The organism is Streptomyces sp. SolWspMP-5a-2, from assembly GCF_900091845.1.
Taxonomy (GTDB): domain Bacteria; phylum Actinomycetota; class Actinomycetes; order Streptomycetales; family Streptomycetaceae; genus Streptomyces; species Streptomyces doudnae.
Map to the genome: position 1 here is coordinate 1 of NZ_FMCI01000083.1, position 56,497 is coordinate 56,497.

Below are 56,497 nucleotides of genomic sequence, written 5' to 3' on the forward strand. Positions count from 1 at the left end.
GGCCGTCCGGCTCCGCCGGGCCGCGGCCACGGCTGTGCCTGCCGGTCGTGCGGATCTGCGTGGGCCTGGGCGGCTGAGGACGGGCGGCGGCGGGTCAGCCGTTCTGGTGGGTGGTGTCCCTGCGGGAGAGCAGCCACGGCTCGATCACGCCGAGCCCGCGCACCGGCCGCTGCCACATCGGCTGGAGCGCGAAACGGTGCGTCGGCGCGGCCTCGCCCGCCTTCTCCGCGGCCGCGGCGGCCTCCGCGGCCTCCGCCTCCGACCTCGGCGCCTCGGCCGTGCGGATCAGCTCCTCGGCGAAGGCGCTGTCGACGAGGACCGCGTCACGCGGCGCTATCGACGTCAACCGGGAGGCCAGGTTCACCGTCGTCCCGAAGACATCGCCCATCCGGGTGGTGACCGTGCCGAAGGCGATGCCGACGCGCAGCTCGGGCATCGTCTCGTCGTTCGCCATGGTCTCGATCAGCCGCAGCGCGATCTCCGCCGCGACGCCCGCGTCGTCGGCCGCGTAGAGGACCTCGTCGCCGAGGGTCTTGATGAGCCGTCCGCCGTTCGCGGCGACCAGGTCGGCGGCGGTGGTCTCGAAGGCCTCGACGAGTTCGCCCAGCTCCTCCTCCTCCATCCGCCGGGTCAGCCGGGTGAAGCCGACCAGGTCGGCGAAGCCGACGGCGAGGCGCCGGTCGACCATCTCCTCGTCGTCCGCGGCCTGGACGACGCGGCCCGTCGCGGCGGCGAGCTGGCGCCGCCAGACGTAGACGATGAACTCCTCCAGCTCCGGCAGCAGCAGCTCGACCAGCGGGTACGTGACCTCGGTGCGGGTCATCCCGGGCTCGGGCGGCTCCGTCAGGCCCTCCAGGAAGGAGTCGATCTGCCATTCGGCGAGCCGGGCCGTGGTCTGGCCGGTCGAGCGGGCCACCTGCACGGCCATCGCCTCGCTGAGCAGCCCCGCCTCCACCAGGCCCGCGAGGCGCCGCAGCGCCAGCACGTCCGCCTCGGTGAGCGCCTTGGCCTGCCCGATGTCCGCGAAGCCCATCGCCCGCCAGAAGCGCGACGCCAGCTCCATGGAGACACCGGCGCTGCGGGCGGCCTGGAAGGGGGTGTAGCGGCGCTCGGCACCGAGGATGAGCTGTTCGAGGCGCAGGGCGAGCGGGTCCTCGCCGGTATCGGCGTCCTGGGGGTCCACCCGGCCGTGCGCGCCCGTGCCGGAGCCCGTGTCGTCGACGGTCACGCCTGCTGCCCTTCCGATCTGCCACGGTCAGGTATCGACCGGCCACAACTCTACGGCAGGTGTGCGGTAGCTCACTCCCGTGGCGCCGACGGTGGCCCTGCCCTCCATAACGCCTTCCGGGCCCGTTCTGCTCAGACGGGCCGCAGGTGGACGATGTCCCCGGCGCCCACCGGCTCCTGCACACCGGCCTCGGTGGCCAGCACCAGCCGCCCGTCCCCGTCGACGGCGACGGCCTCGCCGATCAGGTCCCGCCCGCCGGGCAGCTCGGCGCGAACGGTGCGGCCCAGCGTCGAGCAGCCGGCCGCGTAGGTCTCCTGGAGGCCGCTGGCCGCCGGGTCGCCGTCCGCCTCGCGCCAGCGTTCGTACCACTGTTCGAGCAACCGGAGCACGGCCCGCAGCAGCGGGTCCCGGTCGGTGCCCGCGGCGCCCGCCAGGGCGAGCGATCCGGCGTTCGGCACCGGCAGCTCGCTCTCCTTCAGGGTGACGTTGATGCCGACGCCGACGACCACCCCGCGCTCCCCGGCCCGCTCGGCGAGGATGCCGCCGGCCTTGCGCTCGGCACCGCCGACGGTCACCAGCAGGTCGTTGGGCCACTTGAGTGAGGTGTCCACGCCCGCGGCCCGGGAGAGCCCGGTGGCGACGGCGACGCCGGTCAGCAGCGGCAGCCAGCCCCAGCGGGCGACCGGCACGTCCGGTTCGAGCAGGACGGAGAAGAAGAGTCCGGAGCGGGCGGGTGCGCTCCAGCGCCGGTCGAGACGGCCGCGCGCGGCGGACTGCTCCTCGGCGACCAGGACGGCGCCCTCGGCGGCCTCGCCCGCGACCGCGCGGGCGGCCAGGTCGGTGTTGGTGGAGCCGGTGCTCGGCACGACCCGCACGTCCGTCCAGAGCCCGCCCTCCCGCACCAGCGCCCGGCGCAGCGCGGCGGCGTTGAGCGGCGGCCGGTCCAGGTCGGACCAGCGGCTGTCGTCTGAGGCGTCTCGCGGCGTCATACGTCCACCCTAGGTGTGGTGAAGACCGCACTGCCGATCGGTAGGCGCAGCACTACTCTACGGATGAGTAACCGTCCCCCCTTTTGAGCAGGCAGGGAGCCGCATCCCGATGTCCGAGCCGGAAATGCCTGAAGCGCACGAAGAGATCGACATCCACACGACGGCGGGGAAGCTCGCGGATCTGCGACGGCGTGTCCACGAGGCGACGCACGCCGGGTCGGCGCGCGCGGTCGAGAAGCAGCACGCCAAGGGCAAGTTGACGGCCCGTGAGCGGATCGCGCTGCTGCTCGACGAGGAGTCCTTCGTCGAACTGGACGAGTTCGCCCGCCACCGCTCCACCCACTTCGGCCTGGACGCCAACCGTCCGTACGGGGACGGGGTCGTCACCGGGTACGGCACGGTCGACGGCCGCCCGGTCGCCGTCTTCTCGCAGGACTTCACGGTGTTCGGCGGCGCGCTCGGCGAGGTCTACGGGCAGAAGATCGCCAAGGTGATGGACTTCGCGCTGAAGGCGGGCTGCCCGGTCATCGGCATCAACGACTCCGGCGGCGCCCGCATCCAGGAGGGGGTGGCCTCGCTGGGCGCGTACGGCGAGATCTTCCGCCGCAACACCCACGCCTCCGGGGTGATCCCGCAGATCAGCCTGGTGGTCGGGCCGTGCGCGGGCGGCGCGGTGTACTCGCCCGCGATCACCGACTTCACCGTGATGGTCGACCAGACCTCGCACATGTTCATCACCGGCCCCGACGTCATCAAGACGGTGACCGGTGAGGACGTCGGCTTCGAGGAGCTGGGCGGGGCCCGCACCCACAACGCGGCGTCGGGCGTGGCGCACCACATGGCGGGGGACGAGAAGGACGCCATCGAGTACGTCAAGCAGTTGCTGTCGTACCTGCCGTCGAACAACCTCTCGGAGCCGCCGGCGTTCCCGGAGGAGGCGGACCTGTCCGTCACCGACGAGGACCGCGAGCTGGACACCCTGGTGCCGGACAGCGCCAACCAGCCGTACGACATGCACACCGTGATCGAACACGTGCTGGACGACGCGGAGTTCTTCGAGACGCAGCCGCTCTACGCACCCAACATCCTCACCGGTTTCGGCCGGGTGGAGGGCCGTCCGGTGGGCATCGTCGCCAACCAGCCGATGCAGTACGCGGGTTGCCTGGACATCAAGGCGTCCGAGAAGGCGGCGCGCTTCGTGCGGACCTGCGACGCGTTCAACGTCCCGGTCGTCACCTTCGTGGACGTGCCCGGCTTCCTGCCGGGTGTGGACCAGGAGCACGACGGGATCATCCGGCGCGGCGCCAAGCTGATCTTCGCGTACGCGGAGGCGACGGTCCCGCTGATCACCGTCATCACCCGCAAGGCGTTCGGCGGGGCGTACGACGTGATGGGCTCCAAGCACCTGGGCGCCGACCTCAACCTGGCCTGGCCGACCGCGCAGATCGCGGTGATGGGCGCGCAGGGCGCGGTGAACATCCTGCACCGGCGCACGATCGCGGACGCGGACGACGCGGAGGCGACCAGGGCCGAGCTGATCCAGGCGTACGAGGACACCCTGCTGAACCCGTACGTGGCGGCCGAACGCGGGTACGTGGACGCCGTGGTGATGCCGTCGGACACCCGGGCGCACATCGTCAGGGGGCTGCGGCAGCTGCGCACCAAGCGGGAGGCGCTGCCGCCCAAGAAGCACGGCAACATCCCGCTCTAGACCGATTCCCCCCAGGCAGGGAGCCGTCATGAACATCAAGGTGGTCCGGGGCAATCCGACCCCGGAGGAGCTGGCGGCCGCGGTGGCGGTGGTCCGGGCGCGGGCGGCGGCGAGTCTGCCGGCGGCGCCCGCGGCACCGCGGGACTCCTGGTCGGACCCGGCCAGGATCGCCTCCCGCGGGCTCCCGCGGCCGGGTCCGACGTCCTGGGCCCGCACCTACTGGCCCGGCTGAGCCTCCCGGGCCCGGGGGCGCGGCCGGGGCGCGGGAAACCTGAGTACGGGTACTCAGGCGGCGCGACGCGGCCCGGCGCACCCTGGGGAGCATGCTGTGGTCCGATCCCGAGAACGAGCCGCCGAAGGAACTCCGCGACATGCAGGAGACCCTGCGGCGGCTCGGCCTCTTCCTCGCGCTGGCCATGCTGGTCGCGATGGTCGTGCTGGGAGTGCGGTGACCGTCCGCGGCTACCCTGGCGGCATGCGCCGACTCGTCCTCGCCTCCCAGTCCCCCGCCCGGCTGAACCTGCTGCGTCAGGCGGGCCTCGCCCCCGAGGTGATCGTCAGCGGTTTCGACGAGGACACCGTCACCGCGCCGACCCCGGCGGAGCTGACCCTCGCGCTGGCGCGGGCGAAGGCGTCCGTCGTGGCCGCCCGCCCGGAGGCCGCGGGCGCCCTGGTGATCGGCTGCGACTCGGTGCTCGACCTGGACGGGCAGGCGCTCGGCAAGCCCGCCGACGCCGAGGAGGCCACCGCCCGCTGGAAGGCGATGCGCGGCCGGGCCGGGACCCTCCAGACCGGGCACTGCGTGTGGGACACGGCGAGCGGGCGGCACGTGGCGGCGACGGCGTCCACGGTCGTGCACTTCGGTGAGCCCTCGGACGCGGAGATCGCCGCGTACGTCGCCTCGGGCGAACCCCTCTACGTCGCCGGGGCGTTCACGCTGGACGGGCGGTCGGCGCCGTTCGTCGAGGGCATCGAGGGCGACCACGGCAACGTGATCGGCATCAGCCTGCCGCTCGTTCGCCGGCTGCTGGCCGAACTGGGCGTCGGGATCACGGAGTTGTGGGCGCGGGACCAGGACTGACGGGCGCGTCGCCGCCGCCGTCGGATCCGGTCCGTCCGGGGGTGCGCGGCGGCCGGTCGTAGCTGACCAGGAGCAGCACGATCAGGGCGAGCACCACGAGCAGGCCGAAGAAGGCGGCCGGGCCGATCGGCCCCCACGCGAACGCGGCGAGCAGCCCGTGCACCACGGCGACGCTGATCAGCAGGACCCGGCCGAGCCCGGCGGGCTGCCGGTCGCGGACCGCGACCAGCAGGGCGACCAGCGCGCAGAACGCGAAGTAGAGGCCGAAGACGACTCCGCCGATCTTCGAGGACCGGGCCATCACCTCGGGGTCGAGACCGGCGAGGGACATCTTCTGGCGGCCGACGACGACGCCGAGGAACCAGTTGAAGGCGGCGAAGAAGAGCGCCTCGCCGAACAGCACGACCGCCACGATCCACGCCACCGGCCTGCGTATCACCGGCCCCCACCCACTTCCGACCGACGCCCGGGGAAGCCTGACAAGGCTTCGGTCCTGGCGAGCATGTTCGAGACATCGCGAACGTTACTAACGAGTAAACCTCGGGACAAGGGTTCGGCCGGGGGCAAAGATTCATTGGGCCATTAGTAGGGACTCCACAAAGAAACCCGGTGGCCCGCAGCACGGCCTCACAGAGACCTCCACCACATCGGAGGACTAGGGTTTTCGGGAGGAGTCCTTCGTACCTTGGTGCGACAAGGGATTTCACGGGTCGAGCGCGCCGGGTATCACACTCCGTGTGGGCAAGCTCACCTCTGTGGACGGGTCGATGCGCCGTGTCGGCAGTCCCTAAAATCGGCTTGTTTCAAGGAGGGAGCCTCAATCGTGCGCAAGGTGCTCATCGCCAACCGTGGCGAAATCGCTGTCCGCGTGGCCCGAGCCTGCCAGGACGCGGGGATCGCCAGCGTGGCCGTCTACGCGGAGCCCGACCGGGACGCTCTGCACGTCCGCGCCGCGGATGAGGCGTTCGCCCTGGGCGGTGACACCCCGGCGACCAGCTACCTGGACATCCAGAAGGTCCTGAACGCGGCCCGCGAGTCGGGGGCCGACGCCGTCCACCCCGGGTACGGATTCCTCTCCGAGAACGCGGAGTTCGCGCAGGCGGTCCTGGACGCCGGTCTGATCTGGATCGGCCCGCCCCCGCACGCCATCCGCGACCTCGGTGACAAGGTCGCCGCCCGGCACATCGCGCAGCGCGCGGGCGCCCCGCTGGTGGCCGGTACGCCGGACCCGGTCTCGGGCGCGGACGAGGTCGTCGCGTTCGCCGAGCAGAACGGCCTGCCCATCGCGATCAAGGCCGCCTTCGGCGGTGGCGGTCGCGGTCTGAAGGTGGCCCGCACCCTCGAAGAGGTGCCGGAGCTGTACGAGTCCGCGGTGCGCGAGGCGGTCGCCGCCTTCGGGCGCGGCGAGTGCTTCGTCGAGCGGTACCTGGACCAGCCGCGGCACGTGGAGACCCAGTGCCTCGCGGACTCGCACGGCAACGTGGTCGTCGTCTCCACCCGTGACTGCTCGCTCCAGCGCCGCCACCAGAAGCTGGTGGAGGAGGCGCCCGCGCCGTTCCTGTCGCAGGAGCAGCTCGACGAGCTGTACGCGTCGTCGAAGGCCATCCTGAAGGAGGCCGGTTACGTCGGCGCGGGGACGGTCGAGTTCCTCGTCGGCATGGACGGCACGATCTCCTTCCTGGAGGTCAACACCCGTCTCCAGGTGGAGCACCCGGTCACCGAGGAGGTCGCCGGGATCGACCTGGTCCGTGAGATGTTCCGGATCGCCGACGGCGAGGAGCTGGGCTACGGCGACCCCGAACTGCGCGGCCATTCCTTCGAGTTCCGCATCAACGGCGAGGACCCGGGCCGCAACTTCCTGCCCGCGCCCGGCACCGTCACCCTCTTCGACCCGCCGTCGGGTCCCGGCGTGCGCCTGGACGCGGGCGTCGAGTCCGGCTCGGTCATCGGCCCGGCCTGGGACTCGCTGCTGGCGAAGCTGATCGTCACCGGCCGCACCCGCAAGGAAGCCCTCGAACGCGCCTCCCGCGCGCTGGAGGCGTTCCGGGTCGAGGGCATGGCGACGGCGATCCCGTTCCACCGCACGGTGGTCAAGGACCCGGCGTTCGCTCCCGAACTGACCGGCTCCGACGCCCCGTTCACGGTCCACACCCGCTGGATCGAGACGGAGTTCGTCAACGAGATCAAGCCGTTCGCCGCTCCGGCCGACGGTGAGACGGACGAGGAGCCGGGCCGCGAGACGGTGGTCGTCGAGGTCGGCGGCAAGCGTCTGGAGGTCTCGCTGCCGACGTCGCTCGGCATGTCGCTGGCCCGCACCGGCCTCGCGGCCGGGGCCCGCCCCAAGCGCCGGGCGGCGAAGAAGTCGGGCCCGATGGCCTCCGGCGACACCCTCGCCTCCCCGATGCAGGGCACGATCGTCAAGGTCGCGGTCGAGGAGGGCCAGCAGGTCCAGGAGGGCGACCTGATCGTCGTCCTCGAAGCGATGAAGATGGAGCAGCCGCTGAACGCGCACCGGGCCGGGACCGTGAAGGGCCTGGCCGCGGAGATCGGCGCGTCGGTCACGTCCGGCGCGGCGATCTGCGAGATCAAGGACTGACCCCCGCACCTTCCGGCGGACGCCCGGTACCCGGCCGCACGGCCGGTGTGCCGGGCGTCCCTCGTACGGCGGCACGGATGGCATCCTGGGGGGACGTCGGCCGAGAGAGGGGCGGGTGGAGGACATGCCGGACACGGCCTTCCCCGGCGCACCGGGAAGGGGCGCGCGCGCCATGCGCGCCGACGCCAGACGCAACTACGCGCGGCTGGTCACCGAGGCCCGCACGGTCTTCGCGGCGCACGGCGCGGACGCCTCGCTGGAGGACATCGCACGGCGGGCGGGGGTCGGCATCGGCACCCTGTACCGGCACTTCCCGAACCGGCAGACACTGCTGAGCGCGGTCTTCGAGGACGCGGTGGGCGACCTGCTGGCCCGCTCCCGCGAACTGCTGGACGCCCCCGAGCCGTGCACGGCCCTGGTGACGTGGCTGCGCGAGATGGTCCGGCACGCGGGCGAGTACCGGGGTCTGTCACGGGCGCTGATGACGATGTCGACGGACACGACGTCCACGCTGGCGTCCCGCTGCGGCGACCCGATCCGCGAGGCGGGCGGCGCCCTCCTGACCCGGGCTCAGCAGTCGACGGCGGTACGGCAGGACATCACCATCACCGACCTCCTCCAACTGACCCACGCGATCGCCCTGGCGGCGGAGGAATCCCCCACGGACCCCACCCTGGCCGACCGCCTCCTCACCCTGACCCTGAAGGGCCTGAAACCCACATAACCCAGGGCCCGCCCCCGGGGCACACGAGAAGCCCCGCCCCCAGCCCCAACGGCGCTCTCTCGGGCGCGCGGGCATCTGCCCGACCAGCCCCAACGGCGCCCTCTTGGGGGCGCGAGGAACTGCGCGACCAGCCCCAACGGCGCCGCACACACCCCACCACATCACCCCAACGGCGCTCCCCCGACCGCCGCAAGAACCGACCTATCGCCGCCGCATGTCCGCGACGCGCCCCCGCTCTCCCCCCGCCTCACCCAACACCGCCGCGGACCGAAGCCCACCCCCAGCCGGTCCCGCCGCGCCCGCCGCGCCCGCCGCCCCCGGCACCCCGCGCCGCGGCCCGGGTACGGGCACGTCCCGCCGCCCCTGCGCCTGCCGGGGCGCCGCCCCGGGATGCTCCCCGGCCCCGCCCGCGACAGCGATCTGCACCCCTTGATCCGCAAGGGCCTGCAGCTCCGTCCCGGCACGGTCGTCGTGGGCCGGTGGCTCGTCGGTCACGAGCCGGGTGATCAGATCCGTCGGCACGGTCTGGAACATGGTGTCGGCGCCGAGCTTGGTGTGGTCGGCGAGCACCACGACCTCCGCGGCGGCCTGCACGAGGGCCCGGTCCACGGACGCGGAGAGCATGTTGGAGGTGGACAGTCCACGCTCCGCGGTGAGCCCGCTCCCGGACAGGAACGCCCGCGAGACCCGCAGCCCCTGGAGGGACTGCTCGGCCCCGCTGCCCACGAGGGCGTAGTTGGAGCCGCGCAGGGTCCCGCCGGTCATCACGACCTCCACGCGGTTGGCGTGGGCCAGCGCCTGGGCGACGAGCAGGGAGTTGGTGACGACGGTCAGCCCCGGCACCCGGGCGAGCCGTCGGGCCAGCTCCTGGGTGGTGGTACCCGCCCCCACCACGATGGCCTCGCCCTCTTCGACGAGGCCCGCGGCGAGATCGGCGATGGCCGTCTTCTCGGCGGTCGCGAGATGTGACTTCTGCGGAAAGCCGGACTCCCGCGTGAAACCGCCCGGCAGTACCGCACCGCCATGCCGGCGGTCGAGGAGTCCTTCTGCCTCCAGTGCGCGCACGTCCCGCCGTACGGTCACTTCTGAGGTCTGGACGACGCGGGCGAGCTCACGGAGCGACACGGCCCCGTTCGCTCGCACCATTTCGAGGATCAATTGGCGACGTTCTGCAGCGAACACGAAACTGACAGTAACCCCAACGACCGTCTGCTTTCAGCAGTTTGCGCCGGATAACCGAAGTTGTTCGCACCGTGGCACGTCGAGTGGTATAGGGCCTACCCGCCCCGACTATGCCGTACGCACGCGCGGCAACTCCCCGTGACCAGCGGGGAGTCGGCCGGGCCGGTCAGGCGTCGCCCGCCGCCTTGCGGGTGTGCAGCTGCCGCGCCACCTCCGCGATCGACCCCGAAAGAGACGGGTAGACGGTGAACGCGTTCGCGATCTGTTCGACCGTCAGATTGTTGTCGACGGCGATCGAGATCGGATGGATCAGTTCCGAGGCGCGCGGCGCGACGACCACACCGCCGACGACGATGCCGGTGCCGGGGCGGGCGAACAGCTTGACGAAGCCGTCCCGGATGCCCTGCATCTTGGCGCGCGGGTTGCGCAGCAGCGGCAGCTTGACGACCCGGGCGTCGATCCGGCCCGCGTCGACGTCCGCCTGGGTGAAGCCGACGGTGGCGATCTCCGGGTCGGTGAAGACGTTCGAGGAGACGGTCTTGAGGTTCAGCGGGGCCACCGCGTCGCCGAGGAAGTGGTACATGGCGATACGTCCCTGCATGGCGGCGACGGACGCCAGCGCGAAGACGCCGGTGACGTCGCCCGCCGCGTACACGCCGGGCGCGGTGGTGCGGGAGACCTTGTCGGTCCAGATGTGGCCCGAGTCGCGGACCTTGACCCCGGCCTTCTCCAGGCCGAGCCCCTCGCTGTTGGGGATGGCGCCGACCGCCATCAGGCAGTGCGAGCCGGTGATGACCCGGCCGTCGGCGAGGGTGACCTCGACCCGGTCGCCGACCCGCTTGGCGGCGGCGGCCCGGGAGCGGGCCATGACGTTCATGCCGCGGCGGCGGAAGACGTCCTCCAGGACGGCGGCGGCGTCCGGGTCCTCGCCGGGCAGCACCCGGTCGCGGGAGGAGACGAGGGTGACCTTGGAGCCCAGGGCCTGGTAGGCGCCCGCGAACTCGGCGCCGGTGACGCCGGAGCCGACCACGATCAGTTCCTCGGGCAGCTCGGTGAGGTCGTAGACCTGGGTCCAGTTGAGGATGCGCTCACCGTCCGGCTGGGCGTCGGGGACCTCGCGCGGGTGGGCCCCGGTGGCGATCAGGACGGCGTCCGCGACGAGGGTCTCCTCGCTGCCGTCGGCGGCGGTGACGACGACCTTGCGGGAGCCGTCGAGGGACTGCATGCCCTCCAGCCGCCCCCGGCCGCGCATGACGCGGGCGCCGGCGCGGGTGACGGACGCGGTGATGTCGTGGGACTGGGCGAGCGCGAGCCGCTTCACCCGTCGGTTGACCTTGCCCAGGTCGACACCGACCACCCGGGCCGCCTGCTCGGCGGGCGGGGTGTCGTCGGCGACGATGATGCCCAGCTCCTCGTAGGAGGAGTCGAAGGTCGTCATCACCTCCGCGGTGGCGATGAGGGTCTTCGACGGGACGCAGTCGGTCAGCACCGACGCCCCGCCGAGGCCGTCGCAGTCGACGACGGTCACCTCCGCGCCGAGCTGCGCGGCCACCAGCGCCGCTTCGTATCCGCCAGGTCCGCCGCCGATGATCACGATCCGAGTCACGTACCCCATTGTCCCGCACCCTTCAAGGTGGCACCGCACGGGGGCCGGGACAGGGGTCGCGCGGACCGGTCGCGGGCCCGCCGCCGGGGCGCTCCCGGCCGCCCCCTCGGGTCCCCCTGCGACGGGAGGGACGCGTGGGCCGGCTGACGTACCCTCGGAGCCATGTCGCTCTACGCCGCGTACGCCGGCAACCTCGACGCGCGGCTGATGACCCGCCGCGCACCGCACTCGCCGATGCGCGCCACCGGCTGGCTGAACGGGTGGCGGCTGACCTTCGGGGGCGAGCACATGGGCTGGGAGGGCGCGCTGGCGACGCTCGTCGAGGACCCGCTGTCGCAGGTCTTCGTCGCCCTGTACGACCTGGCGCCCGCCGACGAGGAGTCGCTCGACCGGTGGGAGGGCGTCGGCCTCGACATCTACCGCAGGGCGCGGGTGCGGGCGCACACCCTGGACGGCGAGGAACCGGCCTGGGCGTACGTCCTCAACGGCTACGAGGGCGGCCTGCCCTCGGCCCGCTACCTCGGGGAGATCGCCGACGCGGCGGAGTCCGCGGGCGCCCCGCACGACTACGTCATGGAGCTGCGCAAGCGCCCCTGCTGACCCGGTGCGCCACCGCCGTCACGGCGTTCGTCGGAAACGACAAGACAACGATCGCATTCCCGTGAGCTCTGTCATCTACGCGCGTAAACAAAAAGCCGCTACCCTCGACGCCGTGAACGCATCTCTTCTTCCGGACGACATCCAGGGCGACCCCTACGGCGCCGCCGACGCGGCCGCCGCCCGCCTGCGCGAACTGACCGGCGCCGAGACCCACGACGTCGCCCTCGTGATGGGCTCCGGCTGGGCTCCCGCCGTGGACGGGCTCGGTGTGCCCGAGGCCGACTTCGCGGTCACCGAGCTGCCCGGGTTCCCGCCTCCGGCGGTGGAGGGGCACGGCGGCCGGGTCCGCTCGTACCGCACCGGTGACAAGCGGGCGCTGGTCTTCCTCGGCCGCACGCACTACTACGAGGGCCGCGGGGTGGCCGCCGTCGCGCACGGGGTGCGCACCGCCGTCGCCGCGGGCTGCAAGACGGTCGTGCTGACCAACGGCTGCGGCGGGCTCCGCGAGGGCATGCGCCCCGGACAGCCGGTGCTGATCAGCGACCACATCAACCTGACGGCGGCCTCGCCGATCGTCGGCGCGAACTTCGTCGACCTGACCGACCTGTACTCGCCGCGGCTGCGGGCGCTGTGCAAGGAGGTCGACAGCAGCCTGGAGGAGGGCGTCTACGCGCAGTTCCCCGGGCCGCACTACGAGACGCCCGCCGAGATCCGGATGGCCCGGGTGATCGGTGCCGACCTGGTCGGCATGTCCACCGTCCTCGAGGCCATCGCGGCGCGCGAGGCGGGCGCCGAGGTGCTGGGGATCTCGCTGGTGACGAACCTGGCGGCCGGGATGACCGGGGAGCCGCTGAACCACGAGGAGGTGCTCCAGGCCGGGCGGGACTCCGCCACCCGGATGGGGACCCTGCTGGCGCGGGTGCTCGAACGCATCTGACGGGACGGGCGGCGCGCCCTCTCCCCTCCCCCCACCCGACGTTCTCCACCGGAGGTTGAACCCACGTGCACGACGAACTCATCGCGCGGGCGCAGTCCTGGCACGACGAGGATCCCGACCCGGACACCCGGGGGGAGCTGGCCGCGCTGATCAAGGCCGGGGACACGGCCGAGCTGGCCGAGCGGTTCGCCGGGACCCTGCAGTTCGGCACCGCGGGGCTGCGCGGGGAGCTGGGCGCGGGCCCGATGCGGATGAACCGGTCCGTCGTCATCCGCGCCGCCGCCGGGCTCGCCGCGTATCTGCGGGACAAGGGCCGGGGCGACGGGCTCGTCGTGATCGGGTACGACGCCCGGCACAAGTCCGCCGACTTCGCCCGGGACACGGCCGCCGTGATGATCGGCGCGGGGCTGCGTGCCGCCGTCCTGCCCCGGCCGCTGCCCACCCCGGTGCTGGCGTTCGCGATACGCCACCTCGGCGCGGTCGCCGGGGTGGAGGTCACCGCGAGCCACAACCCGCCCCGGGACAACGGCTACAAGGTGTACCTCGGCGACGGCTCGCAGATCGTGCCGCCCGCCGACGCGGAGATCGCCGCCGAGATCGACGCCGTCGCCTCGCTGCACGACGTGCCGCGCCCGCAGGACGGCTGGGAGATCCTCGACGACTCCGTCCTCGACGCCTATCTGGCCCGTACCGACGCCGTGCTGGCCGCCGGTTCGCCGCGCACCGCGCGGACCGTCTACACGGCGATGCACGGGGTCGGCAAGGACACCCTGCTGGCCGCGTTCGCGCGGGCCGGGTTCCCCGCGCCGGTGCTCGTCGCCGAACAGGCCGAGCCCGACCCGGACTTCCCGACGGTCGCCTTCCCGAACCCGGAGGAGCCGGGGGCGATGGACCTGGCCTTCGCACAGGCCCGCGCGACCCGCCCCGACCTCGTCATCGCCAACGACCCGGACGCCGACCGGTGCGCCGCGGCCGTCGCCGACGGGGACGGCTGGCGGATGCTGCGCGGCGACGAGGTGGGCGCGCTGCTCGCCGCGCACCTGGTGCGGCGCGGGGTCACGGGCACGTTCGCCGAGTCCATCGTCTCGTCGTCGCTGCTGGGCCGGATCGCCGAGCACGCCGGGCTGCCGTACGAGGAGACCCTCACCGGCTTCAAGTGGATCGCCCGGGTGGAGGGGCTGCGGTACGGGTACGAGGAGGCGCTCGGCTACTGCGTCGACCCGGAGGGCGTCCGCGACAAGGACGGCATCACCGCGGCGCTGCTCCTGACCGAGCTGGCGTCCGAGCTGAAGGAGGCGGGCCGCACCCTGCCCGACCTGCTCGACGACCTCGCCGTCACGCACGGGCTGCACGCCACCGACCAGTTGTCGGTGCGGGTGGAGGACCTGTCGGTGATCTCCGACGCGATGCGGCGGCTGCGCGAACGGCCCCCGACCGAGCTGGCGGGGCTCGCCGTGACCCGGGCCGAGGACCTCACCCGGGGCACCGGGAGCCTGCCGCCCACCGACGGACTGCGCTACACCCTCGACGGCGCCCGGGTCGTCGTCCGGCCGTCGGGGACCGAGCCGAAGCTGAAGTGCTACCTGGAGGTCGTCGTCCCGGTCGGCTCGCACGCCGAGCTGCCCGCGGCCCGCGCCCGGGGCGCCGAGCTGCTGGCCGCCGTCAAGCGGGACCTGTCGGCGGCCGCCGGGATCTGACGGGCTCCGCCACCGGCGGCGGAGCGGGACGGAACAAAGGGGGCGGGCGGGCCGGGCCGGGCCCGCCCGCCCCGCTCGCGCGTCCGGGTCGGGGACGGCGGCGCGGAGACCGCGGGTCCCCGTCTTCCCGCGCCCGCCTCGGGGACGTCGTCGCGGCGGCCTCCGTTCCCGCGCCCCCGCGCGCCCGGCGGCGTGGTTCCGGGAGCCGGGGTGCCACCCCAACGGGTGAATTGCGGCTGGCCCTTGACCGGGGGTCCACGTCTGCCCCGGGGGCCGGGCAACCGTGGGACGGCAACGTCCCCGCCGAGCCCGCCCTGGAGCCGCCGCCGTGTCCACGACCGCCTTCCGGCCGACACCCCGCGTGATCGCCGCGCCCGCCGGCCCCCGCCCCGCGTCCACCCCCTGCGGCACGCCGCGCCCGCGCTCCTGGCCTACCTCGGCGTCCGCTCCCTCGGCCTGGTCGTGCTCGCCCTCTGGGCGCACCGGCGCCACCACGGCCTCTGGCCGATCCTCGCGACCAAGTGGGACGCCGACTGGTACCTGGGCATCGCCGACCACGGCTACGCCCAGGTGCTCGGCACCGCCCGCTCCTCCAACAACCTGGCGTTCTTCCCGCTCTACCCGTACCTGACGAAGGCGGTCGCGGCCGTCACCCCCGGCTCCCGCGCCTCGGCCGGACTCGCCGTCGCCGTCGTCGCGTCGGTGATCGCCGCGTGGGGGATCTTCGCGGTCGGGGACCGGCTGTACGGGCGCCGGGTCGGTGTCCTCGTCACCGTGCTGTGGGCCGCGCTGCCGGTCGGCCCGGTGCAGTGGATGGGGTACACCGAGTCCCTCTTCACCGCGTTCGCCGCGTGGGCGCTGTTCGCCGCCCTGACCGACCGGCCGCTCACCGCCGCGTCGCTGGCCTGCCTGGCGGGCCTCACCCGGCCGACGGGCGTGGCGGTGGCCGCGGCGGTCTGCGCCTGGGCGCTGTGGGAGCTGCGCGGCCGGCCCCGGGACCCGCGGCTGCGGGCCGCCGTCCTGCTCGCGCCGCTCGGCTGGTGCGGGTATGTCGGCTGGGTGGGGCTGCGGCTCGGCCGCTGGGACGGCTACTTCGCCGTGCAGCGGCTGTGGCGCAACGACCTGGACGGCGGCCGCGAGACCCTGCGCCGGTTCCGCGAGCTGCTCGCCCACGACCCGACCCCGCAGCTCTTCCTGCTGGTCGTCACGGGCACGCTGATCGTCTCGGTGGTGCTGTTCGGCCTGTCGGTGGCCGACCGGCAGCCGCTGCCGCTGCTCGTGCTCACCGGCGTGCTGCTGGTCATCGTCCTGGCCAGCGGCGGCGTCTACTTCCCGCGCGCCCGGTTCCTGATGCCGGGGTTCCCGCTGCTGCTGCCCGTCGCCGCGCACCTGGCCCGCGCCTCCCGGCGCCACCTCGTCCTCGCCCTGACGGCGGCCGTCGGCGGGTCGGCCTACCTCGGCGCCTACATGTCGGTGGTGTGGCACAGCGCGCCCTGAACGGGCGGCCGGTGACCGGCGGACCCCGGGCACACGGAAGGCGAGGAGCGCGCCCCTCGCCACTCTCAACGTATAGCGCACCGGGGGGCTTGCGGCAAGGCCCCCTCGGTGGCGCAGAATCGCAGGCCACAGCCCTGGACCAGAGAAACGGGAGACTCACGACGTGCGTGCGCTGTTGTCGGTTGACGGATCGTGCGGCGACGCCGGGAAGCGCGGGCGCCGCCGCCCCGGATCGGAGGTGTCGCCGTGAACCCGCTGACCACCAGCGCGTTCGACCTGCCCGAGCGGCTCTCGGCGAAGGCGGACCCGGCGCTGATCGGCCGCGACGAACAGCACTTCGCGGCCGTCGCGGAGAGCCTCGCGCAGACCGTCGCGGAGCTGGCCGAGCGGCTCGACGCCGAGCTGCGGGCGCCCGGCGGGCTCGGCCGGGGCGCGATGGAACGGGACCTTGAGGTGCACCGGCTGACCGGCAGGCTGCGCGCCCTGCGCCGGTTCGGCCTCGACCTGTGCCTGGGCCACATCGTGCCCGCGGACGGCGGCGAGCCCGTCTACATCGGACGGCTCGGACTGACCGACGCCACCGGCCGCAGGCTGCTGCTCGACTGGCGCTCCCCCGCCGCCGAGCCGTTCTTCGCGGCGACCCACGCCGCGCCGATGGGCCTGGCGAGCCGCCGCCGCTACCGCTGGACGCGCGGCCGGATCAGCGACTACTGGGACGAGGTGTTCACCGCTGACGGCCTGGAGGGCCACGCGGCCCTCGACGACCAGTCCGCCTTTATCGCCAGCCTCGGCGGCGACCGCTCGTCCCGGATGCGGGACGTGCTCGCCACCATCCAGGCCGACCAGGACGCCATCATCCGCGCCGGGTCGCGCGGCGCCCTCGTCGTCGACGGCGGCCCCGGCACCGGCAAGACGGTCGTCGCCCTGCACCGCTCGGCCCACCTGCTCTACTCCGACCCGCGCCTGGGCCACCGCAAGGGCGGGGTGCTGTTCGTCGGACCGCACCAGCCCTACCTGGCGTACGTCGCCGACGTGCTGCCCAGTCTCGGCGAGGAGGGCGTGCAGACCTGCACCCTGCGCGACCTGGTCGCCGAGGGGGCGGGCGCGGTCGCCGAGGCCGATCCGGAGGTGGCCCGGCTGAAGGCGTCCGCGCGTCTGGTGGGGGCGGTCGAACCCGCCGTCCGCTTCTACGAGGAGCCGCCCGCCGAGGGCATGACCGTCAGGACGCACTGGAACGACATCGCGCTGACCGCCGACGACTGGGCCGTCGCCTTCGACGCGGCGGAACCGGGCACCCCGCACAACGAGGCCCGCGAGCAGGTCTGGGAGGAGCTGCTGACGCTGCTCATGGACAAGCACGACGGCGACGCCCCCGCCGCCCTGCTGCGCAGGTCGCTGCTGGCCAACCGGGAGCTGCGCACCGCGTTCGGCCGGGCCTGGCCGCTCCTGGAGGCGGCCGACCTGGTCGGCGACCTCTGGTCGGTCCCCGCCTATCTGCGCCGCTGCGCGCCCTGGCTCGGACCGGACGAGGTGCGCCGCCTCCAGCGCGCCGAACCGTCCGCCTGGACGGTGTCCGACCTGCCGTTCCTGGACGCGGCCCGGCAGCGGCTCGGCGACCCGGAGTCGGCCCGCAGGCAGCGCAGGCAGAAGGCGGCGTCGGCGGCGGAACGCGAGCGGATGTCCGGCGTCATCGACAACCTGCTCGCCGCCGACCCCGACGGCGAGGGCGCGGTGACGATGCTGCACGGCCAGGACCTGCGCGACACCCTCGTCGACGAGAACACCCTGCCCGCCGTCGACCCGGAGCCGCTGACCGGCCCGTTCGCGCACGTCGTCGTGGACGAGGCGCAGGAACTGACGGACGCCGAGTGGCAGATGCTGCTGCTGCGCTGCCCGTCCCGGAGCTTCACCGTCGTCGGGGACCGCGCCCAGGCCAGGCACGGGTTCACCGAGTCGTGGCGGGAGCGGCTGGGGCGGGTCGGGTTCGACCGGATCGAGGTGGCGTCCCTCAGCGTCAACTACCGCACCCCGGAGGAGGTCATGGCGGAGGCCGAGCCGGTCATCCGGGCGGTGCTCCCGGACGCCAACGTGCCGACGTCCGTCCGCGGCGGCGGTCTGCCCGTCGTGCACGGGTCGGTCGCCGACCGGGACGCCGTTCTCGAGAAGTGGCTCGCCGCGCACAGCGAGGGCGTCGCGTGCGTGATCGGCGACCCGTCGTTCCGCTCGACGCCCCGGGTCAGCTCGCTCACCCCCGAGCTGTCGAAGGGGCTGGAGTTCGACCTGGTCGTGCTGGTGGACCCGGAGGCGTTCGGGGACGGCGTCGAGGGGGCCGTCGACCGGTACGTCGCGATGACCAGGGCGACCCGGCAGCTCGTGGTGCTCACCGGCGGCTGACCCGTCTCAGGGCAGCAGCACCAGGGCCGCCGTCCAGAGCACCGCGGCCGCCAGGGCGAGCGGCCACAGCGGGCGGCCGCGCTCGCGGGCGGTGCTCGGCGCGGACGGGCGCAGCCCCGGGTGGTCGATCAGCGCGGTGAGTTCGGCGGCCGTCCGCGCGGTGCGGTCGGCGCGCCGCGCGTCGCGCTCGGGCGACCGGGACCTCCCGCGCGTCGCGGGCAGCGTCCACCCCGGGAAGGAGCTTTGCGCGCTGCCGACGACCAGGTCGCCGTCCTCGTCGAGGGCGACCCGCGCGTCGTCCCAGCCGACGAAGCGGGGTCCGCGCAGCCCGCTGACCCACAGCCCGGCATCGTCGGCGGTGATCCGCCAGGCCGCGAGCCTCGGCAGCAGCAGGGCGCAGCCGACGCCGACGGCGGTGCCGCAGCCGTAGCGCCACAGCGGGCCGCCGTCCGCGAACAGGTAGAGGCCCACCACCGTGGCCACGGCCACGAGGGAGCGGTCCCGCCATCCGGCGCGCCAGCCGCGCACGGGTGCCTGCCCGGTGGCCGTCCGCTCGGCGGCGAACCGCTCGGCGGCGAACCGCTCGGCGGCGGCCCGCGAACGCGCCTCCTGTGCCTTCCGCAGCCCGGCGTCCCGCTCCATGGCGAGCAGCCCCGCGCGGACGGCCGGTTCCGAGCGGGGCCGCACCGGCCCCGACGACCACAGCACGACCGGCGGCGCGTCCGTGTCGTCGGCGTCCACGGCGGCGCTGACGACGACGATCTCGGCGCCGTCCCAGGGCGCCCCGTACAGGACGGCTTCGCGCAGCGGGGCGGGGACGAGGAGATCGAGGCCGTCCTCGTCCTCCCGGCGGCCGCCGTCGTCGCCCGCGCCCTCCTCGTCGTCCTCGTCGTCCGCGTGGCTCTCCTCGTCGTACGCCTCGGTCAGTGCGACCCGGAACAGGGGCCGCAGCGCGTCGGTGTCGTCGGCGGCGAAGACGTCCGTGTCGCCGTGGCGCCCCTCGCGCACCAGCACCCCGAGGACCGGCGCGGGGTGCGCGCGCAGCGCCACCGAGCGGCGTCTGCCGAGGTACCCGGAGCCCAGCACGGTCAGCCCGAGCCCGACGACGAGGAAGCCGAGCACGGCGGCCGAGTCGCGGTCCTCGGGCAGGTCGCCGTAGGGCGCGACGAGCAGCAGTCCGCCGCCCGCGAGGACCGTCAGGGTGCCGACGACGGCGAGGAACCGGCCGCGCTTCACCGGAACGGCGGGCGCGGGCAGCGCGGCGGTGACGCCCCCGGCGGCGGCGAGGGCGGCCTCGCGCTGACCGGCGCGGGCCGCGAGGCGCGGTCCCGCGGCGGCGACCAGGGCGACGGCGAACAGCGCGGCGCCGGTGAGCAGCGGCCAGGAGAGCGTGGACGTGGACACGCCGACCGCGACGACCAGGGCGGGGGCGGTGAACCGCACGGCCTCCGGGCGCGCGGCCAGCAGGACCGGCAGCAGACCGAGCAGCGCGGCGGGCAGCGGGGGCAGCGAACCGAGCACGGCCAGCAGGGAGGCGACGATCACGCAGAACAGGACGAGCGGCAGCAGCACCCGGAACCGCACCGGGACGGTGAGCAGGGGGGACGGCAGCGCGCCGGTCCAGCGGCGGGCCCGGTCACCGTCCCAGGGGCGGCAGTCGTCGGGTCTCGCGGCGGCGGGCAGGGGTATCGGCCCGAGCGGTCTGCTGTCCATGACGTCCCAGGGAGTCGGCTTCCACAGGACGCCCGAACGACCGCCCCGCGCAGATCATCACCCGCGCGCCCCACCGGAGGCGAAGATTCACCCCACCCCGACGAACGAAGCCCCACACCGGACAGGCAGATCCGGTGCCGGGCAGGCACGTCCGGCGCCGGGGAGGGGAGTCCGGGGCGGGCGAGGAAGATCGCAGGCCGGACGAGACAAGTCCCGCACGGGCACGGACGTCCCGTGCCGAGCGAGGCAAGTCCCGTACCGGGCACGGCCGCCCCACGTCGAGCGAGGCAAGTCCCGTACCGGGTGAGGACGTCACATGTCGAGCGAGGCAAGTCCCGTACCGGGCACGGCCGTCCCCACGTCGGGCGAGGCAAGTCCCGTACCGGGTGAGGACGTCACATGTCGAGCGAGACAAGTCCGGTACCGGGAAGGGATGCCACCCGTGCCAGATGGGACAAGTCCCGTACCGGGTACGGACGCCACCCGCGTCGGACAGAGAAGTCCCGCACCGGGAAAGGAAATTGCGTACCGGCCAGGGAGCACACGCGGAGAGACGGAAGCCGCGCGCCCCGCGTCGGCCGGAGCCGACCACCCCCCGGCGAGCGCTGCCGGTCAGCTCCCGGCGGACCCGTCAAGCGGGCCCCCGGCCGCCCCGACCGCTCACCCCGTGGCGAGCAGGATCGCCAGGACCACCGCTCCCGCGAGGGCGGGCGCCGCGATCTCGTACGCCCAGCGGGTGGTGACCTCGCCGCGCGGGGTCTCCGTCTCGGGGGCCTTGGCCGCCCGGTTCTCCTCGGCCGCGAGCAGTTCGCGCAGGTCGTCCATGACCTTGTCGGCCTCGGCGCGGACCGGGCCGTCGGGGACGTCCGCCGCCCCGCCGAAACCTCCGCCGAAGCCGCCACCACCACCGCCACCGCCGAAGCTGCCGAACCCGCCGCCGAACCCGCGGGGTCCGCGGCCGCCCCTGCCGCCGCCCTGGGCCGCCCTCGACGCATCGGCGGTCGCGCGGGCCTGCCTGCGGGCCGCCTTCTTGCGGCCGCGCAGCGACACCGGCACCGCCCACAGCTGGTACTTGGCGCCGGAGGTGACGACCACCTCGTTGGAGAAGCTGGAGCGCAGCGAGACGACCTGCGTCCACGGCACCACGACCAGCCGGAACGGGTTGCGCACGCGCATCCGCTCCTCGTTGGCGAAGACGGCGGGGCGCAGGGTGAAGGCGACGACCAGCGGCACGACGAGCAGGAGCGTGGCGAGGGCGAGCCAGGGGGTGCGCCCGTGGCCCTTGACGATCGCGTCGATGCCGAGCCAGCCGATGATGCCGAGCAGCAGCACACCACCGGCGAGCGCCGCGGGCGACCGGTAGACCCGGTCGGGTGACTCGGGCGCGGTGGGCCGCGGCGCGGGTGACGGGTGTTCCGGGGTGGTCATGCTCCCGATTCTGCCCGACGGCCCTCGCGGCGCTCGTACGCGGTGCCCCGGGTCACGGACGAGCACCCGGGGGTGTACAGCCGCTACGCGCGTAGATATGCTCGTCTGGTGACCATGCCCACTGCACCCACAGCACCCGCTCTCGGGGACGTCACCGCGTCCGACAGCACGCTGCGCCGTTTCCTCCACGGGCTGCCCGGCGTCGACCCGGTCGGCCTCGAGGCCCGTGCGGCCTCCCTCGGCACCCGTTCCATCAAGACGACCGCGAAGGCGTACGCGATCGACCTGGCCATCTCGATGGTCGATCTGACGACGCTGGAAGGCGCGGACACCCCGGGCAAGGTCCGGGCGCTCGGCGTCAAGGCCGTGCACCCCGACCCGACCGACCGCGCGACCCCCGCCACGGCGGCCGTCTGCGTCTACCCCGACATGGTGGCCGTCGCGAAGGAGGCGGTGGCCGGTTCCACGGTGAAGGTCGCCTCCGTCGCCACCGCCTTCCCCGCGGGCCGCGCCGCGCTCGGCGTGAAGCTGGCCGACGTCCGGGACGCGGTGGCCGCGGGCGCCGACGAGATCGACATGGTCATCGACCGCGGGGCGTTCCTCGCGGGCCGGTACCTGAAGGTGTACGAGGAGATCGTCGCGGTGAAGGAGGCCTGCGGGTCCTCGGCCCGGCTCAAGGTCATCTTCGAGACCGGCGAGCTGTCGACGTACGACAACATCCGCCGGGCGAGCTGGCTCGGCATGCTGGCGGGCGCCGACTTCATCAAGACGTCGACCGGCAAGGTGGCGGTGAACGCGACCCCGGCCAACACCCTCCTGATGCTGGAGGCGGTGCGCGACTTCCGCGCGCAGACGGGCGTCCAGGTCGGCGTGAAGCCGGCCGGCGGCATCCGCACCACCAAGGACGCGCTGAAGTTCCTGGTGCTGGTCAACGAGACCGCGGGCACCGACTGGCTGGACAACCACTGGTTCCGCTTCGGCGCCTCCTCGCTCCTGAACGACCTGCTGATGCAGCGCCAGAAGCTGGCGACCGGCCGCTACTCCGGCCCTGACTACGTGACGGTGGACTGAGATCCCATGACGACGCAATCACAGGCATCCGCGTTCGCGTACGCGCCGGCCCCCGAGTCGCGCGCGGTGGTCGACATCGCGCCGTCCTACGGCCTGTTCATCGACGGCGAGTTCGCCGATGCGGCCGAGGGCAAGGTCTTCAAGACGGTCTCGCCGTCGACGGAGGAGGTCCTCTCCGAGGTGGCCCGCGCGGGCGAGGCGGACGTGGAGCGCGCGGTGCGCGCGGCCCGCAAGGCGTTCGAGAAGTGGTCGGCGCTGCCCGGCTCCGAGCGCGCCAAGTACCTGTTCCGGATCGCCCGGATCATCCAGGAGCGCAGCCGTGAGCTGGCCGTCCTGGAGACCCTGGACAACGGCAAGCCGATCCGGGAGACCAGGGACGCCGACCTCCCGCTGGTCGCCGCGCACTTCTTCTACTACGCGGGCTGGGCCGACAAGCTCGGGCACGCCGGTTACGGCGCCGACCCGCGCCCGCTGGGCGTCGCGGGCCAGGTCATCCCGTGGAACTTCCCGCTGCTGATGCTGGCGTGGAAGATCGCCCCGGCGCTGGCGACGGGCAACACGGTCGTCCTGAAGCCCGCCGAGACGACCCCGCTCTCCGCCCTGTTCTTCGCGGACATCTGCCGCCAGGCGGGCCTGCCCAGGGGTGTCGTCAACATCCTGCCCGGGTACGGCGACGCGGGCGCCGCGCTGGTCGCCCACCCGGACGTGGACAAGGTCGCGTTCACCGGCTCCACGGCCGTCGGCAAGGAGATCGCCCGCACGGTCGCCGGCACCCGCAAGAAGCTCACGCTCGAACTGGGCGGCAAGGGCGCCAACATCGTCTTCGACGACGCCCCGCTCGACCAGGCCGTCGAGGGCATCGTGAACGGCATCTTCTTCAACCAGGGGCAGGTCTGCTGCGCCGGGTCCCGGCTGCTGGTGCAGGAGTCGGTCGAGGAGGAGCTGCTGGACGCGCTGAAGCGGCGCCTGGGCACGCTGCGCCTCGGTGACCCGCTGGACAAGAACACGGACATCGGCGCGATCAACTCCGCCGAGCAGCTCGCCCGGATCACCTCCCTGGTCGAGGCGGGCGAGGCGGAGGGCGCCGAGCGCTGGTCCCCGGCGTGCGAACTGCCGTCCGCCGGTTACTGGTTCGCGCCGACGCTGTTCACGAACGTCACCCAGGCCCACACCGTGGCCCGTGACGAGATCTTCGGCCCGGTCCTGTCGGTGCTGACCTTCCGCACCCCCGACGAGGCGGTCGCGAAGGCCAACAACACGCCGTACGGCCTGTCGGCGGGCATCTGGACGGAGAAGGGCTCGCGCATCCTGGCGGTCGCGAACAAGCTCCGGGCGGGTGTCGTCTGGTCCAACACGTTCAACAAGTTCGACCCGACCTCGCCGTTCGGCGGGTACAAGGAGTCGGGCTTCGGCCGCGAGGGCGGTCGGCACGGCCTGGAGGCGTACCTCGATGTCTGACGCGCGACTGTCCGTCTTCAAGACCTACAAGCTGTACGTGGGGGGCAAGTTCCCGCGTTCCGAGAGCGGCCGGGTGTACGAGGTGACGGACTCCAAGGGCAGGTGGCTGGCGAACGCGCCGCAGTCGTCCCGCAAGGACGCCCGGGACGCGGTGGTGGCCGCGCGCAAGGCGTTCGGCGGCTGGTCGGGCGCGACGGCGTACAACCGCGGGCAGGTGCTGTACCGGGTCGCGGAGATGCTGGAGGGCCGCCGGGAGCAGTTCACCCGTGAGGTGGCCGAGGCGGAGGGCCTGTCGAAGGGCAGAGCGGCGGCCCAGGTGGACGCGGCGATCGACCGCTGGGTCTGGTACGCGGGCTGGACCGACAAGATCGCCCAGCTGGTGGGCGGCGGGAACCCGGTCGCGGGCCCGTACTTCAACCTGTCCTCGCCCGAGCCGACGGGCGTGGTCACCGTCCTCGCCCCGCAGGACTCGTCGTTCCTCGGCCTGGTCTCGGTGCTGGCCCCGGTGATCGCGACCGGCAACACGGCGGTCGTCGTCGCCTCGGAGCGTGCCCCGCTCCCGGCGCTGTCCCTCAGCGAGGTGCTGGCCACCTCGGACGTGCCGGGCGGTGTGGTGAACGTGCTGTCCGGCCGGACGGCGGAGATCGCGGCGCCGCTCGCCGCGCACCAGGACGTCAACGCGATCGACCTCGCGGGCGCCGACGAGGCGCTGGCGAAGGAGCTGGAGATCGCGGCGGCCGACAACCTGAAGCGCGTGCTGCGTCCACAGCCTGTGGACGACTGGTCGGCGGACCCGGGCACCGACCGCCTGACCCCGTTCCTGGAGACGAAGACGGTCTGGCACCCGACGGGGTCGCTGGGCGCGGGCGGCTCCTCGTACTGACGCGGCCCCCGGGACCGGAAGCCGCGCCCGCCCTCCGTCCGGGGCGGGCGCGGCTTCCTCGCGCGAGCGGCCCGGATCAGCCGCCCAGACCGCCGAGCAGCCCCGTCGCCTGCCCCAGCACCGGCAGGCTGCCGATGGAGGACGCCTGGGCGATCGGCGCCGTCAGCATCTGGGTGTTGAGGGCCTTGAAGTCGGCGAGCTGGGTGCCGACGCCGTTGTCCAGCGGGTCGACGCCGGTACCGGCCAGCGGGTTGGGCTTGAGCCCGGCGAGCGGGCCCGTGACGTAGCCGACGGAGCCGGTCAGCGCCTGGAGGCCGGCCTGCGGGTCGATCTTCCCGAGGGACGTGGGGCGGGTGCGCATGACGTCCACCACCGGGGCGGAGTCCGCGGCCGAGGCCGTCGCGGCGCCCGCGCCCAGGGCCGCTCCCGCGGTGGCGAGGGCGATCAGGGCGCGCTGGGCGGTCGGTCGGGGGGAGGACGCTTGTCGTGCCATCGCTGGTGCCACCTTCTGGTGCGCAGAGTAATCGTGTCGGAACTCAGGGTAGTTGAGGTGTGACGCGCGCTCCAAAGTCGACCCGCGGGGTCGGCAGCGCGTACGGGATGCGTCAAACTGGTGTCCCGTGAGCATCCATCTCCCCTCCGCCGCCCGTGTCGTGCTGCTCTGCGGCCCCTCGGGTTCGGGCAAGTCCCTCGTCGCCGCCCGCTCGGGCCTGCCGGTGCTGCGGCTCGACGACTTCTACAAGGAGGGCGACGACCCGACGCTGCCGCTGGTGGCGGGGAGTTCGGACATCGACTGGGACCATCCGGGGTCCTGGGACACGGAGGCGGCCGTCGCCGCGATCGCCGAACTGTGCCGCACCGGGCGCACCGAGGTGCCGGTGTACGACATCGCGCTGAGCGCCCGCACCGGCGCCGAGACCGTCGACATCGCCAGGACCCCGCTGTTCGTGGCGGAGGGCATCTTCGCCGCCGAGATAGTGGGCCGCTGCCGGGAGCTGGGCCTGCTGGCCGACGCGCTGTGCCTCAACCGGGGCCCGCTGCGCACCTTCCGGCGGCGATTCGTGCGCGATCTGCGCGAGGGCCGCAAGTCGGTGCCGTTCCTGGTGCGGCGCGGGTGGCGCCTGATGCGTCAGGAGCGCACGATCGTGGTCCGCCAGACGGCTCTCGGGGCGCACCCCTGTTCCAAGGACGAGGCGCTGGGCCGCCTGGCCGCCGCGGCGGTGGGCCGCGACCCGGCCGCGGCACCGGCTCCCTGACCCGCTGCCCCGCTGACCGTACGGACGGACCGCCGTCCGCACCCCGGGAGCCGCGCGCCCGCACCGGAAAACCGTGCGCGGACAGGAAAGCGGGACTGGTTGGACCCCCCGGCCCCCCAGTCCCGCTCTTCCCCCGTGTCCCCCCGTTCCCCGTGCTTTCCCCCGTGTCCCCCGTTTCCCCCCTCGGGCCCCCGTGTCCCCCGTGGGTCCGGTCACCGCTCCCCCCGGGGCGGTCACCGGCCCCTCGTTCCCCCCGTACCTTCAGGCCACCAGCTCGCCGAAGGCGTCCTCCTCGTCACGGCCGAAGCTGAGGACCTCGTCCTCGCGCAGCCGGCGCAGGGAGCGCCAGATGCTGGACTTCACCGTGCCGACACTGATGTCGAGGATGTCCGCGATCTCCGGGTCGGTGCGGCCCTCGTAGTACCGCAGGACCAGCATCGTGCGCTGGAGTTCGGGCAGCCGGGCGAGCGCCTGCCACAGGACCGCGCGCAGCTCGGTGCCGCGCATCGCGTCCGTGTCGCCGGGCGTCTCCGGCAGTTCCTCGGTCGGGTACTCGTTCAGCTTGCGGCGGCGCCACGCGCTGATGTGCAGATTGGTCATGGTCCGGCGCAGGTAGCCGCCGACCGCGGCCTTGTCGCTGATCCGCTCCCACGCCCGGTAGGTCGAGAACAGCGCGCTCTGCAGCAGGTCCTCGGCCTCGAACCGGTCCCCCGTGAGGTGGTAGGCGGTGGCGTACAGGGAGGCGCGGCGCTCCTGGACGTAGGCGGTGAACTCCGCCTCCGACAGCGAGCGACGCTCCTCCGTGGCCTCCCTGTACGCGCTTCCCCCGGCTATCTCCCCCGAGTCCGCCGGGCGGGCGTCGACCACCGTCATGTAACCGGTGTGCTGACGCCCGGTGCCGTGAGCGCACCCCCGCAAGTTCACGGCACCGGACCTCTCGGAACCCCGGCCCACGTCGTGCAGCCGCGTGATCACCGCGCTGTTGCTGGTGCTGCGCAGCGTGCTCATCTCGCGCCCCCCGTCGTGGACTTCGGTGTTCGGTCTGCCAGGCGGTGCTGCTCTGCCTGTGCCGAAAAGCTTGCCGGGGCGACTTCATGACCGTGTCCGCCGACTGTCACAGAGCTGTCACAGGGGTTCGTCGCACCGTGTGCACAGCCCGATCACAGAGTGGTGCGGTACGGGCAGGTACCCGTACAGGAGTCGAAACACCACCCCACCATGGGCCAGAATGAGCCCCGTGCCTTCCCTGTTGCTGATCGAGGACGACGACGCCATCCGTACGGCCCTGGAGCTCTCACTGACGCGCCAGGGACACCGTGTGGCCACCGCTGCCACCGGAGAGGACGGCCTGAAACTGCTGCGCGAGCAGCGCCCGGACCTGATCGTGCTGGACGTCATGCTGCCCGGCATCGACGGGTTCGAGGTGTGCCGGCGCATCCGGCGCACGGACCAGCTGCCGATCATCCTGCTGACCGCGCGCAGCGACGACATCGACGTGGTGGTCGGCCTGGAGTCGGGCGCCGACGACTACGTCGTCAAACCCGTGCAGGGCCGGGTGCTTGACGCCCGGATCCGGGCCGTGCTGCGACGCGGCGAGCGGGAGGCGAACGACGCGGCGGCCTTCGGCAGCCTGGTCATCGACCGCGCCGCGATGACCGTCACGAAGAACGGCGAGGACCTCCAGCTCACGCCGACCGAGCTGCGGTTGCTCCTGGAGCTGAGCCGCCGTCCCGGACAGGCGCTGTCCCGGCAGCAGTTGCTGCGGCTGGTGTGGGAGCACGACTACCTCGGCGACTCCCGGCTGGTCGACGCGTGCGTGCAGCGGCTGCGCGCCAAGGTCGAGGACATCCCGTCGTCCCCGACGCTCATCCGCACGGTCCGCGGCGTCGGCTACCGCCTGGACGTTCCTCAGTGACCGACGCGCACGGGGGGATCCGCGGCTGGGTCGCGGGTCGCAAGGGGGTCTGGTCACGGCTGCGCTTCACCAGCCTGCGGCTGCGTCTGGTGGTCGTGTTCGGCCTGGTGGCGCTGACCGCGGCGGTCTCCGCGTCGGGCATCGCGTACTGGCTCAACCGCGAGGCGGTCCTCACCCGCACCCAGGACGCGGTGCTGCGGGACTTCCAGCAGGAGATGCAGAACCGGGCGGGCGCGCTGCCCGAGCATCCGTCGCAGGACGAACTGCAGCACACGGCGGGGCAGATGGCCAGCAGCAGCCAGCGCTTCAGCGTGCTGCTGGTCGCCGAGTCGGCCGACGGCCGGGCGGTGTACGGCACGTCGGGCGCGCTGGACGGCTTCTCCCTGCGGGAGGTGCCGCGCGCGCTCCAGAAGGCGGTGAACGAGGAGCAGAAGGTCGACTCCGCCAACAAGTACCCGTACCACCTGTACTGGCAGCGGGTGGTCGACGACGGCACCCCGTACCTGGTGGCGGGCTCGCGGGTCATCAACGGCGGGGCGACCGGGTACATGCTCAAGTCGCTCGAACCGGAGGCCAAGGACCTCAACTCGCTGGCCTGGTCGCTGGGGATCGCGACGGCGCTCGCGCTGATCGGCTCGGCGCTGCTCGCGCAGGCCGCCGCGACGACGGTGCTGAAGCCGGTGCACCGGCTCGGCGTCGCGGCCAGGCGGCTCGGCGAGGGCAGGCTCGACACCCGGCTGCGGGTCTCCGGCACCGACGAACTCGCCGATCTGTCACGGACGTTCAACCTGGCGGCGGAGGCCCTGGAGAAGCGGGTCGCGGACATGGCCGGGCGGGACGAGGCGTCCCGCAGGTTCGTCGCGGACATGAGCCACGAGCTGCGGACGCCGCTCACCGCGATCACCGCCGTCACCGAGGTCCTGGAGGACGAGCTGGAGGCCGAGTCGGGGAGCGTGGACCCGATGATCGAACCCGCCGTGCGGCTCGTCGTCAGCGAGACCCGGCGGCTGAACAACCTGGTGGAGAACCTGATGGAGGTCACCCGCTTCGACGCGGGCACCGCCCGGCTGGTCCTGGACGACGTCGACGTCGCCGACCAGATCACCGCCTGCATCGACGCGCGGGCCTGGCTGGACGCGGTGGACCTGGACGCCGAACGCGGCATCCACGCCCGGCTCGACCCGCGCCGCCTGGACGTCATCATGGCCAACCTGATCGGCAACGCCCTCAAGCACGGCGGCTCCCCGGTGCGGGTGTCGGTGCGGATGGCGGGCGAGCGGGGCGACCAGGTCGTCATCGCCGTCCGCGACCACGGGCCCGGCATCCCGGAGGACGTCCTGCCGCACGTCTTCGACCGCTTCTACAAGGCGAGCGCGTCCCGGCCGCGCTCCGACGGCAGCGGCCTCGGCCTCTCCATCGCGACGGAGAACGCCCGCATCCACGGGGGCGAGCTGACGGCCGCCAACTCCCCTGAAGGAGGCGCGGTGTTCACGCTGCGGCTGCCCCGGGACATCTCGGAGCTCGCGGAGGAGCCGGACGCGGTGGACGGACCGGCCGGGGCCGAGGGGGAGGTCCGATGAGGGCCCGCGCGCTGCTGGCGCCGGCGCTGCTCGCCGCCGTGCTCACCGGGTGCGGGATCCGCTCCACGGAGGTGCCGACGGACTTCGGGGCGGCGCCCTCGCGGGTGCAGTGCTCGCTGGCCGAGCCGGACGTCTCGACGCAGTCCTCGCGGGGGCTGCCGGTGCAGGTGTTCCTGCTGTGCGGGGCGTCGCTGGTGGCCGTGGACCGCACGGTGCGGGTGCCGGACGGCACGGCGGACTCGGCGCGCCGGGTGCTGGTCGCGCAGGGCCTGCTGGACGAGCTGACGGCGACGCCGTCGCCGTCGGAGCAGGAGGCCGGGTACACGACGGAGGTGCGCGGCGGGACGACGGTGTCGGGGCCGCGGCGCGGCGACCCGGAGGACACCCTGCGGCTGAGCACCTCGCCCGGCGACCTCACCTCGTACGCGCTGGCGCAGATCGTGTGCACGTTCTCCGACTCGGCGGCGGCCGAGGGCGACGGGTCGGTGATCCTGGGCGGTCCCGGGGACGACCGGCTGCGCCGCTACCAGTGCACGGACGAGGTGCGCTCCCGTCCCGGGAGCCGTCAGCCGCCGTCCGCCGAGGTCAGCGGGGACTGACCGGCGGTGCGGCCGGCGGTGTGGCGGACGCCTCACCCGGCCGGTCGGCGCCGACCCGGAACCGATCCCGCCGGACGCCGCGTCCTTGGGGGCGTGCAGCGTGAAGGCTCCATCGGCGGCAGCGCCGCGACCCGGGTGCGGGTGACGGGAGGTGTCCTCCTGGTCGCGCACCTGGCCCTCGTCCTCTGGCTCACCCTGCGTCCGCTGGACGTGCTGTGGGTGCGGCCCGTCAATCTGCGTCCGTTCGCCGGTGTGCGGGCCGACCTCGCCCTCGGTGACGCCGTCGCGGCCCGCCGGATCGTCTCGGGGCTGGCGCTGCTGGCGCCGCTCGGGGTGCTGATCCCGCTGGCGCACGGCAGGCTCCGGGCGTCCGGTCTCGGCTCCCTGGTGCGGACGGTGACGGCGGGCGCCCTGGTCTCGGTGGCGATCGCCCTGGCGCAGACCGGGGTGCCCGGCCGGGTGCCGGACGTCGACACGGTGCTCCTGAACACGGCGGGCGTGGTCCTCGCGCACGTCCTGGTGGTGCCGGCCGGCCGCCGGTGGGCCCGGCGCCGGGGCGGCCGGGCGCCGCGCGGGACCGTCGTCAAGGAGGAGTCCGCTCAGGGTCGGACCCCGACGATTCCCAGGGTCGGCATCGCACCGTAGGGCGACGCCGCCGCGGCGGTGGCCGCATAGCGTGAGGGTCATGGGGCACCCGTCCCGTACCGACGCTCACGAAGGAGCCGCAGATGTCCGCCCTTGCCCGCCCCACCCACGGCCGTGTCCTCGGCGGAGTGTGCGCTGCGCTGGCGCGGCGCTTCGGGACCTCCGCGACGACGATGCGGGTGATCTTCCTGCTCTCGTGCCTGCTGCCTGGCCCGCAGTTCGTCCTCTACATCGCGCTCTGGGTGCTGCTGCCCTCCGAGGACAGGGCGAACGCCGCCTGGTGACGCGGCCCGCGCCGAGACGCCGATGGGGCGCACCCCGTGATCACGGGGTGCGCCCCATCGGCGCGTCGAGGGCGGTTCAGCCGAGCGGGATGCCGTTCAGGGGCAGGCCGTGGGTGGGCAGCTGGCCCAGCGGGAGGCCGCCGAGGAGGCCCTTGACGGGGGCGGTGGGGCCGTCGGCGAGGAGGCGCTCGGCGGCAGGCTGCACGGCGGTGACACCCGTCTGGAGGGCGGTGGTGCCCTGGCTCAGCGCCTGTCCGGCACCCGGCACCGCGGAGGCGAGGTTCTCGGCGGGCAGGGTCTGGGCGACGGAGCCGAGCGCCTGGGTCGCGTCCGGGACAGCCGGGGCCGCGTTCGCGGCGCCCGCGCCGGCGGCGGCGAAGGCGGCACCGAGGGCGGCGACACCGAGGGTCTTGGCAGCAGACTGCTTCATGGAATGCGTCCTCGAAATGGGGGTACGGGGTACGAGCGGTTCGAGAACGTAAACACGCCAGCCGAGCGGTCGCAAACATCGAAATGCGGACGGGTTGTGAATAACCTGTCCGCATTCCGTCGTGCCGAACTGCGCTGTTCAGCCCGCCGATTCGGCGGAACCGCTGGTGGAGGCGGTCTGCTGGAACAGCCATTCGGATTTCAGTTCCGCATATCCCGGCTTCACGACGTCGTTGATCATCGCCAGTCGTTCATCGAAAGGAATGAACGCTGATTTCATCGCATTGACGGAGAACCACTGCATGTCGTCGAGCGTGTAACCGAATACCTCGACGAGCCGCTCGAACTCCCGGCTCATACTGGTGCCCGACATGAGACGGTTGTCCGTATTGACGGTGGCCCGGAAATGCAGCCGCCGCAGCAGCCCGATCGGGTGCTCGGCGTACGAGGCGGCGGCGCCGGTCTGCAGGTTGGAACTCGGGCACAGCTCCAGCGGGACGCGCTTGTCGCGCACGTAGGAGGCCAGCCGCCCGAGCCGCACCTCGCCGTCCGGGCCGACCTCGATGTCGTCGATGATGCGCACCCCGTGCCCGAGCCGGTCGGCGCCGCACCACTGGAGGGCCTGCCAGATGGAGGGCAGCCCGAAGGCCTCACCGGCGTGGATGGTGAAGTGGTTGTTCTCCCGCTTCAGGTACTCGAAGGCGTCGAGGTGGCGGGTGGGCGGGAAACCGGCCTCGGCGCCCGCGATGTCGAAGCCGACGACGCCCAGGTCCCGGTGGCGGTTGGCGAGTTCGGCGATCTCCAGCGAGCGGGCCGCGTGCCGCATCGCGGTGAGCAGCGCGCCGACCCGGATGCGGTGCCCGGCGGCGCGGGCCAGCCGCTCGCCCTCCCTGAACCCCTCGTTGACCGCCTCGACGACCTCTTCGAGGCCGAGCCCGCCCTCCAGGTGCTGCTCGGGCGCGTACCGCACCTCGGCGTAGACGACGCCGTCGGCGGCGAGGTCCTCGGCGCACTCGCGGGCCACCCGCACCAGCGCGGACCGCGTCTGCATCACCCCGACGGTGTGCGAGAAGGTCTCCAGATAGCGCTCCAGCGACCCGGAGTCGGCGGCCTCCCGGAACCAGAGGCCGAGCTTGCCGGGGTCGGTGTCGGGCAGGTGCGGGTAGCCGCTCTCCCGGGCGAGGTCGACGACGGTGGCCGGGCGCAGGCCGCCGTCGAGGTGGTCGTGCAGCAGAACCTTCGGCGCCCGGCGGATCTGGTCCGGCGTCGGGGTGTTCGCGGTGCTCTGGCTCGTCATGGCGGCACTGTAGCTCCTACGCGCGTAGATCATCGGGAGCCGTCCGCCGCGCACCGTTGTCGATATTGAACGGTGACCGCACGGACGGGTCGCGTACACCGACGCTTCTGACACTGTTCTGTCATGGCACACCAAGCGACGCCGGTGCGGCGGGCCCGGCTGGGGAGGGCGTTCGGCCCGGAGCCGACGGCGGTCAGCGGGGCGGTCCTGCTGCTGCCCGGCGGTGACGAGGAGTCGGCCCGCAGACCGTCCCCGCTGGCGGCCGCGGCGGTCAGGTCGCTCGGGCGCGGGCTCGCCCGCGCGGGCCGCGCCGACGGACTCGCGGTGCACGTCGTGCGGTACGCCTGCCGGGGCTGGAACGGCGGCGCGGCCCAGCTCGCCCAGGACGCGACCTGGGCCGCCGACGAGATCGTCCGGCGCTACGGCGACGTCCCCGTCTGTCTGGCGGGCGTCGACATGGGCGGCCGGGCCGCGCTGCGCTCGGGCGGCCACGAGGCCGTCGACTCCGTTCTGGCGATCGCCCCCTGGCTCCCGGAGGACGACATGGCGGCGCCGCCAGAACCGGTGCGGCAGCTCGTCGGACGGCAGGTGCTGATCGTGCACGGCACCAACGACCGGCGCACCGACCCCGAGCTGTCGTTCCGCCTCGCGGCCCGCGCCAAGAAGGCGAACCGGGAGGTGTGCCGGTTCGAAGTCCACGCCGACGGCCACGGGTTGCACCAGTACCGGGCCGAAGTGCACGCGCTGGCCCAGGACTTCGTGATGGGCACCCTCTTCGGGCGGTCCTTCGCGCGGCCGGTTCAGGACGCGCTCGCCGCGCCGCCCCCGCTGGGGCTGCGGATGCCGCTGGCGGCGGGCTTCGGGAAGTCACTGCGGCGGCGGTAGCGGCGCCGGGCGGGCCAGCAGATTGCCCCTCCTCGCCAGCAGGAACCGCTTGAAGGCGGCCACCGGCGGGGTGTCGGGGTGGCCGTCGAGCCAGGCGAGGCCGATCTCCCGGACCGCGCGCGGCGCCGTCACCGTCAGCTCCACCACCCCCGGGCGGGGGAAGACCGGCGGCGGCAGCAGCGCCACCCCGAGGCCCGCTGCGACCAGGCCGCGCAGCGTCTCGGCCTCCTCCCCCTCGAAGGCGACGCGCGGCCGGAAGCCCGCCTCCTGGCAGGCCGCGTCGGTGATCCTGCGCAGCCCGTAGCCGGGCTCCAGGGTCACGAAGGTCTCGTCGGCGGCCTCGGCGAGCCGGATGCGGCGGCGCCCGGCCAGCCGGTGGTCCGCCGGGACGACCAGCCGCAGCCGCTGCTCGTCGAGACGGCGGGTGACCAGGTCGGGGGCGTCCGGCACCGGCGAGGTCAGGCAGAGGTCGAGCTCCCCGGCGCGCAGCCGCTCCAGCATCGCCTCGCCGTAGTTCTGGACCAGGGCGAAGCGGATGCGGGGATGGTCGGCGCGGAACGCCTGGAGCAGGCCCGGGACCGTCTCGGCGCCCATGGTGTGCAGGAACCCGAAGGCGACCTTGCCGGTGGCCGGGTCGGCGTCGGCGCGCACCGCCTCGACCGCCCGCCCGATCTCGGCGAGGGCGCGCTCCACCGGGCCGAGGAAGGTGCGCCCGGCCGGGGTGAGGGAGACCGTGCGCCCGCGCCGGGCGAACAGCTCGACGCCGAGGTCGTGTTCGAGGCGCACCAGCGCCCTCGACAGCGTGGACTGCGGCACCTGCAGCTCCAGCGCGGCCCGGGTGACGTGCTCGGTCCTGGCCACCCCGGCGAAGTGCGCGAGCCGCGGCACCAGCGAGAGCAGCATGTCTTCCGTGTCACTGGACGGTGACAGGTGACCCTCTGACCTTTGTTCATGCGCCATGGGAACGATTATGGCCGGTTCGTGCATTGGACGGATGATTCGGGGCCTCCGTACCTTGGAGTCATGTCTCCTGCGAGTACCGGGGCGTCCACCACCGTGGCCGCCGCCACCCCGTCCCCCGATCCCGTCACCGACACCCGGCTGGCGCCGGGCGACCCCGGCTACCGCAGGATGAGCTTCGCGCTGTTCCTCGCGGGGGTCGCGACCTTCGCCCTGCTCTACTCCACCCAGGCCCTGCTGCCGCTGATCTCCGGCGAGTTCGGGGTGGCGGCGAGCGACGCGAGCTGGACGGTGGCGGCGGCGACCGGCGGCCTCGCCCTGTTCGTGCTGCCGATGAGCGCCCTGTCGGAGCGCTTCGGCCGCCGTACCGTGATGACGGCCTCCCTCGCGGTCGCCGTCTCGGTCGGCATGCTGGTGCCGTTCGCGCCGTCCCTCGGCGCGCTGGTGGCGCTGCGCGCGGTCCAGGGCGCGGCCCTGGCCGGACTGCCCGCCTCGGCGACGGCGTACCTGGCGGAGGAGGTCAGGCCGCGGGCGCTGGTCACGGCGATCGGCCTCTTCGTGGCGGGCAACAGCGTCGGCGGGATGAGCGGCCGGATCATCACCGGCTGGGTGGCCCAGGAGTGGGGCTGGCGGATCGCCGTCGGCGTGATCGGCGCCCTGGCGGTCGGCTGCGCGGTCGCCTTCCGGCTGCTGCTCCCGGCCCCGGCCCACTTCACCGCGGGCTCGCTGCGGCCCCGGGTGCTGCTCGGCACCGTCCGCGACCACCTCGCCGACCCGCTGCTGCGCCGTCTGTACGCGATCGGCGCGCTGTTCATGACCGTCTTCGGCGGGGTCTACACGGTGATCGGCTACCGGCTGACGGCCCAGCCGTTCGGGCTCGCGCAGGGTGTGGTCGGCTCGGTCTTCCTGGTGTACCTGGTGGGCACGGTGTCGGCGTCCACGGCCGGGCGGCTGGTGGACCGGCTGGGCCGCCGGGGCACGTTCTACCTGGCGGCCGGTACGACGACGGCGGGGCTGCTGCTGTCCCTGGTCGGTTCGCTGGTGCCGGTGCTGCTGGGTCTGGTGCTGATCACCGCGGGGTTCTTCGCGGGGCACGCGGTGGCGTCGTCGGCGGTCAGCAGGACCGCGACCCACGGGCGGGCGCAGGCGTCGGCGCTCTACCAGTCGTCGTACTACATCGGTTCCAGCGTGGGCAGCACGGCCGGCGCGCTGGCCTTCCACGCGGGCGGCTGGGGCGGCACCGTCGGGGTCGGGCTGCTCGCGGTGCTGGGCGTGGTGACGATCACGCTGGCGGGCACCCGCGCGGCCCGGGTCGCCTCGCGCGCCGAACCGGTGGCGGCGAGGTAGCGCGGCTCCGCCCCCCGCGGGCCCTCCCCGGCTTTCGTGCGGGGTCGGCGGGGTCCAGTGAGCGCTTGCTGCATCCCTGCCCTGACCTGCGCTTTCCCCCGCTCCGGGGGCCATTGTCGGTGGGCTGCGGTAGCTTCCGAGGTGCTGGGCGCACCGAAGCGCGACAGGAAGGCCGCAGGGGTGGGTGGACGATGAGCGACGGCACGGCGACGACGGACCTCGACATCAGGCTGGAGAAGCACAGGACCGAGCTGACGGGGTACTGCTACCGGATGCTCGGCTCGTCCTTCGAGGCCGAGGACGCGGTGCAGGACACCATGGTGCGGGCCTGGCGGGGCTACGGCGCGTTCGAGGGGCGCTCCAGCCTGCGGTCCTGGCTGTACCGCATCGCGACCAACGTGTGCCTGGACATGCTGACGGCGGGCAACAAGCGGGCCCGTCCGATGGACCTCTCCGCGTCGACGCCGCTGGCGCGGGCCGCGCTCGCGCCCCGCCCCGACCACACCTGGCTGGAGCCGATGCCGGACGCGCGCGTGCTGCCCACCGTGGAGGACCCGGCGGAGGCGGCGGTCGCGAAGGAGTCGGTGCGGCTGGCGTTCATGGCGGCGCTCCAGCAACTGCCGCCCAAGCAGCGGGTGGTGCTGATCCTGCGGGAGGTGCTGGCGTGGCGGGCGAGCGAGGTCGCCGAGCTGCTCGACACCTCGGTCGCGTCGGTCAACAGCGCGCTCCAGCGGGCCCGCGCGACGCTCGCGGAGCGGGAGGACAAGGGCGCGGACGCGGCCGTCTCCGATCCGCTGGACGAGGAGCAGCAGCGGCTCCTGGAGCGCTATGTGGCGGCGTTCGAGGGGTACGACATGACGGCGCTGACGGCGCTGCTGCACGAGGACGCCATCATGACGATGCCGCCGTTCGACCTGTGGCTCACCGGCCACGCGGACATCGCCGGTTTCATGACGACGATCGGCGCGGCCTGCGCCGGGTCGCGGCTGTTCCCGGTCCAGGTCAACGGCCTGCCCGGGTTCGCCCAGTACAAGCCGGACCCGGAGGCGGGCGGGTTCGCGCCGTGGGCGATCCAGGTGCTGGAGATCTCAGACGGCAGGCTCACCGGGTTCCACTTCTACCTCGACACCAAGCGGTGGTTCCCGCTCTTCGGGGTCCCCGCGCACCTCGACGCCGACGGGCAGCCCGACCAGGTCGAGGAGGGCGCGTAGGGCCGGGCCGGGGGCGCGCAGCAGGATCCGTCCGCCGGCCCGGCGGGCGGTGAGCTGGAGCCAGGCCAGGGTGTCGACGGTGCCCAGGTCCGGGGCGCCGAGCGGGCCGACGTCGACCACGACGGCCCCGGCGCTCCCGGGTCCGAGTCCGGCCCGTACGGCGTCGCACAGCCCCGTCAGCTCCGCCGGGCCGACGGGGCCGCGCAGCACGAGCACGGAGGGTGTCATGGCATCCACGAGCGGTAGACCGGTCGGGCGCCCGCAACTCATCGCGGGCCGCCCCGGGAGCCCCGGGCGGTCCACGGTTCGGGATCGTCGAAGATCACATTGACCCGCGCGCCCCGCCCCCGCGAGGGTTGGGTGTATGCCCCACGGATCAGCACCGCCCCGGACACCCGGCCCCCCGCGACCTGCGCGGGAGGTGCCGTGCAAGGGGTGCTGACGGGGTTCGCGGTGATCGCCGTCGTCATCGGCGTCGGCTACCTCATCGGGCGGCAGGGCTACCTGGGCGAGCACGGCCGTGAGGTGCTGACCCGGCTGGCCTTCCATGTGGCCTCCCCCGCGCTGCTGTTCACCACGCTCGCGCGGGCCGACCTGTCGGTGGTGTTCTCCAGCAGGCTGCTGGTGACGGCGATGAGCACGGTGGCCGCCGCCGGTGTCTTCGTCGCGATCGGCGCGGCCCGCGGCTGGGGGGTGGGCCGCACCACGATCGGCGCCCTGTGCTCCAGCTACGTCAACTCCGGGAACCTGGGCATCCCGATCGCGGTGTACGTGCTGGGCGACGCGTCCCTGGTGGCCCCGGTGCTGCTGTTCCAGCTCGTCGGGGTGACCCCGGTGGCCCTGACGGTGCTCGACCTGTCGGGGCCGGGCGGCAAGGGCCCGCTGTGGCGCCGGCTGCTGACCCCGCTGACCAACCCGATCGCGATCGCGTCCCTGCTGGGCGTGGCGGTGGCGGCGGCCGGGCTGCGCGTGCCCGGCCCGGTGATGGACCCGCTGACCCTGATCGGCAACATGTCGGTCCCCGCGGTGCTGCTGGCGTTCGGGATCTCCCTGTGCGCCAGCACGATGCCGGGCCGGGGCGCCGACCGGCACCCGGTGTTCCTGTCGGTGGCCCTGAAGGCCGTGGGCCAGCCCCTCGCCGCGTGGGCGCTGGCGACGGGCCTGTTCGGCCTCCACGGCCATCTGCTGCTCGACGTGGTGGTCACCTCGGCGCTCCCGGCCGCGCAGAACCTCTACACCTACGCGAGCCGCTACCAGGTGGGCGAGACCCTGGCCCGCGACTCGATCCTCCTGTCGACGGTGATCTCGGTCCCGGTGCTGGTGGTGATCGCGACCTTGCTGGGGTGAGGGTCACTCCACCAGGAAGCCGGAGGTGTCGATGGCCAGATCGAAGGGGGCGGGGAGGGTGAGTGACTCGCCGAACTTCGCGACGGCCAGGGTGCGGTAGACATCGTCCCGCGGCTCACCGTAGAGCGTCGCCGACGGACCTTCGGGGGCCCAGCGGTCGACGAGGAGGTAGAGCGGGATGCCCGCGGAGGCGTAGGCGGCCGGCTTGGTCACCCGGTCGTGCCGGGCGTTCTTCTTGGACGTGATCTCGACGACGAGTTCGGCGACTGCCGCCGGCAGGTGGGTGTCCACGTCCGTGAACTCCCCGACCGGCGCCACCAGGATGTCCGGGATGAACATGCCCAGACGTGACGGCACGGAGATGGCCAGTGTCTGGAACACCTCCCAGTCGTCAGGGATCGCTGCGTTGAGGCGGCGGTGAATACGTGCCGCGATCAGGTTGTGGCGGAATGCGGGCGAAGGCGACACGGTGATGGACCCCTCAATGATCTCCACCTTGCTGCCCTGCGGCCAGTCCATCTCCTCCCAGAGGCGGACGAGTTCGTCCCAGCTCTCTCCGGGGTCATGGCTGACGGTGAGTGCGCTCAGTCGGGTAGCCGGAGGGCGTTGCCGCCCCCCGGCCCCCTCAGAACCGGACGTGCGGCTGTTCACCGCATCCGGCTCAAGCGGGCCCCTGGAGTCACGCGGGTCGGTCATCTTGCTTGGCCCTTCTGTGATCGCCGGCGTGGTGCTGGCGATGGCAGTCGGCGTGTACGAGGCGAAGGTTCGTCCGCTCGTCCGTGCCGCCGTCGCGCCGGTAGATGAAGTGGTGCTTGTGCAGCGGCTTCATCGATGCCGAGAACCACGCGGCCCACTCGCGCGGGTTGTCCGGTGTGTACTCGGCGTCGGGGATCAGGGGCTGTTTGCACAGCGGACAGATCCCCTTCTGGCGGGATGCGAGGGTGATGGTCCACCTGTCGGCGGTCCCGGGCATCCTTTTGCGTCGGCGGTTCGCCCAGTACTCGGCCAGCGAGGAGTCGTCAGGAGAGTTGCCTTCCTTGACGATCACGTGCCGGACGATTCTGGTCCAGTTGAACTTGTAGAGGTAGGTGCCGGTGTCCCGGTCACCGAATACCCACTGGTCCTTCCGGGTCGAGTTGAAGACGCCGTAGTGCTTGGCCAGGCGCCAGCCCTTCGGCTTGTTCGGGTGGGAGTGCTTGACCCACTTCTGCGTGAGCGTCCACACGCAGAAGTCCAGGGACTTGAAGGTCTCCTTGGACACCACCGTCCGGTAGTAGGTGGCCCACCCCTTGATAATCGGGTTGAGCCTCCTCACCACGGCTCCAGCGTTCGCCCCTCGCAGGCCGATCACTTCACTGCGGAGCCGTTCCCGGGCCCTCTTCACAGCCGCCTTGCTCGGCTTGATCAGCAGAGTCCCGCTGTACCGCCGGATGTTGAACCCGAGGAAGTCGAAGCCTTCTTCAAGGTGGAGGACGGATGTCTTCTCCTCGTTGAAGGCGACCCCTCGCGGGATCATCCAGCGAGCCAGCTGCTCCTTGACCCGGCGGGCTTCGTCTTCACTGTGGCAGAACACAGCGAAGTCATCCGCGTACCGAACCAGGACCGGAGCATCCCTTCGGGACTTGTTGGAGCGTCCCTCCGTGATATGTCCGGCCGCTGTCTCCATGCCGTGCAAGGCCACGTTGAGCAGCAGCGGGCTGATCACACCACCCTGAGGAGTCCCCTCATCGGTGGGCGAGAATCGTCCGCAGTCCATCACTCCCGCCTTGAGCCATCCGCGGATCGCTTCCCGCGCCGGAAAAGTACCGATGAGGCTCATCAGGTGGTCGTGCGAAATACGGTCGAACGCCGCTGTCAGATCAGCGTCGAGCCCCCATAACCGCCTGGCCCGTCTCTGGCCCGCGATATTGAAGATGGCGCCGATCGCGTCGTGACAGCCCCGGCCGGGGCGGAAGCCGTAGCTTCGTTGCTCGAACCGGGCTTCCCACTCGGGTTCCAGTGCGTTCTTGACGCGGGCCTGGCGGGCCCGGTCACGGATCACTGGAATACCCAGGGGGCGCTGCTTCCCGTTGGCTTTGGGAATGTACACACGCCGGACGGGCTGGGGCTTTCCAGGGAAGCGTTCCGCTGTGATCTCAGCGGCCAGCCGCCCTCGCGCGCTCGGAGTGAGCGCGCGTTCTCGGTCGATCCCTGCTGTCCGACGGCCTGCGCTCTGCTGCGTCACCCTTTTCACGCTCACGAGCGTGTTCGAGTGGGATCGCAGCATGAGCTTCTGCAAGTTCCGGACCTTCTTCAGGTCCCCTTCCTGCGTGGCTGTGAAGATACGCTGCCTCAGTCGCCGTACCGACGCCTCCACCTTGGCCCAGTCGATGCTGTGCCAGGTCTGGGCGTAGTCCTCCGGTCCGTTCGCCGTCGAGGGAGGCATCGCCGCCGTAGCGGTCACTGCCACACCTTCCTTCGGCATCCAACTTGCCCTTCGGTTCGGGGTTCTTCGCAGTTCTTCTTCACGGGCCTACCTGATCCGCGTGGGCTCCCTTTCGGGCCGGGGCATCGCCTCGTGTCCGACGAGTTATAGGACGCGGCTGAGGTCTCCGCATCCTTTTCCTCTGGGCTTTCGCCCTGTCGGCGTTCGCTTCTCGGATCATCCTGTCCCGCTGGAGGCTTGGTCCTTCGTCACCTCCGGCTTACCGGGATCAACTCCCGGACTCCAACGGGGTTTCCACGTTCCGCTCCCACAAGATGCGACCGGGGTGGGCTCCCTCTTTATCCCGGGCCCGACGGTGTCCTCCCCCTTCGGCGCCAATCCTCCGGGGTCGTCGTGCGCTCTTCCGCGCCAGGGCCTGTCTGCCACCGACAGCTCACCATCGACGCGGCACAGGAGTTACGAGATGTCGTCAAGGGTTCATTCGCATGAGCCCGTCCGGCCTTCCCCTCGCCTGTTGCGGTCCGATGGCCGTGCCGCTCTTGGGCTTGCGCTTCCGGCTTCACACCCCGCCGTTGCCAGCGACGCATGCGGAAGTGGGGACGGACCTTGGACACTGGTCCGAGATGGCCTGCTCATGACCTTCTTTCCTCACACAGACCATCTACTGGGGTGGAGCGACTTCGTGTCGCACTGGCGGTCTCCTATCGGTACATCACCGATCCCAGCATGCCGAACGGGACCGGTGGGCGTCCACCGATCCCGTTCACCCGTATGAGGAAACCGCAGGTCAGGCGATACGTTCCCGCACCACCGGGGTGGCCGTGAACGGGGTGCCCCCGGGGGCGATGTCGAAGGTGCCCTCCGTCGCCTCCAGGGCGTACGCGAAGCGTTCGGGGGTGTCGGTGTGCAGGGTCAGCAGCGGCTGGCCCGCGGTGACGGTGTCGCCCGGCTTGGCGTGGATCTCGACGCCCGCCGCCGCCTGCACCGGGTCCTCCTTGCGGGCCCGGCCCGCGCCCAGGCGCCAGGCGGCGACGCCGACGCCGTACGCGTCCAGGCGGGTCAGCACGCCGGAGGCGGGGGCCGTGACGACGTGCCGCTCCTTCGCGGTGGGCAGCGCCGCGTCCGGGTCGCCGCCCTGGGCCGCGATCATCCGGCGCCAGACGTCCATCGCGGAGCCGTCGGCGAGGGCCTTCGCCGGGTCGGCGTCGGGGAGTCCGGCGGCCGTGAGCATCTCGCGGGCCAGCGCGAGGGTCAGCTCGACGACGTCGGCGGGTCCGCCGCCCGCCAGCACCTCGACCGACTCGCGGACCTCAAGGGCGTTGCCCGCGGTGAGGCCGAGCGGGGTGGACATGTCGGTGAGCAGGGCGACCGTGCGCACGCCGTGGTCGGTGCCGAGGCCCACCATGGTGGAGGCCAGTTCGCGGGCGTCCTCGATCGTCTTCATGAAGGCGCCGGTGCCGACCTTGACGTCCAGGACCAGCGAGCCGGTGCCCTCGGCGATCTTCTTCGACATGATCGAGGAGGCGATCAGCGGGATGGCCTCGACCGTGCCGGTGACGTCGCGCAGGGCGTAGAGCTTCTTGTCGGCGGGGGCGAGGCCGTCGCCCGCCGCGCAGATCACCGCGCCGGTGGAGTCCAGGACGGACAGCATCTCCTCGTTGGAGAGCAGCGCGCGCCAGCCGGGGATCGACTCCAGCTTGTCGAGGGTGCCGCCGGTGTGGCCGAGGCCCCGCCCGGAGAGCTGCGGGACGGCCGCGCCGCAGGCCGCCACCAGGGGCGCGAGCGGCAGCGTGATCTTGTCGCCGACACCGCCCGTGGAGTGCTTGTCGGCGGTCGGGCGGGAGAGCGCGGAGAACTCCATGCGCTCGCCGGAGGCGATCATCGCCGCCGTCCAGCGGGCGATCTCCGCCCGGGTCATGCCGTTGAGGAGGATGGCCATCGCGAGCGCGGACATCTGCTCGTCGGCGACCTCCCCGCGGGTGTACGCGTCGATGACCCAGTCGATCTGCTCGTCGCTGAGCGCGCCGCGGTCCCGCTTGGTGCGGATGACGGAGATGACGTCCATGGCCTTGCTTTCCTTCCGAACGTTCGGGAACGGCGCGGCCCCTCCGTGCCGGTGGCCGGTCGGAGGGGCCGCGCGGGGTGATGACTCAGCGCGGTGCGAGATGGCCGGGGCCGAACGCCTGGGGCAGCATCTCGGAGAGCGGCAGGATGCCCGCCGGGGTCTCCAGGAGCAGGTCGGGGCCGCCGAACTCGAAGAGGAGCTGACGGCACCGGCCGCACGGGACGAGGATCTCGCCGCGGCCGTCGACGCAGGTGAAGTGCGTCAGCCTGCCGCCGCCGGTGCGCTGCAGCTCCGAGACGAGGCCGCACTCGGCGCACAGGCCGATCCCGTAGGACGCGTTCTCGACGTTGCAGCCCGAGACGGTCCGCCCGTCGTCGACGAGCGCGGCGACGCCCACCGGGTACCCGGAGTAGGGCGCGTACGCGTGGGACATCGCCTCGCGGGCGGTGGCGCGCAACGCCTCCCAGTCGACGGTCACTTGCCCTGCCCTCTGCGGTACGGCATGCCGTCCGCCTTGGGCATCCGCAGGCTCTGCGCGGAGAGCGAGAGCACCAGCAGGGTGACGATGTACGGGGTCGCCGTCACGACCTGCTTGGGCACGTCGTTCGTGGTGGCGTACCAGACGAACATCAGCACCGAGGTGACGAGCGTGATGACGGCGGGCGTGTACTTCTTCTTCCAGACCAGGTAGGCCGCGCCGAAGACCAGCAGGATCGCCAGGAGCAGGATCAGCGCGTGCACGTTGGTGGTGCCGCCGCGCAGGTTGAGGCTGTCGGTGTAGCCGAACAGGCCCGCGCCGAGGGCGAGTCCGCCGGGCATCCAGTTGCCGAAGATCATCGCGGCGAGGCCGATGTAGCCGCGTCCGGCCGTCTGGCCGTCGAGGTAGACGTTCGAGGCGACGATCGACAGGAAGGCGCCGCCGAGTCCGGCGAAGCCGCCGGAGATGATCACGGCGATGTACTTGTACTTGTAGACGTTGACGCCGAGCGACTCGGCGGCCACCGGGTTCTCGCCGCAGGAGCGCAGCCGCAGCCCGAACGCGGTGCGCCACAGCACGTACCAGGAGATCGGCACCAGGGCGACGGCGATGACGGTGAGCGGCGACAGGTCGGTGATCAGACCGCCGATCAGGCCCGCCAGGTCGGAGACGAGGAACCAGTGCTTGCCGTTGAGGCTCTCCAGGGCGCTGGAGAGCCCGGGGATGTCGAAGGTGCCCAGCGAGTCGATCGGCGGGGACTGCTTGGAGGAGCCCTGCGGGGCGTTCTCGAAGGTGAACTTCGACAGGTACCGGGTGGAGCCCAGCGCGAGGATGTTGATGGCCACACCGGAGACGATGTGGTTCACGTTGAAGGTGACGGTCGCGACGGCGTGCAGCAGCGCGCCGAGCGCGCCGCCGACGATGCCGAAGACGACGCCCGTCCACGGGCCCCACTGGTACCCGGCCCAGGCGCCGAACCAGGTGCCGAGGATCATCATGCCTTCGAGGCCGATGTTGACGACGCCCGCGCGCTCGGCCCACAGACCGCCGAGACCGGCGAGGCCGATCGGGACGGCGAGGCGCAGCGCGGTGGACATCTGGCCGGTGGAGGTGATGCCGTCGGCGCCGGTGATCAGCCGGACCGCCGAGGTGAGGACCAGCACGCCCGCGATGACCAGCAGGAGGACCGGCAGGGACATGCGGCGGCTCTTCGCGCCGGGCCGCTTCGGCTGAGGCTTGGTGATGGTCGCGGTGCTCATCGGGCCGCCACCTCCTTCTTCTCGGTGTTCTGGGCGGCGGCAGCGGCCAGTTCGAGACCGACCTGACGCTGCTGGCGGCGCAGCCCCCACTGGCGTACGGCCTCGTAGGAGATGACGACGGCGAAGACGATCAGGCCCTGCATGATCGTCGCGATCTCCTTCTCGTACGCGACCGGGGTGGCGTAGTCGAGGGCGGGGGACGCCTTGTCGAGGAAGGCGATCAGCAGGGCGGCGAAGGCGATGCCGACCGGGTTGTTGCGGCCGAGGAGGGCGATGGTGATGCCGGTGAAGCCGAGGCCGGTCGGGAAGCTCAGGCTGTAGGTGTGGGCGTCGCCGAGCAGCAGCGGCAGCCCGGACAGGCCCGCGACCGCGCCGGAGATCAGCATGGCGGTGAGGACCATCTTCTTGGCGTCGACACCGGAGGCCGCGGCGGCGGTCTCGGAGGCGCCGGTGGCCCGCAGGTCGAAGCCGAAGCGGGTGCGGTTGAGGACGATCCAGTAGGCGACGCCGAGCAGCACGGCGAGGAAGACCAGGCCGTAGATCTCGCCGACGTCGGCGCCCAGATCGATGCCGGGGACCCAGCCGGAGTCCTTCATGATGCCGGTGGTCATGTTGTTGCCGACCTGCACGCCCCACACGTCGCGCAGGGTCAGGTAGCCGATGACGCTGGTGGCGATGGCGTTCAGCATGATCGTGGCGACGACCTCGCTGACCCCCCGGGTGACCTTGAGGACACCCGCGATGCCCGCCCAGAAGGCGCCGGTGAGCGCGCCGACCAGCAGCAGCATCGGGATCTGCAGGAAGGACGGCAGCGCCACGTGCGCGCCGACCACGGCGGTCATCATCGCGGCGAGCCGGTACTGGCCGTCGACGCCGATGTTGAACAGGTTCATCCGGAAGCCGACGGCCACCGCGAGCGCCGCGATGTAGTACATCGACGCCTGGTTGAGGATCAGCACCTGGACGTCGGAGAACGACGCCTGCTCCAGCATCAGCCGGTAGGGCTCGAACGGGCTCTTGCCGGAGGCGAGGAGCACCACCGAGGTCAGCAGGATCGCCGCGACGAGCGCGATGACCGGTCCGGCCACCGCGAGGAGCGCGCGCTCCTTGTCGAACTTCTTCATCGGGCCTCGTCCTCCGGGCCGGTGGCGTCCGCGCCGCCGTCGGTCGTCTCAGTGGGTGCGGCGGGCTCGCTGTGCTCCAGGTGGCCGGTGGCGGCACCCGTCATGGCGGAGCCCAGCTCCTCGGGGGTGATGGTCGCCGGGTCGGCGTCCGCCACCAGGCTGCCGTTGTAGATCACCCGGAGGGTGTCCGACAGACCGATCAGCTCGTCCAGGTCGGCGGAGATCAGCAGCACCGCGAGGCCCTGGCGGCGGGCCTCCCGGATGCGGTCCCAGATCTGCGCCTGGGCGCCGACGTCCACCCCGCGGGTGGGGTGGGCGGCGATCAGGAACTTCGGTTCGTGGCTCATCTCGCGGCCGACGATCAGCTTCTGCTGGTTGCCGCCGGAGAGCGAGGCGGCGGTGACGTCGATGCCGGGGGTGCGGACGTCGTACTCCTCGACGATCCGGCGGGTGTCGTCCTGGGCGGCCTTCGGGGTCAGCCAGAAGCCCTTGGCGTTCGGGGTCTCGGTGACGTGGCCCAGGATGCGGTTCTCCCACAGGGGCGCCTCCAGGAGCAGTCCCTGGCGGTGCCGGTCCTCGGGGATGTAGCCGACGCCGCCCACCCGGCGCCTGCGGGTGGTCCAGCCGGTGATGTCCTCGCCCAGGAAGGCGATGGCCCCGGAGTCGGCGTGCTTGGTGCCGATGAGCGCGTCGATCAGCTCGGTCTGGCCGTTGCCCTCGACGCCGGCGATGCCCATGACCTCACCGGCGTGGATGGTGAAGGTGACGCCGTCCAGGACCTTCTTGACCTCGCCGCCCTCCGCGGCCAGGCCGATCCCGCCGGACGGCTCGGCCTCGACGCCGAGGGAGGCGCCGCCGCTGGCGTAGACGGTGAGGTCGCGGACCTCGACGACCGGGCGGTCGGTGACGGTGGACTCGGCGGTCTCGGGGGTGGGCAGTTCGCTGCCGACCATCATCTCGGCGAGCTGGCGCGGGGTGGTCTCGGCGGGCACCGCGGTGCCGACGGTGGTGCCGCGCCGGATGACGGTGATGTCGTCGGCGACCGAGAGGACCTCGCCGAGCTTGTGCGAGATGAAGATGACGGAGAGGCCCTCGGCCTTCAGCTCCCGCAGGTTGTCGAAGAGCGCGTCGACCTCCTGCGGGACCAGGACGGCGGTGGGCTCGTCGAGGATGAGGGTGGTGGCGCCCCGGAAGAGGACCTTGAGGATCTCCACGCGCTGGCGGTCGGCGACGCCGAGGTCCTCCACCAGCACGTCCGGGCGCACGCCCAGGCCGTACCGGTCGGAGATCTCCCTGATCTTCCGGCGCGCGGCGGAGCCGATGCCGTACAGCTTCTCGCTGCCCAGGACGACGTTCTCCAGGACGGTGAGGTTGTCGGCCAGCATGAAGTGCTGGTGGACCATGCCGATGCCGCGTGCGATGGCGTCGGCGGGGCTGGCGAAGGCGACCTGCTCGCCGTCGACCGCGATGGTGCCCTCGTCCGGCTTCTGCATGCCGTAGAGGATCTTCATCAGGGTCGACTTGCCCGCGCCGTTCTCGCCGACGAGCGCGTGGACGGTGCCTTTCCGGACGGTGAGGTGGATGTCGTGGTTGGCGACGACACCGGGAAACCTCTTGGTGATCCCCGCCAGCTCGACCGCGATCGTCGTGCGATCGCCGAGCGGAGGGCTGCTGGTCGCGTCGATGGCGCACTCTCCTCGGGAAAGGGGCCATCTACGCGCGTAGCGCCCCTGCTTTAAATAGTGCCCGGACCTGATCGATCTTGAACTGCTGTCGATCCGTTCCGAGCATTCTGCCGCGCGAACGGGGCACGAGGAATCATCGTCCCCGCACCCCGTTCCGCGGCCGTGACGCTGCCATTACAGCGCCTTTCCAGCCATGGGCCCACCGGCCCCGCACCAACGGCAGGTCAGGAGGACTTGACCTTGATGCTGCCGTCCTTGATGCCCGCCTCGGCCTTCTTCACCGCGGCCTGGATGTCGGCGTTCGTCTTGAAGGCCGGGTTGGACTCGGCCAGGCTCACGCCGCCGTTGTCCAGGCTGCCGCGGACCTCGCCGGTCTCGGGCTTGCCGTCGTGCACCGACTTGGCCAGCTCGAAGACCGCGCCCTGCACGTTCTTCATGGCCGAGGTGAGGATCGAGTCCTTGTACTTCGCCAGCGCGTCCTGCTTGTACTGGTCGGAGTCGACGCCGATCGCCCAGATCTTGTGCGCGGCGGCGGCCTTGATGACGCCCTGGCCGGAGAGACCGGCGGCGGCGTAGACGACGTCCGCGCCCGCGTCGATCTGGCCCTCGGCGGCGCTCTCGCCCTTGTCCGGGCTGGAGAAGCCACCCTCGGCGGCGGTCTCGGTCAGGTACTGCGACTTGACCGCGACACCCTTCTTGGTGTCCTCGACGCCCTGCTTGAAGCCCGCCTCGAACTTGTGGATCAGCGGCACGTCCACGCCGCCGATGAAGCCGACGGTGTTGCTCTTGGTGGCCTTGGCGGCGGCGACGCCGGCCAGGTAGGAGGCCTGCTCCTCGTGGAAGACCAGGTCCGCCACGTTGTCGGCCTTGATGGTGTCGTCGTCCACGATGCCGAAGGTGACCTTCGGGTGCTTGGCGGCGACCTCCTTGACGGCGGGCGCGTACGCGAAGCCGACGCCGATGATCGGGTTGTAGCCCGACTTGGCGAGCTGCTCCAGGCGCTGGACCTTGTCCGCGTCCGACTCGCCGTCCTGCGGCTCGACCGCGGTGGACTTGTAGCCGAACTCCTTGTCGGCCTGCTCGAGACCGGCCGTGGCGGCGTCGTTGAAGGACTGGTCGCCCTTGCCGCCGACGTCGTAGGCGAGGGCCAGGCCCTTGCCGCCACCGTCGGAGGAAGAGGAGGATGAGCTGGTAGAGCTGGATCCGCAGGCGGAAACAGTGACGGCAAGAGCCGCAGTTGCAACGCCTGCAACCGCGATACGGGACACCCGGCGCATGGAACGAGACTCCTTTGTGCAAGCGCCTCAACCAGGCGCTGGTTCCGCCGCAGCGTAACGCGCGTAGACCAGACGGAAAACCCCTTCTGTCCGGTCCGTTACCGAGCTGTGGCCACAGTTTCCGGGGCCGATGACGGACAGCAGCGCGCCCCTTGCGGGACGCAAGGGGCGCGCGCGCTCACCGGGTGCTCCGGCCGGGACCGGGGGGTGCGGAACCGGTCACTCCGTGTCGACGGTGACCTTGCCGTCGACGATGTCCTGCCTGGCCTTCTTGACGGCCTCCACCACCGGCGTCATGGCCTGGTACTTCGGGTTGGTGTCGGCGAACCCGACGCCGCCGGACGAGAGGTCGCCGCGCACCTCGCCGCTGAGCGGCTTGCCGTCGACGACCGACTTGGCGAGGTCGTAGACCGCGCCGCCGACGTTCTTCAGGGCCGAGCCGAGGATGTACTCCTTGTACTTGGCGAGCGAGGACTGCGCGTACTGGTCGGAGTCCACCCCGATGGCCCACACCTTGTGCTCGGCCGCCGACTGGATCACGCCCTGCCCGGAGAGACCGGCCGCGTGGTAGAGGACGTCGGCACCGGCCTCGATCTGGCCGTTGGCCGCGTCCTTGCCCTTGTCGGGGCTGGAGAACCCGCCCTCCTGGGCGGTCTGGGTCAGGTACTGCGACTCGATCTTGATCTTCGGGTCGACCGACTTGGCGCCCTGGTCGAACCCGGCCTCGAACTTGTGGATCAGCGGGATGTCGACCCCGCCGATGAAGCCGATGTGCTTCTTCTTGGACGCCTTGGCCGCGGCGACCCCGGCCAGGTAGGAGGCCTGCTCCTCATGGAAGACCATGTCGGCGACGTTCTTCGCCTTGACGGTGCTGTCGTCGATGATGCCGAAGGTGATCTTCGGGTACTTGGCGGCGACCGTCTTCACGGCGGGGGCGTAGACGTAGCCGACGCCGATGATGGGGTTGTGGCCCGACTTGGCGAGCTGCTCCAGGCGCTGCACCTTGTCCGCGTCGGTCTCGTTGTCGCTGGGCTCGACGTCCCGGCCGCCGATCTTGAACTCCTTCTCGGCCTTCTGGAAGCCCGCGTAGGCGGCGTCGTTGAACGACTGGTCGCCCTTGCCGCCGATGTCGTAGGCGAGCCCGATGCCCTTGCCCGAGTACGTGCCGGAGTCCGCGTCGCCGCCCGCCGAGTCGGTGCTGGACTTGCCGCAGCCGGTGGCGGCGAGAGCGACGACCGCGACGGTCACCGCGACCCGGGAGAGACCTCTCCCTGACAACCGAGATATCTGACGCACAGCAAGCACCCTTCGTCCCCACGGCGCCGTCACCGGGCCGCTCCCCTTGTGCCGCCTTCGGTGGCGATTGCGGCGCACAGTAACGCGCGTAGAAGGGGAGGGGAACGGGATTCCTCGCGGCCGTTACCGAACCGTGCCGACCGCTGGTTACGGTCGCGTGCCGCCGGTTACACCCGGGTGACACAGGGGGACGAAGGGGTGCCGAACGGGCGGCCCGCCCCCTCGTCCCGTCCGGGTCAGGAGGCGGCGTCGGACCCGGCCGCGTCGAGCAGCGCGGTGGCCGTGAACAGCTCCACGCCGACGGTGATCGCGGACTCGTCGGCGTCGAAGTCGCCCTGGTGCAGATCGCGGGCGGTGCGCTCGCCCGGGGCGCGGACGCCGAGCCGGGCCATCGCGCCGGGCACGTGCTCCAGGTACCAGGAGAAGTCCTCCCCGCCCAGGCTCTGCTCGGTGCCCTCGACGGAGTCGGGACCGCGCCTGGCGACCATCGCGTCGTGGAGCAGGTCGGCGACGACGGCGTCGTTGACGACCGGCGGGACGCCCCGCACGTAGGTGATCTCCGACTTGGCCCGGTGCAGGTTGGCGATCTCGTCGATGGCGGCGACCACCAGGTCGGGCGCCTGCCGCCAGGACGGCAGGTCGAGGCAGCGGACGGTGCCGGACAGCTCGGCGTGCTGCGGGATCACGTTCGGGGCGTGGCCCGACTCGATCCGGCCCCAGGTGACGGCGAGGCCGCTGCGGCTGTCGATCCGGCGGGCGACCAGGGCGGGCACGTCGGTCACCACCCGGGCCACGGCGGTGACCAGGTCGGTGGTGAGGTGCGGGCGGGCGGTGTGGCCGCCGGGGCCGTCGAGGGAGACCTCCAGGCGGTCGCAGGCCGAGGTGATCGCGCCGTGCCGCAGTCCGATCCGGCCCGCCTCCACCTTGGGGTCGCAGTGCACCGCGACGATCCGGCCGACCCCGTCGAGCACGCCGCACTCGATGGCGTCGGCGGCGCCGCCGGGCAGCACCTCCTCGGCGGGCTGGAACAGCAGCCGCACCGGGCGCGGCAACCGGCCCTGGCGATGCAGTTCGGCCAGCACGAGACCCGCGCCGAGGACGACGGTGGTGTGCACGTCGTGGCCGCAGACGTGGGCCCGGTCGGGCACGGTCGAGCGGTACGGGCAGTCACTCTTCGTGTCCGGGATGGGCAGCGCGTCGATGTCGGCGCGCAGCGCCAGCATGGGACGGCCGCCGTCCCACTCCCCGATGTCACAGACGAGCCCGGTGCCGAGGGGCAGGACCCGGGGTGCGAGGCCCGCCCGCTCCAGCCGGTCCTTGATCGCCGCGGTGGTCCTGAACTCCTGGTTCCCGAGCTCCGGGTGCATGTGGAGGTCGCGCCGGAACGCGACGAGTTCGGCACGGAGCGCGTCGGAGAGCGTGCCGGGAAGCGTGGCTTCACCGGTGGGAGCGGCCTCGGTCTCTGGTGACATCAGTTGCTTCACCCTCTGAAGGGTAGGACGCGGAGGGGGTCAACTGCCCCACGATCAACAAAACTTCAGCCCGCTGGGCGAAGAAAAGCCGGCCGCCTCGCGCATAGCCGTCGGCGCAGATGGGTAAACTCGCCGGTTTCCGCCGAGTGGATCATGAGCACGACGGAGAGTGACACCCTCCACGGATATCACGGACCGCTCGGGGCCGGGCGGAGTGTTCATCTGTCGGGACCGTCCGGCGGGGCGGACGGCGCCCGGGTACCGGAATCATTGCCTCCGCGTGACGTTCACGCCACCCGGAGCGAGCCGGGCCGCGGGCGCACTAGTGTGCGGGCCCGTGAGCGCCGACCCGCCGGACGACCCGGACTTCCTCGACAGGACCCGCCACGCCTACGACGCGATGGCCGAGCAGTACGCGGCACGCTTCCCCGGCGACGCCCTCGACGAGCGGCCGCTCGACCGGGCCCTGCTGCACGCCTTCGCCGAGCAGGTGCGGGCCGCGGGCCCGGCCCCGGTGGCCGACCTGGGCAGCGGCCCCGGCCATGTCACCGCGCGGCTGCACCGGCTGGGGGTGCCGGTCTTCGGCGTCGACCTGTCGCCGCGCATGGTGGCGCTCGCCCGCCGCACCCACCCCGACCTGCGCTTCCACGTCGGCTCGATGACCTCGCTCGACCTGCCGGACGCCACGGTCGGCGGGATCCTCGCGCTCGACTCGCTGATCCACGTCCCCGACGACCGGCTGACCGCCGTCCTCGCCGGGTTCCACCGGGTGCTGGTGCCGGGCGGGCAGGTGCTGCTGGGGTTCGGCAGCGGCCGCGGCGACGGCACGACGGAGCGGCAGCGCGTCACCGAGCGGTTCGGCCGTCCGATGGACCTCGACCACCACTACCGCGCCCCGGAGACCGTCGCCGAGTGTCTGGCGGAGGCGGGGCTGCGGGTCTGGGCGCGGGTGCTGCGCGAGCCCCTGGACGGCGAGGACCGCCCGCGCGCCTGCCTGCTGGCGCACAAGGCGGTCTGATCGGCGGGAGCGGCTCAGCCGACGGCGCTGACCGCCTGGAGCCGGTGGACGTCCCGGGCCGTGCCGGTGACGCCGGAGAGGAAGCCCTGGGCGCGCGGGGAGGCGTGCTGGGTCAGCCAGGCCGGGTCGATGTCGCAGACCGCGACCCGCACCTCGGTGCCCGCCAGGGCCAGCGGCAGGGTGTGCACGACGGTGGACGGGAAGCTGAGGATGGTGCGCCCGATCGGGCCGCGCCGGGCGATCAGCTCCAGCGGCAGGTCGGGCCTGACGATCTCCAGACCCGTCTCCACGGCCAGCCGGTGCAGCTTCTCGGTGCCCTCCCTGCGGTGCGCGAAGTACCGGGTGACGCCGTGCGCGGCGGCCAGCGCGCGGACGGCCTCCAGGTAGTGCCCGTCGTCCACCACGCCGGTCTCCACCAGGGAGGTGCCGACCAGGTCGGCGCCCTTGGTCAGGCGCGGCGGCCCGAACCGGGCGCGGGTCCAGGCGAAGTCGTTCTCGGTGACCGTCACCCCGTCCGGCACGTCGGTCACCGGCATCGACGAGAAGACCGTCACCCGCCGCTTCGCGCTCGGGGTGAGACGGCGCCTGGCCACCGACGAGACCGGCGCGAAGACCAGGTCGCGCGGTCCCGGGCGGCCGCCCTTGCGGTGCCAGCGCACCAGCCGCTCGCCGCGGGCGAGCTGGGCGACGAACTCCATGGTCGCGGTGCCGTCGTCGACGACGACGAGGTCGCGGGCGCTGGTGATGGTCAGCAGGAGCTGGACGTAGCGGGAGAAGGGGTCGCCGAGCACGATCCGGGACGCCCGCCTGAGCATGCCGCTCAGGCCGCCGACCGTCTGGAACGGCGCCGCGGGACCGCCCCTGGCCTCCTCCCAGCGCACCTGGTGACCCTCCTCGCGGGCCAGCTCCGCCATCCGGCGCAGCTGACCGCGGGTCATCGGGTCGATCGGGGACAGCACGACGAGGGTGAGCTCCGCGCCGGGCGCGTGGGCGTGCGCCCACTCCAGCACGTTGAGGAGCTGGACCGGGCTCTCGACGAAGGCGAGAGTGGGGTGGCCGGCGGACCCGGCGCGAGAACTCATCGACGTAATACCGTCCCTGGGGGTGTCAGACGGAGAGGGGCTCGCCCGCGGCGGCGGCGATCTCCGCCTCGGCGACGACGCCCGGCACGCGGCGCAGCTTCTTCATCGGGCCCAGCTCGGAGTCGTAGACCTTCTTGACGCCGTCGCCGAGGGAGGACTCGATGGTGCGGATGTCGCGGACCAGGCGGGTCAGGCCCTGCGGCTCGACGGAGGCGGCCTGGTCGGAGCCCCACATCGCGCGGTCCAGGGTGATGTGGCGCTCGACGAAGGTGGCGCCGAGGGCGACGGCGGCCAGCGTGGTCTGCAGGCCCGTCTCGTGGCCGGAGTAGCCGATCGGGACGTTCGGGAACTCGGCCTGGAGGGTGTTGATGACGCGGAGGTTCAGCTCCTCCGCCTGCGCCGGGTAGGTCGAGGTGGCGTGGCACATCAGGATGTTGTCCGAGCCGAGGACCTCGACCGCGTGCCGGATCTGCTTCGGCGTCGACATGCCGGTGGAGAGGATCACCGTGCGGCCGGTGGCGCGCAGGGCGCGCAGCAGCTCGTCGTCGGTGAGGGAGGCGGAGGCGACCTTGTGGGCGGGGACGTCGAACTTCTCCAGGAAGGCGACGGCCTCGGTGTCCCACGGAGAGGCGAACCAGTCGATGTTCTTGGTCTTGCAGTACTCGTCGATCTGGCGGTACTCGTCCTCGCCGAACTCCACGCGGTGGCGGTAGTCGATGTACGTCATCCGGCCCCAGGGGGTGTCGCGCTCGATGTCCCACTGGTCGCGCGGGGTGCAGATCTCGGGCGTGCGCTTCTGGAACTTGACGGCGTCGCAGCCCGCCTCGGCGGCGGCGTCGATGAGCTTGAAGGCGTTCTCCAGCTCACCGTTGTGGTTGATGCCGATCTCGCCGCAGATGTAGACGGGGCGGCCGGGGCCGGCCTCGCGCGAACCGAAGGAGCGGATGCGGGAGTTGGTGCTCATGGCAGGAACTTTCCTTACTTGTCGAGGGAGTCGAGAGAGGGGCCGAGGATCCAGCTGGCGATCTCTCGGATCGCGCCGTCGCCACCGGGAACGGTGGTGACCGCACGGGCGGCGCCGCGTACCACGTCGTGGGCGCTCGCGACCGCCACGGGCCAGCCCACGAGGGCGAAGCACGGGAGGTCGTTGACGTCGTTGCCGACGTAGAGCACGCGCTCGGGCGCGATGCCCTGCTCCTCGCACCACTGCTTCAGCGCGAGGTCCTTCCGGTCGATGCCGTGCAGGACCGGGATCTTGAGCTTCCTGGCCCTGGCGGCGACGACCGGGTTCTGCTCCGTGGAGAGGATCAGCATCTTCAGGCCGCTCTTGCGCAGGGCCGCGATGCCGAGTCCGTCGCCGCGGTGCACGGAGACGAACTCCTTTCCATCGGCGTCGATCAGCACCCGGTCGTCGGTCTGGGTGCCGTCGAAGTCCAGTACGACCGCGTCGATGTCGTCGGCGGTCGGCAGCGCGCCGGGACGGTCCGCGTCGAAGAGGGGGGCCAGCGCGCGGGCGCGGGCCAGCTCGTGCGGGTCGTCGATCTCCAGGACGCGCGCGGGGTCGGTGCGCACCAGCTCGGTGCGGCCGAAGAAGCGGTGCCGGTGCTCGCGGAAGCCGCCGGCGTCCATGGCGTAGGCGGCGCCGGTCTCCAGGAAGTCCTGGGGGCGGTCCTGGCGGCGGGGCCGGAAGGACTTGTCGTGGTTGACGCCCTGCCCGCCCTCGGCCGCCGCCTGACCGGCGTCGGCGTGCCGCCACACGAAGCCGTGGAACGGGGCCACCGCGACGGCGGTGTCCGCGCCCTGCACGGCGACCGCGCCGGCCACCGCGTCGACGTCCTCGCGGACCAGGAAGGGGCTGGTGCACTGCACCAGCAGGACCACGTCGACCGGGGCGCCGTGCAGCGCCTCGTGGCTGTCCATGGCGTGCAGGACGGCCGCCTCCGAGGTGGCGGTGTCCCCGGCGATGGCGGCGGGGCGCAGGACCACCTCGGCGCCCGCCTCGCGGGCCGCGGCGGCGATCGCCTGGTCGTCGGTGGAGACCACGACGTCGGTGACGAGCCGGGCCGAGCGGCACTCGCGGACCGCGCGGGCCACCAGCGGGACGCCGCCGACGGGGGCGAGGTTCTTGGCGGGCACCCCCTTGGAGCCGCCGCGCGCGGGGATCACGGCGAGGACGCGGCGCGCCCTGGCTGCGGGGTCGGACATGGCCTGTACTCCTTGGGAGGTCGGGGACGCGCTCACAGCTCCCCCATCCGTCGGATGATGGGGGCGACGCGCTGGACGCCGTGCCGGTAGGCGCCGCGGGCCGCGCGCCTAACGATCTGGCGGACCGGGCCGGGGGCGCGGTCGGCGGCGGGCGCGCCGGGCAGCGGGGCGCCGTCGGGGCCGAGGTGGTGGCGGGCGAGGATGCCGGGCAGGTAGCCGGGCGCGGTGGCCGGTGTGTAGTACGGGGTGAGGGGCGGCATGGGGCCCGGTCCTTCGAGGAGCGCGGCGATGCGTGCGCGGGCCGCGTCGAAGGCGGTGGCGTAGCCGCCGTCCGCGGCGACGCCCTGGCGGGCCACCCACCGCGGGTCGGGCTCGGGGCGGTGCCCCGCGTCGAGCTGGTCCCAGGAGGCGAGGCAGCCGGAGCCCACGAAGTGGTGGTTGCCGAGCACCTCGCGGACCCCGAGGTCGGTGAGGACGACGGTCGGCACCCGGCGGTGCAGGGATTCGAGGGCCGCCGTGGAGCTGACGGTGACCAGCAGGTCGGTGCGGTCCAGGACCTCG

Annotated in this window: 51 protein-coding genes and 1 pseudogene (1 of these 52 cut by a window edge); 25 read left to right on the forward strand and 27 right to left on the reverse strand. The window is 72.6% G+C overall.

Going from position 1 to position 56,497, the window contains the following annotated elements; genetic code table 11:
- Positions 1–94: 94 nt before the first annotated feature.
- Complete coding sequence (locus GA0115242_RS07590; RefSeq protein ID WP_093825842.1) at positions 95–1,228, reverse strand: adenylate/guanylate cyclase domain-containing protein; 1,134 nt, start codon at positions 1,226–1,228, stop codon at positions 95–97.
- Between the two features lie 131 nt (positions 1,229–1,359).
- Positions 1,360–2,217 carry a biotin--[acetyl-CoA-carboxylase] ligase gene (locus tag GA0115242_RS07595; protein ID WP_093825844.1) on the reverse strand — a complete coding sequence of 286 codons (858 nt, stop codon included), beginning with the start codon at positions 2,215–2,217 and terminating at the stop codon, positions 1,360–1,362.
- A gap of 109 nt (positions 2,218–2,326) precedes the next feature.
- On the opposite strand from GA0115242_RS07595, the gene GA0115242_RS07600 reads away from it, so the two are divergent.
- The 4 genes from GA0115242_RS07600 to GA0115242_RS07615 all read left to right on the forward strand — a co-directional run bounded on the left by GA0115242_RS07600 (position 2,327) and on the right by GA0115242_RS07615 (position 5,009).
- Positions 2,327–3,928, forward strand: coding sequence for an acyl-CoA carboxylase subunit beta (locus GA0115242_RS07600; protein WP_093825846.1), 1,602 nt, complete (start codon positions 2,327–2,329; stop codon positions 3,926–3,928).
- 28 nt (positions 3,929–3,956) lie between these two features.
- Complete coding sequence (locus GA0115242_RS07605; protein WP_093825849.1) at positions 3,957–4,160, forward strand: acyl-CoA carboxylase subunit epsilon; 204 nt, start codon at positions 3,957–3,959, stop codon at positions 4,158–4,160.
- A gap of 91 nt (positions 4,161–4,251) precedes the next feature.
- Positions 4,252–4,380, forward strand: coding sequence for a morphogenic membrane protein MmpB (mmpB, locus tag GA0115242_RS41500; RefSeq protein ID WP_093825851.1), 129 nt, complete (start codon positions 4,252–4,254; stop codon positions 4,378–4,380).
- A 23-nt stretch (positions 4,381–4,403) separates the two neighbouring features.
- Positions 4,404–5,009, forward strand: coding sequence for a Maf family protein (locus GA0115242_RS07615; RefSeq protein WP_093825949.1), 606 nt, complete (start codon positions 4,404–4,406; stop codon positions 5,007–5,009).
- Here the strand turns inward: GA0115242_RS07615 and GA0115242_RS07620 are convergent.
- Positions 4,978–5,448, reverse strand: coding sequence for a hypothetical protein (locus GA0115242_RS07620; protein ID WP_093825853.1), 471 nt, complete (start codon positions 5,446–5,448; stop codon positions 4,978–4,980). The genes GA0115242_RS07615 and GA0115242_RS07620 overlap by 32 nt on opposite strands.
- Positions 5,449–5,832: 384 nt before the next feature.
- On the opposite strand from GA0115242_RS07620, the gene GA0115242_RS07625 reads away from it, so the two are divergent.
- Positions 5,833–7,605, forward strand: coding sequence for an acetyl/propionyl/methylcrotonyl-CoA carboxylase subunit alpha (locus tag GA0115242_RS07625; protein WP_093825856.1), 1,773 nt, complete (start codon positions 5,833–5,835; stop codon positions 7,603–7,605).
- 172 nt (positions 7,606–7,777) lie between these two features.
- Positions 7,778–8,329 (forward strand): TetR/AcrR family transcriptional regulator, encoded by a 552-nt coding sequence (locus GA0115242_RS07630; RefSeq protein ID WP_093825951.1) that lies wholly within the window; start codon positions 7,778–7,780, stop codon positions 8,327–8,329.
- Between the two features lie 201 nt (positions 8,330–8,530).
- Here GA0115242_RS07630 and GA0115242_RS07635 read toward each other — a convergent pair whose 3' ends face one another.
- Both GA0115242_RS07635 and GA0115242_RS07640 read right to left on the reverse strand, forming a co-directional pair.
- Positions 8,531–9,475, reverse strand: coding sequence for a DeoR/GlpR family DNA-binding transcription regulator (locus GA0115242_RS07635; protein WP_237548919.1), 945 nt, complete (start codon positions 9,473–9,475; stop codon positions 8,531–8,533).
- Between the two features lie 202 nt (positions 9,476–9,677).
- Positions 9,678–11,126: an NAD(P)H-quinone dehydrogenase gene (locus tag GA0115242_RS07640; protein WP_093825860.1), complete on the reverse strand. Its 1,449-nt coding sequence runs from the start codon at positions 11,124–11,126 to the stop codon at positions 9,678–9,680.
- A gap of 153 nt (positions 11,127–11,279) precedes the next feature.
- On the opposite strand from GA0115242_RS07640, the gene GA0115242_RS07645 reads away from it, so the two are divergent.
- From GA0115242_RS07645 to helR, 5 genes are all read left to right on the forward strand, one after another.
- Entirely contained in the window at positions 11,280–11,717 is a 438-nt protein-coding gene (locus tag GA0115242_RS07645) for a gamma-glutamylcyclotransferase (RefSeq protein WP_093825862.1), read from the forward strand.
- A gap of 112 nt (positions 11,718–11,829) precedes the next feature.
- On the forward strand, positions 11,830–12,654 hold the full coding sequence (locus tag GA0115242_RS07650; protein ID WP_093825864.1) for a purine-nucleoside phosphorylase: 825 nt from the start codon (positions 11,830–11,832) through the stop codon (positions 12,652–12,654).
- 65 nt (positions 12,655–12,719) lie between these two features.
- Positions 12,720–14,351, forward strand: coding sequence for a phospho-sugar mutase (locus GA0115242_RS07655; RefSeq protein WP_093825866.1), 1,632 nt, complete (start codon positions 12,720–12,722; stop codon positions 14,349–14,351).
- Between the two features lie 462 nt (positions 14,352–14,813).
- Entirely contained in the window at positions 14,814–15,848 is a 1,035-nt protein-coding gene (locus tag GA0115242_RS07660; protein ID WP_370672254.1) for a glycosyltransferase family 39 protein, read from the forward strand.
- Positions 15,849–16,094: 246 nt separating this feature from the next.
- A complete protein-coding gene (gene helR / locus GA0115242_RS07665) occupies positions 16,095–18,242 on the forward strand; it encodes an RNA polymerase recycling motor ATPase HelR (RefSeq protein WP_093825868.1) in 2,148 nt (715 codons plus the stop codon).
- 6 nt (positions 18,243–18,248) lie between these two features.
- On the opposite strand, the gene GA0115242_RS07670 is transcribed toward helR, so the two are convergent.
- Positions 18,249–19,955: a hypothetical protein gene (locus tag GA0115242_RS07670; RefSeq protein WP_093825870.1), complete on the reverse strand. Its 1,707-nt coding sequence runs from the start codon at positions 19,953–19,955 to the stop codon at positions 18,249–18,251.
- Between the two features lie 660 nt (positions 19,956–20,615).
- Positions 20,616–21,383: a PH domain-containing protein gene (locus tag GA0115242_RS07675; RefSeq protein ID WP_093825872.1), complete on the reverse strand. Its 768-nt coding sequence runs from the start codon at positions 21,381–21,383 to the stop codon at positions 20,616–20,618.
- A gap of 114 nt (positions 21,384–21,497) precedes the next feature.
- On the opposite strand from GA0115242_RS07675, the gene deoC reads away from it, so the two are divergent.
- The 3 genes from deoC to GA0115242_RS07690 are packed head-to-tail and all read left to right on the forward strand — an operon-like array spanning position 21,498 to position 24,795.
- Positions 21,498–22,454, forward strand: a complete 957-nt coding sequence (deoC, locus tag GA0115242_RS07680) for a deoxyribose-phosphate aldolase (protein WP_093825955.1) — start codon at positions 21,498–21,500, stop codon at positions 22,452–22,454.
- 6 nt (positions 22,455–22,460) lie between these two features.
- Positions 22,461–23,912, forward strand: a complete 1,452-nt coding sequence (locus GA0115242_RS07685; RefSeq protein ID WP_093825874.1) for an aldehyde dehydrogenase family protein — start codon at positions 22,461–22,463, stop codon at positions 23,910–23,912.
- The gene (locus GA0115242_RS07690) at positions 23,905–24,795 is read left to right on the forward strand and encodes an aldehyde dehydrogenase family protein (RefSeq protein WP_093825876.1); all 891 of its coding nucleotides are present in this window, start codon (positions 23,905–23,907) and stop codon (positions 24,793–24,795) included. The genes GA0115242_RS07685 and GA0115242_RS07690 overlap by 8 nt, the downstream gene beginning before the upstream one ends.
- Before the next feature lie 76 nt (positions 24,796–24,871).
- Here GA0115242_RS07690 and GA0115242_RS07695 read toward each other — a convergent pair whose 3' ends face one another.
- Positions 24,872–25,288: a hypothetical protein gene (locus GA0115242_RS07695; protein WP_093825878.1), complete on the reverse strand. Its 417-nt coding sequence runs from the start codon at positions 25,286–25,288 to the stop codon at positions 24,872–24,874.
- 127 nt (positions 25,289–25,415) lie between these two features.
- Between GA0115242_RS07695 and GA0115242_RS07700 the strand changes: the two genes are divergently transcribed.
- Entirely contained in the window at positions 25,416–26,051 is a 636-nt protein-coding gene (locus GA0115242_RS07700) for a uridine kinase family protein (protein ID WP_093825880.1), read from the forward strand.
- A gap of 261 nt (positions 26,052–26,312) precedes the next feature.
- Here GA0115242_RS07700 and GA0115242_RS07705 read toward each other — a convergent pair whose 3' ends face one another.
- Positions 26,313–27,059: a SigE family RNA polymerase sigma factor gene (locus GA0115242_RS07705; RefSeq protein WP_093825882.1), complete on the reverse strand. Its 747-nt coding sequence runs from the start codon at positions 27,057–27,059 to the stop codon at positions 26,313–26,315.
- A 229-nt stretch (positions 27,060–27,288) separates the two neighbouring features.
- Here GA0115242_RS07705 and afsQ1 point away from each other — a divergent pair, with 229 nt between their 5' ends.
- The 5 genes from afsQ1 (at position 27,289) to GA0115242_RS07730 (ending at position 31,074) form a co-directional block, all read left to right on the forward strand.
- Positions 27,289–27,966 (forward strand): two-component system response regulator AfsQ1, encoded by a 678-nt coding sequence (gene afsQ1 / locus GA0115242_RS07710; RefSeq protein ID WP_093825957.1) that lies wholly within the window; start codon positions 27,289–27,291, stop codon positions 27,964–27,966.
- The gene (locus GA0115242_RS07715; protein WP_093825884.1) at positions 27,963–29,546 is read left to right on the forward strand and encodes a sensor histidine kinase; all 1,584 of its coding nucleotides are present in this window, start codon (positions 27,963–27,965) and stop codon (positions 29,544–29,546) included. The genes afsQ1 and GA0115242_RS07715 overlap by 4 nt, the downstream gene beginning before the upstream one ends.
- Positions 29,543–30,145 (forward strand): hypothetical protein, encoded by a 603-nt coding sequence (locus GA0115242_RS07720; protein ID WP_093825886.1) that lies wholly within the window; start codon positions 29,543–29,545, stop codon positions 30,143–30,145. Before GA0115242_RS07715 ends, GA0115242_RS07720 begins: the two co-directional genes overlap by 4 nt.
- Positions 30,146–30,238: 93 nt before the next feature.
- A complete protein-coding gene (locus GA0115242_RS07725) occupies positions 30,239–30,790 on the forward strand; it encodes a VanZ family protein (RefSeq protein WP_093825889.1) in 552 nt (183 codons plus the stop codon).
- An 83-nt stretch (positions 30,791–30,873) separates the two neighbouring features.
- Complete coding sequence (locus tag GA0115242_RS07730; protein WP_093825891.1) at positions 30,874–31,074, forward strand: PspC domain-containing protein; 201 nt, start codon at positions 30,874–30,876, stop codon at positions 31,072–31,074.
- Between the two features lie 76 nt (positions 31,075–31,150).
- Here the strand turns inward: GA0115242_RS07730 and GA0115242_RS07735 are convergent, their stop codons facing one another.
- Both GA0115242_RS07735 and GA0115242_RS07740 read right to left on the reverse strand, forming a co-directional pair.
- Positions 31,151–31,504, reverse strand: a complete 354-nt coding sequence (locus GA0115242_RS07735; RefSeq protein WP_093825893.1) for an ATP-binding protein — start codon at positions 31,502–31,504, stop codon at positions 31,151–31,153.
- A gap of 138 nt (positions 31,505–31,642) precedes the next feature.
- Positions 31,643–32,800: an adenosine deaminase gene (locus tag GA0115242_RS07740; RefSeq protein ID WP_093825895.1), complete on the reverse strand. Its 1,158-nt coding sequence runs from the start codon at positions 32,798–32,800 to the stop codon at positions 31,643–31,645.
- 123 nt (positions 32,801–32,923) lie between these two features.
- Between GA0115242_RS07740 and GA0115242_RS07745 the strand changes: the two genes are divergently transcribed.
- Positions 32,924–33,685: an alpha/beta hydrolase gene (locus GA0115242_RS07745; RefSeq protein WP_093825897.1), complete on the forward strand. Its 762-nt coding sequence runs from the start codon at positions 32,924–32,926 to the stop codon at positions 33,683–33,685.
- Here GA0115242_RS07745 and GA0115242_RS07750 read toward each other — a convergent pair.
- Positions 33,668–34,645, reverse strand: a complete 978-nt coding sequence (locus GA0115242_RS07750; RefSeq protein WP_093825899.1) for a LysR family transcriptional regulator — start codon at positions 34,643–34,645, stop codon at positions 33,668–33,670. The two genes, GA0115242_RS07745 and GA0115242_RS07750, sit on opposite strands and share 18 nt — an antisense overlap.
- A 63-nt stretch (positions 34,646–34,708) precedes the next feature.
- Here GA0115242_RS07750 and GA0115242_RS07755 point away from each other — a divergent pair, with 63 nt between their 5' ends.
- Together GA0115242_RS07755 and GA0115242_RS07760 are read left to right on the forward strand one after the other, a co-directional pair.
- Positions 34,709–35,992, forward strand: a complete 1,284-nt coding sequence (locus GA0115242_RS07755; protein WP_093825901.1) for an MFS transporter — start codon at positions 34,709–34,711, stop codon at positions 35,990–35,992.
- Between the two features lie 191 nt (positions 35,993–36,183).
- Positions 36,184–37,203: a sigma-70 family RNA polymerase sigma factor gene (locus tag GA0115242_RS07760; RefSeq protein ID WP_093825903.1), complete on the forward strand. Its 1,020-nt coding sequence runs from the start codon at positions 36,184–36,186 to the stop codon at positions 37,201–37,203.
- A 30-nt stretch (positions 37,204–37,233) separates the two neighbouring features.
- Here the strand turns inward: GA0115242_RS07760 and GA0115242_RS41505 are convergent.
- A pseudogene (locus GA0115242_RS41505) lies at positions 37,234–37,473 on the reverse strand (hypothetical protein); the annotation flags it as partial.
- A 156-nt stretch (positions 37,474–37,629) separates the two neighbouring features.
- Between GA0115242_RS41505 and GA0115242_RS07770 the strand changes: the two are divergent.
- Positions 37,630–38,550: an AEC family transporter gene (locus tag GA0115242_RS07770; protein WP_093825907.1), complete on the forward strand. Its 921-nt coding sequence runs from the start codon at positions 37,630–37,632 to the stop codon at positions 38,548–38,550.
- Positions 38,551–38,553: 3 nt separating this feature from the next.
- Here the strand turns inward: GA0115242_RS07770 and GA0115242_RS07775 are convergent, their stop codons facing one another.
- The 10 genes from GA0115242_RS07775 to GA0115242_RS07820 form a co-directional block, all read right to left on the reverse strand.
- The gene (locus tag GA0115242_RS07775; protein ID WP_093825959.1) at positions 38,554–39,138 is read right to left on the reverse strand and encodes a Uma2 family endonuclease; all 585 of its coding nucleotides are present in this window, start codon (positions 39,136–39,138) and stop codon (positions 38,554–38,556) included.
- Positions 39,139–39,229: 91 nt separating this feature from the next.
- Positions 39,230–40,975: a group II intron reverse transcriptase/maturase gene (ltrA, locus tag GA0115242_RS07780; RefSeq protein ID WP_093825961.1), complete on the reverse strand. Its 1,746-nt coding sequence runs from the start codon at positions 40,973–40,975 to the stop codon at positions 39,230–39,232.
- A 787-nt stretch (positions 40,976–41,762) separates the two neighbouring features.
- Positions 41,763–43,040, reverse strand: coding sequence for a thymidine phosphorylase (locus GA0115242_RS07785; RefSeq protein ID WP_093825910.1), 1,278 nt, complete (start codon positions 43,038–43,040; stop codon positions 41,763–41,765).
- Positions 43,041–43,125: 85 nt separating this feature from the next.
- Positions 43,126–43,518, reverse strand: a complete 393-nt coding sequence (locus tag GA0115242_RS07790) for a cytidine deaminase (protein ID WP_093825915.1) — start codon at positions 43,516–43,518, stop codon at positions 43,126–43,128.
- Positions 43,515–44,777: an ABC transporter permease gene (locus GA0115242_RS07795; RefSeq protein WP_093825919.1), complete on the reverse strand. Its 1,263-nt coding sequence runs from the start codon at positions 44,775–44,777 to the stop codon at positions 43,515–43,517. Before GA0115242_RS07795 ends, GA0115242_RS07790 begins: the two co-directional genes overlap by 4 nt.
- Positions 44,774–45,901 (reverse strand): ABC transporter permease, encoded by a 1,128-nt coding sequence (locus GA0115242_RS07800; protein WP_093825920.1) that lies wholly within the window; start codon positions 45,899–45,901, stop codon positions 44,774–44,776. The genes GA0115242_RS07795 and GA0115242_RS07800 overlap by 4 nt, the downstream gene beginning before the upstream one ends.
- Positions 45,898–47,586 carry an ABC transporter ATP-binding protein gene (locus tag GA0115242_RS07805; protein ID WP_093825922.1) on the reverse strand — a complete coding sequence of 563 codons (1,689 nt, stop codon included), beginning with the start codon at positions 47,584–47,586 and terminating at the stop codon, positions 45,898–45,900. The genes GA0115242_RS07800 and GA0115242_RS07805 overlap by 4 nt, the downstream gene beginning before the upstream one ends.
- Before the next feature lie 224 nt (positions 47,587–47,810).
- Positions 47,811–48,863, reverse strand: a complete 1,053-nt coding sequence (locus GA0115242_RS07810; RefSeq protein WP_093825924.1) for a BMP family lipoprotein — start codon at positions 48,861–48,863, stop codon at positions 47,811–47,813.
- A gap of 219 nt (positions 48,864–49,082) precedes the next feature.
- Positions 49,083–50,111 carry a BMP family lipoprotein gene (locus GA0115242_RS07815; RefSeq protein ID WP_093825926.1) on the reverse strand — a complete coding sequence of 343 codons (1,029 nt, stop codon included), beginning with the start codon at positions 50,109–50,111 and terminating at the stop codon, positions 49,083–49,085.
- Positions 50,112–50,395: 284 nt separating this feature from the next.
- On the reverse strand, positions 50,396–51,631 hold the full coding sequence (locus tag GA0115242_RS07820; RefSeq protein WP_093825928.1) for an amidohydrolase: 1,236 nt from the start codon (positions 51,629–51,631) through the stop codon (positions 50,396–50,398).
- Between the two features lie 400 nt (positions 51,632–52,031).
- Between GA0115242_RS07820 and GA0115242_RS07825 the strand changes: the two genes are divergently transcribed.
- Positions 52,032–52,649 carry a class I SAM-dependent DNA methyltransferase gene (locus tag GA0115242_RS07825; protein ID WP_093825963.1) on the forward strand — a complete coding sequence of 206 codons (618 nt, stop codon included), beginning with the start codon at positions 52,032–52,034 and terminating at the stop codon, positions 52,647–52,649.
- 14 nt (positions 52,650–52,663) lie between these two features.
- On the opposite strand, the gene GA0115242_RS07830 is transcribed toward GA0115242_RS07825, so the two are convergent.
- The 4 genes in view from GA0115242_RS07830 to GA0115242_RS07845 are tightly spaced (at most 32 nt apart) and all read right to left on the reverse strand, a layout consistent with a single transcriptional unit that may run on beyond the window.
- Positions 52,664–53,731 (reverse strand): hypothetical protein, encoded by a 1,068-nt coding sequence (locus GA0115242_RS07830; RefSeq protein ID WP_093825931.1) that lies wholly within the window; start codon positions 53,729–53,731, stop codon positions 52,664–52,666.
- 25 nt (positions 53,732–53,756) lie between these two features.
- The gene (locus GA0115242_RS07835) at positions 53,757–54,695 is read right to left on the reverse strand and encodes an N-acetylneuraminate synthase family protein (protein WP_093825933.1); all 939 of its coding nucleotides are present in this window, start codon (positions 54,693–54,695) and stop codon (positions 53,757–53,759) included.
- A 14-nt stretch (positions 54,696–54,709) separates the two neighbouring features.
- Positions 54,710–55,936 (reverse strand): N-acylneuraminate cytidylyltransferase, encoded by a 1,227-nt coding sequence (locus GA0115242_RS07840; protein ID WP_093825935.1) that lies wholly within the window; start codon positions 55,934–55,936, stop codon positions 54,710–54,712.
- A gap of 32 nt (positions 55,937–55,968) precedes the next feature.
- Positions 55,969–56,497, reverse strand: the final stretch of a protein-coding gene (locus tag GA0115242_RS07845; protein ID WP_093825937.1) for a DUF6716 putative glycosyltransferase. The gene runs 794 nt beyond the window's last position; 529 of the gene's 1,323 nt are visible here — the last part of the coding sequence; its start codon lies off the right edge, out of view; it ends in the stop codon at positions 55,969–55,971.

Coding starts and splice junctions, on each gene's coding strand:
- GA0115242_RS07595 (WP_093825844.1), bottom strand. CDS start 2,217: ATGACGCCGCGAGACGCCTCAGACGACAGCCGCTGGTCCGACCTGGAC.
- GA0115242_RS07600 (WP_093825846.1), top strand. CDS start 2,327: ATGTCCGAGCCGGAAATGCCTGAAGCGCACGAAGAGATCGACATCCAC.
- GA0115242_RS07605 (WP_093825849.1), top strand. CDS start 3,957: ATGAACATCAAGGTGGTCCGGGGCAATCCGACCCCGGAGGAGCTGGCG.
- mmpB (WP_093825851.1), top strand. CDS start 4,252: ATGCTGTGGTCCGATCCCGAGAACGAGCCGCCGAAGGAACTCCGCGAC.
- GA0115242_RS07615 (WP_093825949.1), top strand. CDS start 4,404: ATGCGCCGACTCGTCCTCGCCTCCCAGTCCCCCGCCCGGCTGAACCTG.
- GA0115242_RS07630 (WP_093825951.1), top strand. CDS start 7,778: ATGCGCGCCGACGCCAGACGCAACTACGCGCGGCTGGTCACCGAGGCC.
- GA0115242_RS07635 (WP_237548919.1), bottom strand. CDS start 9,475: ATGGTGCGAGCGAACGGGGCCGTGTCGCTCCGTGAGCTCGCCCGCGTC.
- GA0115242_RS07640 (WP_093825860.1), bottom strand. CDS start 11,126: ATGGGGTACGTGACTCGGATCGTGATCATCGGCGGCGGACCTGGCGGA.
- GA0115242_RS07645 (WP_093825862.1), top strand. CDS start 11,280: ATGTCGCTCTACGCCGCGTACGCCGGCAACCTCGACGCGCGGCTGATG.
- GA0115242_RS07670 (WP_093825870.1), bottom strand. CDS start 19,955: ATGGACAGCAGACCGCTCGGGCCGATACCCCTGCCCGCCGCCGCGAGA.
- GA0115242_RS07675 (WP_093825872.1), bottom strand. CDS start 21,383: ATGACCACCCCGGAACACCCGTCACCCGCGCCGCGGCCCACCGCGCCC.
- deoC (WP_093825955.1), top strand. CDS start 21,498: ATGCCCACTGCACCCACAGCACCCGCTCTCGGGGACGTCACCGCGTCC.
- GA0115242_RS07685 (WP_093825874.1), top strand. CDS start 22,461: ATGACGACGCAATCACAGGCATCCGCGTTCGCGTACGCGCCGGCCCCC.
- GA0115242_RS07690 (WP_093825876.1), top strand. CDS start 23,905: ATGTCTGACGCGCGACTGTCCGTCTTCAAGACCTACAAGCTGTACGTG.
- GA0115242_RS07695 (WP_093825878.1), bottom strand. CDS start 25,288: ATGGCACGACAAGCGTCCTCCCCCCGACCGACCGCCCAGCGCGCCCTG.
- GA0115242_RS07705 (WP_093825882.1), bottom strand. CDS start 27,059: ATGAGCACGCTGCGCAGCACCAGCAACAGCGCGGTGATCACGCGGCTG.
- GA0115242_RS07720 (WP_093825886.1), top strand. CDS start 29,543: ATGAGGGCCCGCGCGCTGCTGGCGCCGGCGCTGCTCGCCGCCGTGCTC.
- GA0115242_RS07730 (WP_093825891.1), top strand. CDS start 30,874: ATGTCCGCCCTTGCCCGCCCCACCCACGGCCGTGTCCTCGGCGGAGTG.
- GA0115242_RS07735 (WP_093825893.1), bottom strand. CDS start 31,504: ATGAAGCAGTCTGCTGCCAAGACCCTCGGTGTCGCCGCCCTCGGTGCC.
- GA0115242_RS07740 (WP_093825895.1), bottom strand. CDS start 32,800: ATGACGAGCCAGAGCACCGCGAACACCCCGACGCCGGACCAGATCCGC.
- GA0115242_RS07745 (WP_093825897.1), top strand. CDS start 32,924: ATGGCACACCAAGCGACGCCGGTGCGGCGGGCCCGGCTGGGGAGGGCG.
- GA0115242_RS07750 (WP_093825899.1), bottom strand. CDS start 34,645: ATGGCGCATGAACAAAGGTCAGAGGGTCACCTGTCACCGTCCAGTGAC.
- GA0115242_RS07755 (WP_093825901.1), top strand. CDS start 34,709: ATGTCTCCTGCGAGTACCGGGGCGTCCACCACCGTGGCCGCCGCCACC.
- GA0115242_RS07760 (WP_093825903.1), top strand. CDS start 36,184: ATGAGCGACGGCACGGCGACGACGGACCTCGACATCAGGCTGGAGAAG.
- ltrA (WP_093825961.1), bottom strand. CDS start 40,975: ATGCCTCCCTCGACGGCGAACGGACCGGAGGACTACGCCCAGACCTGG.
- GA0115242_RS07785 (WP_093825910.1), bottom strand. CDS start 43,040: ATGGACGTCATCTCCGTCATCCGCACCAAGCGGGACCGCGGCGCGCTC.
- GA0115242_RS07795 (WP_093825919.1), bottom strand. CDS start 44,777: ATGAGCACCGCGACCATCACCAAGCCTCAGCCGAAGCGGCCCGGCGCG.
- GA0115242_RS07800 (WP_093825920.1), bottom strand. CDS start 45,901: ATGAAGAAGTTCGACAAGGAGCGCGCGCTCCTCGCGGTGGCCGGACCG.
- GA0115242_RS07810 (WP_093825924.1), bottom strand. CDS start 48,863: ATGCGCCGGGTGTCCCGTATCGCGGTTGCAGGCGTTGCAACTGCGGCT.
- GA0115242_RS07820 (WP_093825928.1), bottom strand. CDS start 51,631: ATGTCACCAGAGACCGAGGCCGCTCCCACCGGTGAAGCCACGCTTCCC.
- GA0115242_RS07825 (WP_093825963.1), top strand. CDS start 52,032: ATGGCCGAGCAGTACGCGGCACGCTTCCCCGGCGACGCCCTCGACGAG.
- GA0115242_RS07830 (WP_093825931.1), bottom strand. CDS start 53,731: ATGAGTTCTCGCGCCGGGTCCGCCGGCCACCCCACTCTCGCCTTCGTC.
- GA0115242_RS07835 (WP_093825933.1), bottom strand. CDS start 54,695: ATGAGCACCAACTCCCGCATCCGCTCCTTCGGTTCGCGCGAGGCCGGC.
- GA0115242_RS07840 (WP_093825935.1), bottom strand. CDS start 55,936: ATGTCCGACCCCGCAGCCAGGGCGCGCCGCGTCCTCGCCGTGATCCCC.